This window comes from Paenibacillus sp. FSL H3-0329 (assembly GCF_037963285.1).
GTDB classification, from domain to species: Bacteria; Bacillota; Bacilli; order Paenibacillales; family Paenibacillaceae; genus Paenibacillus_AQ; species Paenibacillus_AQ odorifer.
This window is the reverse complement of record NZ_CP150150.1, coordinates 4844407-4902077: the sequence shown is the minus strand read 5'-3', so window position 1 is coordinate 4902077 and position 57671 is coordinate 4844407. Positions and strand designations below refer to the sequence as shown.

48 protein-coding genes and 1 riboswitch (1 of these 49 running past the window's edge) are annotated in these 57671 nt (G+C 44.0%); of the genes, 42 read left to right on the top strand and 6 right to left on the bottom strand.

Annotated elements, in window-relative coordinates:
• The 3 genes from NSQ66_RS21760 to NSQ66_RS21750 form a co-directional block, all read left to right on the top strand.
• On the top strand, positions 1-1655 hold the 3' portion of the coding sequence (locus NSQ66_RS21760) for a fructose-specific PTS transporter subunit EIIC (RefSeq protein ID WP_339279738.1). Its footprint begins 274 nt before the window's first position; the window shows 1655 of its 1929 coding nt (coding positions 275-1929); its start codon lies off the left edge, out of view; the stop codon is at positions 1653-1655.
• Between the two features lie 176 nt (positions 1656-1831).
• Positions 1832-2332, top strand: coding sequence for a Crp/Fnr family transcriptional regulator (locus NSQ66_RS21755; protein WP_036682996.1), 501 nt, complete (start codon positions 1832-1834; stop codon positions 2330-2332).
• Between the two features lie 315 nt (positions 2333-2647).
• Entirely contained in the window at positions 2648-3319 is a 672-nt protein-coding gene (locus NSQ66_RS21750; protein ID WP_339279385.1) for a YitT family protein, read from the top strand.
• A gap of 255 nt (positions 3320-3574) precedes the next feature.
• Here the strand turns inward: NSQ66_RS21750 and NSQ66_RS21745 are convergent, their stop codons facing one another.
• Entirely contained in the window at positions 3575-4471 is an 897-nt protein-coding gene (locus tag NSQ66_RS21745) for a rhodanese-related sulfurtransferase (protein WP_036682991.1), read from the bottom strand.
• 302 nt (positions 4472-4773) lie between these two features.
• Here NSQ66_RS21745 and NSQ66_RS21740 point away from each other — a divergent pair, with 302 nt between their 5' ends.
• The 3 genes from NSQ66_RS21740 to NSQ66_RS21730 all read left to right on the top strand — a co-directional run bounded on the left by NSQ66_RS21740 (position 4774) and on the right by NSQ66_RS21730 (position 6134).
• Positions 4774-5568, top strand: coding sequence for a TIGR00266 family protein (locus NSQ66_RS21740; protein ID WP_038572584.1), 795 nt, complete (start codon positions 4774-4776; stop codon positions 5566-5568).
• A 170-nt stretch (positions 5569-5738) separates the two neighbouring features.
• The gene (locus NSQ66_RS21735) at positions 5739-5891 is read left to right on the top strand and encodes a hypothetical protein (protein ID WP_339279383.1); all 153 of its coding nucleotides are present in this window, start codon (positions 5739-5741) and stop codon (positions 5889-5891) included.
• Between the two features lie 117 nt (positions 5892-6008).
• Positions 6009-6134: a hypothetical protein gene (locus NSQ66_RS21730; protein ID WP_339279381.1), complete on the top strand. Its 126-nt coding sequence runs from the start codon at positions 6009-6011 to the stop codon at positions 6132-6134.
• Between the two features lie 208 nt (positions 6135-6342).
• Here NSQ66_RS21730 and NSQ66_RS21725 read toward each other — a convergent pair whose 3' ends face one another.
• On the bottom strand, positions 6343-7149 hold the full coding sequence (locus NSQ66_RS21725) for a hypothetical protein (RefSeq protein ID WP_339279380.1): 807 nt from the start codon (positions 7147-7149) through the stop codon (positions 6343-6345).
• Between the two features lie 389 nt (positions 7150-7538).
• Here NSQ66_RS21725 and NSQ66_RS21720 point away from each other — a divergent pair, with 389 nt between their 5' ends.
• From NSQ66_RS21720 to metE, 8 genes are all read left to right on the top strand, one after another.
• Entirely contained in the window at positions 7539-7985 is a 447-nt protein-coding gene (locus NSQ66_RS21720) for an NlpC/P60 family protein (RefSeq protein WP_076141647.1), read from the top strand.
• 162 nt (positions 7986-8147) lie between these two features.
• Entirely contained in the window at positions 8148-8849 is a 702-nt protein-coding gene (locus tag NSQ66_RS21715; RefSeq protein ID WP_038572574.1) for a response regulator transcription factor, read from the top strand.
• The gene (locus NSQ66_RS21710) at positions 8846-9853 is read left to right on the top strand and encodes a sensor histidine kinase (protein ID WP_036682982.1); all 1008 of its coding nucleotides are present in this window, start codon (positions 8846-8848) and stop codon (positions 9851-9853) included. The genes NSQ66_RS21715 and NSQ66_RS21710 overlap by 4 nt, the downstream gene beginning before the upstream one ends.
• An 85-nt stretch (positions 9854-9938) precedes the next feature.
• Positions 9939-10709, top strand: coding sequence for an ABC transporter ATP-binding protein (locus NSQ66_RS21705; RefSeq protein WP_036682980.1), 771 nt, complete (start codon positions 9939-9941; stop codon positions 10707-10709).
• Positions 10684-12633 (top strand): FtsX-like permease family protein, encoded by a 1950-nt coding sequence (locus NSQ66_RS21700; protein ID WP_076098617.1) that lies wholly within the window; start codon positions 10684-10686, stop codon positions 12631-12633. Before NSQ66_RS21705 ends, NSQ66_RS21700 begins: the two co-directional genes overlap by 26 nt.
• Before the next feature lie 18 nt (positions 12634-12651).
• On the top strand, positions 12652-13275 hold the full coding sequence (locus NSQ66_RS21695) for a DedA family protein (protein WP_036682974.1): 624 nt from the start codon (positions 12652-12654) through the stop codon (positions 13273-13275).
• A 50-nt stretch (positions 13276-13325) separates the two neighbouring features.
• Positions 13326-14186 (top strand): undecaprenyl-diphosphate phosphatase, encoded by an 861-nt coding sequence (locus NSQ66_RS21690; protein ID WP_036682972.1) that lies wholly within the window; start codon positions 13326-13328, stop codon positions 14184-14186.
• Positions 14187-14285: 99 nt separating this feature from the next.
• Positions 14286-14492: riboswitch (cobalamin riboswitch) on the top strand.
• Positions 14493-14646: 154 nt separating this feature from the next.
• Entirely contained in the window at positions 14647-16950 is a 2304-nt protein-coding gene (gene metE, locus NSQ66_RS21685; RefSeq protein ID WP_076104363.1) for a 5-methyltetrahydropteroyltriglutamate--homocysteine S-methyltransferase, read from the top strand.
• 146 nt (positions 16951-17096) lie between these two features.
• Here metE and NSQ66_RS21680 read toward each other — a convergent pair whose 3' ends face one another.
• The gene (locus NSQ66_RS21680; RefSeq protein WP_076098619.1) at positions 17097-17249 is read right to left on the bottom strand and encodes a DUF1540 domain-containing protein; all 153 of its coding nucleotides are present in this window, start codon (positions 17247-17249) and stop codon (positions 17097-17099) included.
• A gap of 428 nt (positions 17250-17677) precedes the next feature.
• On the opposite strand from NSQ66_RS21680, the gene NSQ66_RS21675 reads away from it, so the two are divergent.
• Positions 17678-18793, top strand: coding sequence for a DUF4349 domain-containing protein (locus NSQ66_RS21675; RefSeq protein WP_076215331.1), 1116 nt, complete (start codon positions 17678-17680; stop codon positions 18791-18793).
• Between the two features lie 91 nt (positions 18794-18884).
• Here the strand turns inward: NSQ66_RS21675 and msrA are convergent, their stop codons facing one another.
• Together msrA and NSQ66_RS21665 are read right to left on the bottom strand one after the other, a co-directional pair.
• A complete protein-coding gene (gene msrA / locus NSQ66_RS21670) occupies positions 18885-19871 on the bottom strand; it encodes a peptide-methionine (S)-S-oxide reductase MsrA (protein WP_339279378.1) in 987 nt (328 codons plus the stop codon).
• A 102-nt stretch (positions 19872-19973) separates the two neighbouring features.
• On the bottom strand, positions 19974-20591 hold the full coding sequence (locus tag NSQ66_RS21665) for a VTT domain-containing protein (RefSeq protein ID WP_076215325.1): 618 nt from the start codon (positions 20589-20591) through the stop codon (positions 19974-19976).
• 163 nt (positions 20592-20754) lie between these two features.
• Between NSQ66_RS21665 and NSQ66_RS21660 the strand changes: the two genes are divergently transcribed.
• The 9 genes from NSQ66_RS21660 (at position 20755) to NSQ66_RS21620 (ending at position 29122) form a co-directional block, all read left to right on the top strand.
• Entirely contained in the window at positions 20755-21690 is a 936-nt protein-coding gene (locus tag NSQ66_RS21660) for a Gfo/Idh/MocA family oxidoreductase (protein WP_076215322.1), read from the top strand.
• 23 nt (positions 21691-21713) lie between these two features.
• On the top strand, positions 21714-22037 hold the full coding sequence (locus tag NSQ66_RS21655; RefSeq protein WP_036682960.1) for a hypothetical protein: 324 nt from the start codon (positions 21714-21716) through the stop codon (positions 22035-22037).
• A gap of 124 nt (positions 22038-22161) precedes the next feature.
• Positions 22162-22479, top strand: coding sequence for a helix-turn-helix domain-containing protein (locus tag NSQ66_RS21650; protein WP_036682958.1), 318 nt, complete (start codon positions 22162-22164; stop codon positions 22477-22479).
• A gap of 211 nt (positions 22480-22690) precedes the next feature.
• Positions 22691-23416 carry a hypothetical protein gene (locus tag NSQ66_RS21645; protein WP_076215319.1) on the top strand — a complete coding sequence of 242 codons (726 nt, stop codon included), beginning with the start codon at positions 22691-22693 and terminating at the stop codon, positions 23414-23416.
• 297 nt (positions 23417-23713) lie between these two features.
• On the top strand, positions 23714-24409 hold the full coding sequence (gene ric, locus NSQ66_RS21640) for an iron-sulfur cluster repair di-iron protein (protein ID WP_076215358.1): 696 nt from the start codon (positions 23714-23716) through the stop codon (positions 24407-24409).
• Between the two features lie 150 nt (positions 24410-24559).
• Positions 24560-25270, top strand: a complete 711-nt coding sequence (locus NSQ66_RS21635; protein ID WP_036682955.1) for a hypothetical protein — start codon at positions 24560-24562, stop codon at positions 25268-25270.
• A 231-nt stretch (positions 25271-25501) separates the two neighbouring features.
• Positions 25502-27925, top strand: a complete 2424-nt coding sequence (nirB, locus tag NSQ66_RS21630; protein WP_036682952.1) for a nitrite reductase large subunit NirB — start codon at positions 25502-25504, stop codon at positions 27923-27925.
• A 32-nt stretch (positions 27926-27957) separates the two neighbouring features.
• Positions 27958-28278 carry a nitrite reductase small subunit NirD gene (gene nirD, locus NSQ66_RS21625; RefSeq protein ID WP_036682949.1) on the top strand — a complete coding sequence of 107 codons (321 nt, stop codon included), beginning with the start codon at positions 27958-27960 and terminating at the stop codon, positions 28276-28278.
• 52 nt (positions 28279-28330) lie between these two features.
• Positions 28331-29122, top strand: coding sequence for a formate/nitrite transporter family protein (locus tag NSQ66_RS21620; protein WP_076216110.1), 792 nt, complete (start codon positions 28331-28333; stop codon positions 29120-29122).
• A 178-nt stretch (positions 29123-29300) separates the two neighbouring features.
• Here NSQ66_RS21620 and NSQ66_RS21615 read toward each other — a convergent pair whose 3' ends face one another.
• The gene (locus tag NSQ66_RS21615; RefSeq protein WP_036682945.1) at positions 29301-30026 is read right to left on the bottom strand and encodes a Crp/Fnr family transcriptional regulator; all 726 of its coding nucleotides are present in this window, start codon (positions 30024-30026) and stop codon (positions 29301-29303) included.
• A 422-nt stretch (positions 30027-30448) separates the two neighbouring features.
• On the opposite strand from NSQ66_RS21615, the gene NSQ66_RS21610 reads away from it, so the two are divergent.
• From NSQ66_RS21610 to NSQ66_RS21525, 18 genes are all read left to right on the top strand, one after another.
• Complete coding sequence (locus NSQ66_RS21610) at positions 30449-32755, top strand: glycosyl hydrolase family 65 protein (protein WP_076216113.1); 2307 nt, start codon at positions 30449-30451, stop codon at positions 32753-32755.
• Complete coding sequence (locus NSQ66_RS21605; RefSeq protein ID WP_076216116.1) at positions 32752-35040, top strand: glycosyl hydrolase family 65 protein; 2289 nt, start codon at positions 32752-32754, stop codon at positions 35038-35040. The genes NSQ66_RS21610 and NSQ66_RS21605 overlap by 4 nt, the downstream gene beginning before the upstream one ends.
• 25 nt (positions 35041-35065) lie before the next feature.
• Positions 35066-35704: a beta-phosphoglucomutase gene (gene pgmB / locus NSQ66_RS21600; protein WP_076216120.1), complete on the top strand. Its 639-nt coding sequence runs from the start codon at positions 35066-35068 to the stop codon at positions 35702-35704.
• 230 nt (positions 35705-35934) lie between these two features.
• Positions 35935-36252, top strand: a complete 318-nt coding sequence (locus tag NSQ66_RS21595) for a transposase (RefSeq protein WP_036683594.1) — start codon at positions 35935-35937, stop codon at positions 36250-36252.
• Positions 36201-37127 carry an IS3 family transposase gene (locus NSQ66_RS21590; RefSeq protein WP_339279736.1) on the top strand — a complete coding sequence of 309 codons (927 nt, stop codon included), beginning with the start codon at positions 36201-36203 and terminating at the stop codon, positions 37125-37127. The genes NSQ66_RS21595 and NSQ66_RS21590 overlap by 52 nt, the downstream gene beginning before the upstream one ends.
• Before the next feature lie 1048 nt (positions 37128-38175).
• A complete protein-coding gene (locus NSQ66_RS21585) occupies positions 38176-39969 on the top strand; it encodes a histidine kinase (RefSeq protein ID WP_036682936.1) in 1794 nt (597 codons plus the stop codon).
• Between the two features lie 19 nt (positions 39970-39988).
• Entirely contained in the window at positions 39989-41317 is a 1329-nt protein-coding gene (locus NSQ66_RS21580; RefSeq protein WP_076146780.1) for a response regulator, read from the top strand.
• Positions 41318-41434: 117 nt separating this feature from the next.
• Positions 41435-42355 carry a sugar ABC transporter permease gene (locus NSQ66_RS21575; protein WP_076141626.1) on the top strand — a complete coding sequence of 307 codons (921 nt, stop codon included), beginning with the start codon at positions 41435-41437 and terminating at the stop codon, positions 42353-42355.
• 1 nt (position 42356) lies between these two features.
• Entirely contained in the window at positions 42357-43229 is an 873-nt protein-coding gene (locus NSQ66_RS21570; RefSeq protein WP_036682930.1) for a carbohydrate ABC transporter permease, read from the top strand.
• A gap of 132 nt (positions 43230-43361) precedes the next feature.
• Positions 43362-44828, top strand: coding sequence for an extracellular solute-binding protein (locus NSQ66_RS21565; RefSeq protein WP_036682927.1), 1467 nt, complete (start codon positions 43362-43364; stop codon positions 44826-44828).
• Between the two features lie 406 nt (positions 44829-45234).
• Entirely contained in the window at positions 45235-47856 is a 2622-nt protein-coding gene (gene adhE, locus NSQ66_RS21560) for a bifunctional acetaldehyde-CoA/alcohol dehydrogenase (protein WP_038572553.1), read from the top strand.
• A gap of 252 nt (positions 47857-48108) precedes the next feature.
• Entirely contained in the window at positions 48109-50370 is a 2262-nt protein-coding gene (gene pflB / locus NSQ66_RS21555) for a formate C-acetyltransferase (RefSeq protein ID WP_036682923.1), read from the top strand.
• A gap of 216 nt (positions 50371-50586) precedes the next feature.
• On the top strand, positions 50587-51324 hold the full coding sequence (gene pflA / locus NSQ66_RS21550) for a pyruvate formate-lyase-activating protein (protein WP_036682920.1): 738 nt from the start codon (positions 50587-50589) through the stop codon (positions 51322-51324).
• A gap of 437 nt (positions 51325-51761) precedes the next feature.
• Positions 51762-53168: an extracellular solute-binding protein gene (locus NSQ66_RS21545; RefSeq protein ID WP_036682919.1), complete on the top strand. Its 1407-nt coding sequence runs from the start codon at positions 51762-51764 to the stop codon at positions 53166-53168.
• Between the two features lie 128 nt (positions 53169-53296).
• Positions 53297-54181, top strand: coding sequence for a sugar ABC transporter permease (locus NSQ66_RS21540; RefSeq protein WP_036682917.1), 885 nt, complete (start codon positions 53297-53299; stop codon positions 54179-54181).
• A complete protein-coding gene (locus NSQ66_RS21535) occupies positions 54181-55011 on the top strand; it encodes a carbohydrate ABC transporter permease (RefSeq protein ID WP_036682912.1) in 831 nt (276 codons plus the stop codon). Before NSQ66_RS21540 ends, NSQ66_RS21535 begins: the two co-directional genes overlap by 1 nt.
• A 28-nt stretch (positions 55012-55039) precedes the next feature.
• Entirely contained in the window at positions 55040-56893 is a 1854-nt protein-coding gene (locus NSQ66_RS21530; protein WP_036682911.1) for a sensor histidine kinase, read from the top strand.
• Complete coding sequence (locus tag NSQ66_RS21525) at positions 56871-57662, top strand: response regulator (RefSeq protein ID WP_036682908.1); 792 nt, start codon at positions 56871-56873, stop codon at positions 57660-57662. The genes NSQ66_RS21530 and NSQ66_RS21525 overlap by 23 nt, the downstream gene beginning before the upstream one ends.
• The last annotated feature ends 9 nt before the right edge of the window (positions 57663-57671 follow it).

Genomic DNA, 57671 nt, shown 5'->3' with positions numbered 1-57671 from the left:
TTGATGATGAGCCAGCACGTATCTTCTTTATGATTGCCGCTCCAGAAGGAGCAGGCAATGTGCATCTTCGTACACTGGCCTCATTGTCCAGACTACTGATCGATAGCGAGTTCATTGAACAGCTTATGAATACTCAGACTCCGGATGAGGTATCAGCTTTGTTTGATGCCAAGCAGGCGGAAGGCGAAGATAAGGAGAAAGAGAACGAAGCCGCTGAAACTGCCGCAAAGTCAGAGCCTGAACGTGTAATCGTGGGCAACCCGGATTCCCAAGCTTTTGTCGTAGCTGTAACTGCTTGTCCTACAGGCATTGCGCACACTTTTATGGCTGAAGATGCCCTTAAGAAAAAAGCTCTAGAAATGGGAGTTAATATCCGTGTAGAGACGAATGGTTCAGAAGGGGCCAAAAACGTACTCACCCCTGATGAGATTCGGCGTGCAAGCGGTGTAATTGTTGCAGCTGATAAAAAGGTGGAAATGGCCCGTTTTGACGGTAAACCTGTACTGCAAAGACCGGTAAGTGATGGCATCCGTAAGTCGGAAGAGCTTATTCGTAAAGCTATGAATGGGGAAGCGCCGATCTATCACAATGAAGGTCGCGGTGGCAATGACGAAGGGTCTAAAGAGAAATCTGGCAGTATCGGCAGTAAAATATATAAGGACTTAATGAATGGGATCTCCCACATGCTTCCGTTTGTAGTCGGTGGCGGTATACTGCTAGCAATCTCCTTCCTGATTGAACAAGTAGGTGGAGCAGATCACCCGCTGTTCCAGTTACTGCAGACAATCGGTGGCGGAGATGGTGCCTTCCATTTCCTAATCCCAGTCCTTGCTGGATTTATAGCGCTCAGCATTGGTGATCGTCCGGCTCTGATGCCAGGTATGGTTGGGGGTTACATGGCCTTGAATTCCAACGCTGGGTTCCTCGGCGGGCTGGCTGCTGGTTTCTTGGCGGGTTATGTAATTATCGGACTACGTAAAGTATTTGCAGGTCTGCCTAAAACACTTGACGGACTGAAGCCGATCCTGTTATACCCGGTATTCGGGCTTCTAATTACCGGTGGATTGATGTATTACCTGTTCGATCCGGTCTTTAGCTGGATCAATGTAGGACTGATTGATTGGCTTAATGATCTTGGAACTGTTAATGCTGTTATTCTGGGCCTGGTTCTCGGTGGCATGATGGCCATAGATATGGGTGGACCTTTCAATAAAGCTGCTTATACTTTTGCCATCGGTGTATTCACTACCAGTGGTAATACCAACGGCTTCATGATGGCTGCTGTAATGGCCGGGGGGATGGTGCCTCCACTTGCAATAGCACTGGCTTCTACTTTCTTTAAGAATAAATTCACGGAAGAAGAACGTAAATCAGGTTTAACGAACTATGTGCTGGGCTTGTCGTTCATTACGGAAGGGGCCATTCCATTCGCCGCAGCCGATCCGCTTCGTGTCCTAACCTCTTGTATTCTTGGTTCGGCCGTTGCTGGAGGTCTTACACAGCTTTGGAATATCAACGTGCCTGCTCCGCATGGCGGGATCTTTGTAGCTGCCCTTTCAAGCCACGCGCTGTTGTTCCTGTTGGCTGTTCTGATCGGTTCGGTCATCTCCGGATTGATGCTCGGATTATGGAAGAAACCGCTTGAAGCAAAGTAACTTTATAAGTAAATTGAACTGCTGGGTGCCAGAATTTTCATTCTGGTGTCCAGCAGTTTTTGCATGGACTTTAATCTACCCCTTTCCTCGCCCATAGGTAGATTTATCTCCATAAATGAGGTTTAATTTTATATAATTGAAAATATATATAATCAGAAGGAAAAGGAGCGAGCGAGATGATATTACATAAGGGGGAAGTCTTGTTCCGCCAAGGAGACAGCTGTGATTTTTTATTTAAGGTAAAAAGCGGGCTGTTCAAGGTCACAAGACTTCATGAGAATGGGAACATGGTGTTATTTAACATCCTGTATCCTGGTGAGATGGTTCCCCATCATTCACTCATTTCGCCAAAGGAGGCGCATGGAACTGCAGTTGCGATGATGAAGAGCGAGGTGGAGGCAGTTCCATCAGCAGAATGGTATCAACAGCTGCGGGATGATCCTGGTCAAGCGATGGAAATCGCCAGACTGCTTCAGGAGAAGGTACGGTTTATGCAGACACGGCTGGATCATCTTACTGTAGGTACACCTGCAGAACGTATGGAATTGCTAACCCGCTGGTTTAATGACTATTCTCATGGCGCAGCGCTAACAGAGTTATTGACCCAGGAAGAAATAGGGCAATTGATCGGTGTAAGACGTGAAACAATCAACCGTTTGCTGCGGAGTACAGAGTGATTCCTGCTTTTTTCTGGCAAACTGTTTAGAGTAGGGTGGCTCCGTGGTATAATGTAAACAGAACTTATCAAATTAGAGAAAGGATCAGGATACCATGTGTCCCCGAAGGACGATTCCCCAAAGGACGATTTGGAAACGTTATGATCTGTCTTATACTTAGCTTCCCTGTAGAAGGTGCGTAAACCGTTGTTACTTGACGAACCGCCTCTGCGAGGGGAAGGAGTATATATATGCGAAGGAGCAATACCTCCGGTTTTACCCGTCGTAGAGGTTGGTGGGACGTCTAGCCGCCATATACGATAAGGGGAGACCTGTATGAGGAACCACAATTACGGAGTGAATGTACTGCTCCGATTGACAGTCATTTTGTTTGGAACATTTTTGCTTGCATTTACTTATTATCACATCAATTTTCAGAATCATTTGTCAGAGGGCGGATTCGTAGGATTATCGCTGCTTGGCAAATATGTATTAGGAATTTCACCTTCGATTTCAACTCTGCTTCTAGACGTTCCAGTACTCTTGATAGCATGGATGTTCAAAGGGAAAGCGTTCGTGTGCAACACTTTTGTTTCTGTAGGAGCTTTTACAATCTTCTATGGTCTCATGGAACGTTATTCCAGTTTGGTCATCAACTTGCAGGACAATTTGGCATTAGCAGCTCTTTTGTCCGGCGTACTGACAGGTTTAGGAGCGGGAATTATCCTGCGGAGTGGCGGGGCTAGCGGTGGAGACGATATTTTGTCGCTGCTGGTTAGTGAATGGAAGGGAATCAAAGTAGGTACGGTATTCATCATGATGGATGTAATCGTTCTGGCACTATCACTCTTTTATATGCCTGTTAAAGAAACGATGTATACAGTGATGGCTGTAGTCGTAGCTGGCTATGTAATCACTTTTACAACCTCTTTAGGCAAACCAAAGCTAGTGAAGTCGCCAAAGATTCAATCTACTTTGCGTAAACCTCATGATGGTACGGTAATGTGAATAAGGCTGTATAAACAGCTTATTTCGGGGATATACTACATTTAAGGTCAGCCAGAATTTCTGGTTGACTTTTTTTTGTTGGATATGACGTATTTTTAAAGGGTGCAGTCCCTAGGGGCGTTGTTCGGACGTTTCGCTCATAACAAAAGGTGGCGTACAGTGAAAATCCTGTACGCCATCTTTTAGTTAACTTAAGACTCACTTGTGCTCGTCTTTGAATCGTGTAGAGACATTTGCGACCAGCTTGTCTTTTATTTAGCCCACGGTATTCGTGATAGCTTCGCATTCGTCCGAACAATGACCACTGTGCTGTGTTTCACAGTCCTCACAGCAAATATGCTGAAGATGACAAGCATCATTGGCGCAATTGATAAATTGGTCAGCTGGCTGACCGCAGTGATGGCAACGTCCGACAACGATATCCTCGTCGGTATGATTAATCTGTACGGAGATCCGCTCATCGAAGACATAACATTTTCCATCAAACAGTTGGCCCTGTACCTCAGGGTCTTTACCATAAGTCACAATGCCGCCATCCAACTGGTACACCTGCTCAAAGCCTTCCTTCATCATAAACCCGCTTAATTTCTCGCAGCGGATCCCGCCTGTACAGTAGGTCAGGATTGGTTTATCCTTAAGGTCACTCATATTCTCGCGAATCCAGTCCGGGAATTCTTTGAAGCTGTCTACTTCGGGGCGGATGGAGCCGCGGAAATGACCAAGATCGAATTCGTAGCCGGTACGACCATCCAGAATCACCACATCGTCGCGCTGCATCATTTCGTAGAAATCTTTAGGCGCCAGATGCTCTCCGGTAATCACGTTAGGGTCCAGTTCATCCTCGACCCGGAACGTCACGAGTTCCTTTTTATAACGAACGAAGATCTTTTTGAAGGCATGAGCATCAGCCTCATCGATCTTGAAGACGATATCGCTAAACAGAGGGTTTGCGCGCAAATCCTTCATGTATTGCTCGGTTTGGGCAACCGTACCTGATAGTGTTCCGTTAATGCCTTCATCAGAAATAAGAATTCGTCCCTTTACATCAAGCTCTTTGCAGTAAGCCAAATGCTCCTGGGCGAATAGTTCTGCATCCGGCACTTTTACAAATTTATAGTATAGCAGAATTGCATATTCCGATTGTGGATTCATTCATTTCACCTTTATCATTAGAATTAGACTACTAAATAAACATTTAAGTATAAAAAGTATTGTAACATATTATCAAGTATTGACAAGAGATGTGGTACAGTAACCTGAAGAAAGCTGGTATAAATATCATTTTTCAGGGATACCAGGATTAAGGTCAGCCAGAACCTCTGGTTGATTTTTTCTGCAGGATATAGGCGGTTTTCATGGATAGTTATGATTAGCGAAACCGTGAATCGCAACGCACGTATATATTTTCATTCATAAGTCACATGATGACTTTAATTATAAGGAGGAACTGCGGGATGAGTGCTCATGAGATTGATTATGCCATTATGGGTGAGGAAATACAGTGTGTAGAGGTGCAGCTTGACCCAGGAGAGAGTGTAATTGCCGAAGCCGGGAGCTTTATGATGATGGATCAGGAAATAACAATGGAGACGATATTTGGTGACGGCAGCGGAGGCTCGCGTGGAAGTGGCTTGATGGGGAAGCTGATGGGCGCGGGCAAACGTCTGTTGACAGGTGAAAGCTTGTTTATGACTGTCTTCACACACAGTGGTTCTTATGGGCGTAAAAGTGTTACCTTTGCTGCTCCGTACCCAGGCAAAATCATCCCGCTCGACTTGCAGCAATACGGTGGAAAAATCATCTGTCAAAAGGATTCGTTCCTTTGCGCGGCAAAGGGCGTTTCAATCGGTATTGAATTTCAGCGTAAGCTGGGTACTGGCTTTTTTGGTGGGGAAGGTTTTATTATGCAAAAGCTGGAGGGTGATGGACTTTCATTTGTACACTCTGGCGGTTATGTTATGGAACGCACACTTCAACCGGGAGAGACGCTTAAGCTGGACACTGGCTGTCTAGTCGCTATGACGTCTTCGGTGGATTACAATATTGAGTTTGTAAAAGGGGTCAAAACCGCGCTGTTCGGCGGTGAAGGCCTGTTCTTCGCAACGTTGCGCGGACCCGGCAAGGTGTGGGTACAATCGCTGCCATTCAGCCGAATGGCCGATCGCATCCTGTCCGCTGCCGGCAACAGCGGTCGGAAAGAAGAAGGAAGCGTGCTTGGTGGGCTTGGTAATTTGCTGGATGGCAGATAAGTCTGCGTGAGCGCATTGCATAGTGTGGAAGTAGAGGATATATGGAATGTGGAGTGAGCGTGGAATTGCTGAGGATATGAGGCAAAGAGCGAACGAAATGTGGAGTGAGCGTGGAATTGCTGAGCATATGAGGCAAAGAGCGCACGGAATATGGTGAGCGTGGAAAGCATATGAAGCAAAGAGAGTACGAAATATGGAGTGAGCGTGGAAATGCTGAACATATGAAGCAAAGAGCTTACGAAATGTGGAGTGAGCGTGGAAAGCATATGAAGCAAAGAGCGTACGAAATATGGAGTGAGCGTGGAATTGCTGAACATATGTAGCAAAGAGCGTACGAAATGTGGAGTGAGCGTGGAAATGCTGAACATATGTAGCAAAGAGCGTACGAAATATGGAGTGAGCGTGGAAATACTGAGCATATGAGGCAAAGAGCGTACGAAATGTGGAACAAAGAGCGTACGAAATATGGAGCATATGAGGTATACAACATTACAAGAGGACGCATCGTTTCAGCGGTGGTGCTTTTAGGGGGGAACAAGGGCAGAAATGCCCTTGTTTTGCTGTAAAGGTTTAGTATCGCGCGAAAGAAGGGCGAAAGTACCTTTGATTTGCTCGAATGAGCTAGTGTGACGCGAAAGAAGGGTAAAAGTGCCTTTGATTTACTCGATACTGCCAAATGAACGGTATAAATCCCGTAGAATGGAGCCGACGGAGCACATATAGCCAAATGAACGGTATAAATCCCGTAGAATAGAGCCGATCGAGCGTATACGGTCAAATGAACTGCACAAATCCCGTAGAATGGAGCTGACGGAGCACCATAGCCAAATGAACGGTATAAATCCCGTAGAATAGAGCCGATCGAGCGTATACGGTCAGATGAGCGGTATATATCCCGCAGAATAGAGGCGATCGAGCACCTATAGCCAAATGTACGGTATAAAGAATAGAGCCAATCGAGCGTATACAGCCAAATGTACGGTATATATCCCGCAGAATGAAGCGTATGGAGCAGTTGCGACCAAATGAGCGGCACAAATCCCGTAGAATGGAGCTGACGGAGCACCTATAGCCAAATGAACGGTATAAATCCCGTAGAATGGAGCCGATGGAGCGTATACGGTCAGATGTACGGTATAAATCCCGTAGAATGGAGCCGATGGAGCGTATACGGTCAGATGTACGGTATAAATCCCGTAGAATGGAACCGACGGAGCACATTAAGCCAAATGTACGGTATAAATCCCGTAGAATGGAGCCGACGGAGCACATATAGCCAAATGTACGGTATAAATCCCGTAGAATGGAGCCGTTGGAGCACATATAGCCAAATGTACGGTATAAATCCCGTAGAATGGAGCCGACGGAGCACATATAGCCAAATGAACGGTATAAATCCCGTAGAATGGAGCCGACGGAGCACATATAGCCAAATGTACGGTATAAATCCCGTAGAATAGAGCCGATCGAGCGTATACGGTCAAATGTACGGTATAAATCCCGTAGAATGGAGCGGATGGAGTAGTTGCGGCCAAAGGAGCGGTATAATCCCGTAGTATAGAGCCGATCGAGCGTATACATCTCTATAAGCGCTATATATCCACAGATAAGTTACTTCAACAAGCAATAAGTTACTTATGTTCGATGGGATATCACCGTTCGGCGTCTGCAATATCAACTCTAAATTGTCCTCCACTACCGTTATCGCTGCCACCGCTATCTATGCTGCCACCGCTGCCACCACCACTACTGTATTCTTAAACCAATTTATAGTTTGTTAAAGCCGTAATGGGCTATGCTCATTTACGGTTTTTTATGTTTTTGTAAGTAATGGTTGGCCGAAGTAGATGACCACTCAGGTAGGATTGGGATAGTTTAATTAATAACTATATAATACCAGTTCATGAGTAGCTGGTTCAGGTATGATGTGTTCAACACTAAATCGTACTTTGGAGGAATGTATATTGGTAATGGACGTGGAATTTGGCAAGGAAATTGGGAATGCTATTAGTTGGGCTAAAGAGCGGATGGGGTCGCAGGAGTATCCGCTGCGTTGTCTTGCTTTTGTTGAAGATGCATATGAAAGAAGCAATGGGATCGAAATGTGGGGAGGCAGCGATGCACGTGAATCCGCTGAGCTGTACGATGCGCACAAGAACACCGGGGCTCCGCCAGCTGGCGCGTTTGTTTTTTATGCTTGCTCAGGTTTGGTGGACGGTGAGCTTAAGGATTGGGGGCATGTAGCTTTGGCCCTTGGGAATGGCGAGGCCATTCATGCCTGGGATAAAGTAAGGATAGATCACTACATGGAAATTTGCCATCTGCAAGCTGCTCCAGGCTGGAGCCAACCAGAACTTATCGGCTGGGCACCTGTAGAGCGAGTTCTTGCCGGGATTCAGAAGAAACAATGGGACTAGTTGATATCCTCAAACCTAACTTATCCAAGAACCTAGAAGGTGCCGTAAATAGGTGCTTCATGGGTTCTTTTTTCTTCCTTCTGATTTGACTAACCCTATGCACGGTGTATATATTATTTGGCAGACCCCCTTATATTGTTAAGGCTGGACCGGAGGTATGATATGTTTAAAATATTTATTATAGAAGATGACCGTGGACTTGTGGCTTTGCTGCAGGATTATTTACATAAGTTTGGATATGAAACGCAGGCGGTGAGTGATTTTGAGCGGGTCCGCACTCAGTTTGAAGCGTTCACGCCACATCTGGTGCTTCTTGATGTTAATTTACCAAAATACGATGGTTATTATTGGTGCCGCCAAATTCGCGGAATTTCAACCTGCCCTATTCTTTTTATATCTGCCCGCGATGGCAAAATGGACCAAGTAATGGCGCTGGAAAATGGAGCCGACGATTATATCACTAAGCCTTTTGATTACGAAATCGCGATGGCCAAAATCAAAAGTCAGCTGCGGCGCGCCTACGGCACCTATGCCGGAGGGAATAATGAACGCACACTGAACGTTGCGGGAATGACGCTGGATGTAGAGCGGCTAATCCTTACCCGAGGCGAAGCTAAAGTGGACTTAAGCCACACGGAAGCCAAAATACTAGATGAGCTGATGCAAAAGTCCGGAGTCATCGTTACCCGGGACAGGCTGCTCGAAAAAATCTGGGATGATCAAGCCTTCGTGGATGAAAATACATTAAATGTATATGTTACCCGTGTACGCAAAAAACTTGCTGCTCTCGCTATCACAGATGGACTACAAACCGTGCGCGGTCAAGGCTACCGTTTGATTCCGAATTGGGGGGATGAGGAATGAAGTTGTTTTTAAGGGAACAGTTCCCCCTGATCGTGGTTTATCTAGCCCAGCTAGTCCTGATCACATTAGTGTATCGGCTGGATGGAGGCAGCGGTCTGAATGTAAGTTTATATGCCGCGCTGCTCAGCACTTGTCTACTGATTGGCTACCTCGCTTACCGTTATGTCACCAATCGCACGTTCTACGAACGTTTGGAGACAACGCCCTCCTCTCTCGATGAGGCAGGTGGCCCTGCACAGGATTCTCCGCTAGCCGTAAGCTTGCGAGGTTTACTGGGGTCGCAATTCCGCCTCTACAAAAATGATTTGCACAGCTACCGCCACAAATTAGAAGAACATATTCACTTTATTAATCAATGGGTACATGGCATGAAGACGCCGTTGTCTGTCATTCATCTGATCATTCAGGATAAGGATGGCCCTCCTTTTACGGCAATTGGTGATGAACTGGATCGTCTGAAAAAAGGACTGGATACCGTGCTTTATACGGCCCGTCTGGATACTTTTGAACACGATTTCTATGTGGAACGGCTGAATTTGGAGACCATCGTACGTGGTGTGACCTCTGAGCAGAAGCGGCTTTTTATTCGAAAAAGAGTTTTTCCAGCTATACAAATAGATGAGCAGATTACCGTAACTACGGATGAAAAATGGCTCACTTTTGTCCTTACGCAGCTGATTACGAACGCTGTACGTTATACGACTGAAGAGGGCAAACATGTTTTTTTTCAAGGGATGGTCACGGAAGATAAGCAGACTGTGCTTGAGATCCGGGATGAAGGAGTGGGCATACCAGCAGGAGATCTGCCGCGCGTGTTCGATGCATATTTTACCGGGGTGAATGGACGAACCTTCCAGGAATCTACGGGGATGGGTTTATATCTCGTGAAGCAGATCTGCGGCAAGCTTGGACATGAGGTGAGTATCCGTTCCGAAGAAGGAAGCGGGACCACCGTGCGGATTGTATTTAGGGAGCAGCATATAACAAACCTTACAAATGTGTAAGGGCATTGTAAGTTTCAGAAATAGCAGCCCATGTGTACACTTTGTATAATGAAGGCAATCCAGTCGAAAGAAGGAGAGGTAACACTTGCCCATTCTAGATGTTCATAATTTATCAAAAATATATGAGGGTAAAGTGTCCACTCAGGCGCTGAATCATATCCGCTTTTCTGTAGAAAAGGGGGAGTTCGTTGGCATAATGGGCCCATCAGGGAGCGGGAAAACAACGCTGCTCAACACGATTGCCACCATCGACCAACCGACCTCCGGTCAGATTCTGATCAACGGCCGAGATCCTAATCTGCTTAGCAGAAAAGAAAAGGCACTTTTTCGCCGTCATGAGCTAGGCTTCGTCTTTCAGCATTTTAATCTACTGGATACGCTCACTGTAGAGGAGAACATCGTATTACCTTTAACGCTTGCAGGTGCCCGTGTCCCAGAGATGGAGAGCAGGCTAAAAGAGGTCACTACCTTGCTTGGTATCGAACATTTACTGAAGAAGCGCACGTATGAGGTCTCAGGCGGACAAATGCAGCGGGCGGCTATCGCCCGGGCGATGATTCATCGTCCAGCGTTAATTTTGGCGGATGAGCCCACAGGCAATCTGGATTCCAAAGCCTCAGGGGAAGTCATGAATATGTTGACAGAGGTGAATAAGGAAGAAGGAGCTACGGTGCTGATGGTCACGCATGACGCAGTGGCTGCAAGCTTTTGCAACCGGGTCATCTTTATTAAAGACGGACGTTTCTATAGTGAAATGTACAAAGGCAGTAATAGAGGCGCTTTCTTCCAAAGTATTATTGATATGTTGTCTCTGCTTGGGGGAACCAGCCATGACCTTTCGGCAATTCGCTTATAGGAATGTAACACGTAATAAACGCAAATATGCCGCTTATTTTGTCGTCAGTGCTTTTTCGGTGATGATCTTTTTCGTGTGCGCTTTGTTTATTTACCATCCGGATATTTCAAAGAGCTTAATTTATAGTACGGCGGCTCATACGATGATGGTGGCAGAGGCAATTATTTATGTCTTTTGTTCTTTGTTCGTGCTCGTATCCGTTGGATCCTTCCTGCAGTCGCGGAAGATGGAGTTCGGAATTTTATTGATGCATGGAATGACGAAGAGACAGCTAAACACCATGGTTTTTCTGGAAAATATGATGATCGGCACCTCTGCCATCCTGACGGGTACCCTTCTCGGGTTACTTCTGGGCAAATTATTTCTGATGATCGGATCCACTTTTTTGGGAATTCCCCTGTTAACCTTTCATCTCCCATGGCAGGCACTTGTGCTTACGATCTGCAGCTTCGTGTTATTGTTTTTTCTGATATCGCTTTGCACCTTTGTTTTTATCGGCAATGAGTCACTGATGCGTCTGTTTCAGGGAGAGCGTAAGGCAGAAGAAGAACCCAAAGTATCCTTTGTATTATCTATTATTACTGCTGTATTGCTGATTAGTGGTTATTATTTGGCGGCTACTGCAAAAGCTGCTTCCGTAGAGAAAGTCATGTTTCCGGTCGTTGCAATTACGGTTATCGGGACGTATCTCTTTTATACCCAGCTAAGTATTTGTGTGGTTAAGCTGCTTAAGGACATTCGGCGCTTGTATTGGCATCGTACGAATATCATCACTTTATCGGGCTTGTCCTACCGCTGGAAAGAGAATGGCCGAATGTTTTTTATGGTGACGATTGTATCCGCAGTCTCCTTCACTTCAGTAGGGGTATTTGCATCGATACATACACTTTCCAGAGAGCTGAAATTGGATTATCCTGCAGCAGTGGGTTATGTAGCTAAAGGAAATCAGGCGGATGAACCCTTTGATCAGCATCTGAACGAAATTAAGGAAGAGCTCAAGACGCACGGACTCCCTTATGAAGCGCTTAGTATCCCGATTAAATATGCTGAGGTCGAAGCTCAGACTGGACCCGATCGCACTTTACGCCTTCCCTTGATTGCTTTTAGTGATTATAATCTCGCCCTGCAGCGTGCAGGTTTCACAACGGCTGAGCGTGCTCTGGTGGGCAACGAAGGTCTGGTGATGATTGGTTCACAGCGGGATCGCAGTTTAACAGAAGGCAGAGTAAAAGCGGTCTATTCCTTGCAGCAAGGACTTGCCATTAAAGAAATAGGTTATACCGCGCAAGTCCCCATTGCTGAATATTTATTGCCGGAGCTGGATGGTAGAGATGGCGGGGATTTTAGTGGTGTCGTGATCAGTGATGAGCTCTACAGCGCTATTGATCCCGTGCAGACGGATCTTTATACAGGTTTTTATGTAGAGGATTTTCCACAGACGGTAGGTATCGCAGATGATCTTGCCCATAAAGGCAAACAGTCCTATGAAAGTGATTCTCCGTATGCGATTGTGATCAGCGGCACGCTGTTTGAGCTTCAGAAAACATTGTATAACACAATGCTTTTTGCTTCATTGCTGGTGGGTACTGTCTTTTTTATCGCGGCAGGCAGCTTTCTTTACTTCCGGTTATATACCGATCTTGATCATGATCGCAATCAATATTCCACTTTGTCCAAGATGGGGCTTACGGATAAAGAACTCAATCGAATAGTCACAATTCAGCTCGCTCTATTGTTTTTTGTGCCGGTCGGAATAGCTATTTTACACAGTGTGTTTGCCTTTATTGCGCTTCAACGGTTGTTCTACTTATCTATCGCAACGGAGACAGGCGCGGTGTTACTCGGATATTTGGCTGTTCAAGGACTATACTTCTTTTTTATTCGCAGCCGCTATTTACGCAACCTGAAGAAGAACTTGATATGAGAAATGGGGGTAACAAGAATGCAAGCATGGATTACAGATTTTATGGAGCAGTTTGGTTACTTCGGTATTTTTCTGATGCTGGCCTTTGAAAATATATTTCCACCAATTCCTTCAGAAGTGATCCTGCCCTTTGGAGGATTTATGACCACTACGACGAGCTTAACGATCCCTGGTGTAATCATTGCTGCCACTGCTGGATCACTACTGGGTGCAGTAATTCTCTATTATATTGGCCGATTATTGGATGTGAGCCGGTTAGAGAAACTGGTTGAACGCTGGGGGGGCCTAATTCGCGTCACTAAAAAAGATATCCACAAGGCTGACGCCTGGTTTGATAAATATGGCTATTGGACTGTATTGTTTTGTCGGATGGTTCCTCTGGTCCGCAGTCTGATTTCGATTCCGGCGGGAATGTCAGGTATGAAATTTGGAGTATTTATGATCTTCACAACGATTGGCACATTGGGATGGAATTTGCTGCTTGTGCTTATTGGCGCGGCTTTGGGCGAATCCTGGGAAGACATTGCCATGTACATGGATGTGTACTCCAATGTGGTCTATGTACTAATTGCTGGCGGATTAGTTATTCTTGGGTTTCTGTACTTCCGCAAACGCAGCCGGAGAATGAACACTGAGGGCTAAGCGGGTGGAGGACTGATAATAGAAATGACTATTAAAAAGGAGGGAAACACATGGAGCTATTAACGATTATTAAAGCCATTATTTTGGGGCTTGTTGAAGGTTTAACCGAATTTGCTCCAGTATCCTCCACGGGTCATATGATTATTGTTGATGATATGTGGCTGAAATCACAGGAGTTATTTGGACAATATACGGCAAATACCTTCAAAATAGTTATTCAACTGGGTTCTATATTAGCGGTTGTTGTGATTTTTAGAAATCGATTCATTGATCTGTTGGGCTTAAGGCGTTTCAGCCGTAAGCAGTTGGATCCTGTAACAGAGAAGCTACCGCAGTTAGAGCAGGGCGGGCACCTCAAGCTGACACAGGTTCTGGTAGGGTTAGTGCCTGCAGGTGTGTTAGGTGTTCTGTTTAATGATTATATTGATGAGCATTTATTCTCTACCTCAACGGTGTTAATTGGTCTAGTGATCGGGGCTATATTAATGATTATTGCGGATCTGTTTGGGCCGAAGAAGATCAGAACTGAGAGTGTAGATCAGATTACATACAAACAGGCACTTGGTGTAGGTCTTGTACAGTGTTTTTCGTTATGGCCTGGATTTTCACGCTCGGGCTCGACGATTTCTGGTGGCGTAATCCTCGGGATGAGCCATCGTGCCGCTGCTGATTTTACGTTTATTATGGCAGTACCCATCATGGCAGGTGCCAGTCTGTTGTCACTGATGAAGAACTGGCAATATTTCACCATGGACGCGCTGCCGTTTTTTATTGCAGGCTTTATTAGTGCCTTCCTATTTGCGCTGTTATCGATGCGTTTCTTCTTAAAACTGATCAATCGTATCAAGCTCTTACCGTTTGCTATATACCGTATAATTCTTGCTGCTGTAGTATATTTCGTATTTTTCTAAGTCCGTTATAAGGAATCGATATAACAGAAGCCCCAGTAATCTATTGCAGATTGCTGGGGCTTTCACGTATGATGACATCAGATTAAGACACTCAAATGATGAATGATATCGGAGACAGGTGCTGACCGGAAAATAGTAATTCGGTAGGCTTAATAGGGAAATTCGGTTCGAAGCCGATGCGGTCCCGCCACTGTAACGGAAGAATCTCGAGCAACAGAGGTCACTGGCAATTTACTACTGCTGGGAAGACTGCTCAAGATGTTGACGCCGCTAGCCAGGAGACCTGCCTGTTTCAACAGCACTGCTTCACCTACGGAAGATAGGGAGGTGTTAGACGTTAACCATGGGTATATCATGGGCGTCTTTCCCTTTGACTTTTTTAGGGAAGGGCGCTCTTTTTTATAGGAAAGCAAGTAGTTTTGGAGTTTGAAATAAGAGATTGAAGAGGGAGTGTATCGAAATGACGAATAAGGTAAAAGTAAGCAATCTTGGATATCCGAGAATCGGAAAGAACCGCGAATGGAAAAAGGCACTGGAGGCATTCTGGCAGGGGAAAATAAATGAGGAGCAATTCCGCTCCGAAATGGCAGCAATCCAGCTGCAGCATTTGAAGACCCAGCAAGAAGCAGGAATTGAGCTTATTCCGGTAAATGATTTTACATTTTATGATCATGTGTTGGATGCGGCTGTTATGTTTGGAATCGTACCTCCACGGTATGCGTATGATGGCGGCGACATCGGGCTTGATCTTTATTTTGCAATGGCCCGTGGTAATGCTGAGGCTACTGCCTGCGAGATGACCAAATGGTTCAATACGAACTATCACTATATCGTTCCAGAGATCGGCACACAAACACCACGCCTGACTGAAAACAAACCTCTAGCGGCTTATCGTTTTGCTAAATCGCAGGCAGGGATTGAAGGTAAACCGGTACTTTTAGGTCTGTATACCTTCCTTAAGCTGTCCAAAGGTTACGCAGCGGCAGATATCGCCAAGATTGCTGCACGTTTTGTTCCAGTCTATGTTCAACTGCTACAGGAACTGAAGCAAGAAGGGGTAAGCTGGGTACAAATCGATGAGCCAGCGATTGTTACAGGCATAAGTAAAGAAGAATTAACACTGCTTAACTCGATATACACAGACATTGCCGGCTCCGTGCCGGGCTTGAATATTATTTTACAGACGTATTTTGAAGCTGCTGAGCCGCTGGAGGCACTGCTAGAGCTGCCTGTTCAAGGCTTGGGTCTTGACTTTGTGCACGATGGTGGAACGAATCTGGCTTCCATCGAACGTCTTGGCTGGCCGAAGGACAAATGGCTGGGTGCCGGAATTATTGATGGACGGAACATTTGGCGTTCCGATTTAGACGCCAAGCTGCAACTGGTAGAAAAGCTCAGCGTTCATGTACCGCTTGATCGTCTTATTCTTCAGCCTTCTTGCAGTCTGCTGCATGTCCCAGTCACCGTTCAAGGTGAAGTGAAGCTGAAGGCGACAGTTAAGAATGCGTTAGCCTTTGCCGATGAGAAGCTTAAAGAGCTTAGTCTGCTCGGAGCAGCCGTCGCAGATAAAGGAGAAGCTTCTCAAGCAGCGCTGGCCGCTAGTCGTGAAGCTATTGCAGCGTTCCGCGCACTACCTGAGCGTGGCCGTAAGGATGTGGCGGAGCAAGTGCTTGCACTTGCAGCTCTACCAGACCAACGCAGTCTGCCTTTTGCTGAGCGCTTAAAGGTGCAGCAAGAGAAATGGCAGCTTCCACTTCTGCCAACCACTACAATTGGTAGCTTTCCGCAGACAGTCGAAGTGCGCCAGGCGAGATTGAAATGGCGTAAAGGGGTCTGGAATCAGGAGCGTTATGATGGATTTGTTCGTGAGCAGATCGCGGATGCAATTACCTTCCAAGAAAAGCTAGGTCTGGATGTTCTGGTCCACGGCGAGTTCGAGCGTACAGATATGGTGGAGTTTTTCGGAGAAAAGCTGGATGGATACTTGTTTACTAGTAATGGCTGGGTTCAATCCTACGGTTCCCGTTGCGTTAAGCCGCCGGTGATCTACGCGGATATTGCATTTATACAGCCTATGACTGTTAAAGAAAGCGTCTATGCACAATCGTTGACGAAGCTTCCGGTTAAAGGAATGTTGACGGGCCCTGTTACTATCCTCAATTGGTCATTTGTACGTGATGATCTCAGCCGGGAAGAGGTAGCCAATCAAATTGCTCTTGCCCTTCGCCATGAAGTAAAAGCGTTGGAAGATGCAGGCATCGAAATGATTCAAGTGGATGAGCCGGCTATTCGTGAAGGACTTCCGCTAAAGGCAGAAGACCGTGAGCATTACCTGAACTGGGCAGTGAAGTCGTTCCGTGTTGCCACGAACCATGTGAAGGCTACGACACAAATTCATACGCATATGTGCTACAGCGAATTTAATGACATGATCGATTCAATATCGGCTATGGATGCTGATGTAATCTCCATTGAGACTTCACGTAGCCATGGTGAGCTGATTATCAGCTTTGAGGAGCAAGCCTATGATAAAGGAATCGGTCTTGGAGTGTACGACATCCATAGCCCGCGGGTTCCAGCTGTCGAAGAAATGACTGCGAATATCGATCGTGCGCTGCGGGTGCTTGACCCTGAACAGTTCTGGATTAATCCGGATTGCGGTCTGAAAACGCGTGGCTGGCAGGAGACAGAGGATGCACTACGTAACATGGTAAGAGCTGCTGCTATTGCGAGGGAAAAGACAGGGGTTATTGCTTCTAAATAGACTTAAATAAATTAGAGCCAGGGTAATTTACCCTGGCTTTTTAGTTCAATTATTTTTTTGTAATCAGCTACTTGATAATAATTCTCAATCTTGTTAGAATGAAAAAGAAAAAGAAGGAACCGTGGAGGGTCCCTTTAGGCATTTACTTATTTACTTTCGAAAGTTTTGCAATCTGTTTCTTCTGCGCGTTTTGGTTCTTGGGAGCTGTGGAAAGCTACGAAGATCGATTCAGCGCTGCATTTGTTCTCTTCTGCCCAGTGGGTGCAGGAGTTAACTTCACAAACTACGTCTTTTGCCATGAGGGTTCACCTCCCCTTTTAGTAATTGACAGTATCATTCAAAGAACGGCTCTGTTCAGCAAGGTGGAGCTTGTCTCAGCAAAGCCGTGTCACGCCCTCATTCATTATGAATAGAGGGTATTTGGATTTTTTTACTAGGTTAGACGTGGTAATTGTACCAAATAATGAGTTTGTAAGCAAATGAGTTCTTTAACTTTCAGGACCCCTCCCACATAAAAAATATGTCCAATAAGAGCCGCAGAAATGCGGCTTTTTGTGTATTTCAACATGAAAAACCAAAAGAAATTTACCGAAATTCCATATTCCAGTGCAACCTTCCAAGTTTTGGGGCGTCAAAGAAATGAGAGACGGAAGAGATCTGTATAGAACATGACATTCCGTAACGTTACAATGCTAGGGATTACCACTACATTTTTGGAGGAATGAGAATGCGCAAATGGGGTCTGCATTACTTATGTTTATTAATTCTTGCGGTGGTATTGGCAGGTTGTGGCTCGGGTGATAACAATTCGGCAGCTGACAAATTAGCTAGTGACGGCGGAAATACGAGTAATTCTGCTGCAGCAACCACTGAGCAATCTTCAAAAGCTACATTAGCGGATAAGAACACCTCAGCAGAGGCTGAGACAGCAGCGGGAGGCAACGAAGCCCCAGTTGAAAAAGGTTTGACACCAGAGAACACGGATCAAGCAAACGCGGGATTCACGGGCAGTGATGTCGTGGAAGGATTGAACAAGAAGCTTATCTATCATGCCAATCTGACTATGGAAGTAGAAGACTACGGTAAAGCTCAGACTGAAATTCGAAACATGGTAACGATGGCTAAAGGATATATTATAGAGTTTAACGAGAACATGTCGCAATATGAGCAAGGGGGGACGTTTATCCTTAAGGTGCCAGCCTCCGGATTCTCTCCTTTTCTGAATAATTTGGAAAAAGTAAAACACGAATCGCTACAGCGCAGCATTCAAGGTCAGGATGTCTCGGAGGAGTATGTTGATCTAGAGTCGCGTCTGAAGGCAAAGCAGTTAATGGAAGCTCAATATACTGAGTTTATGAAAAAAGCAACGAAATCAAGTGATCTGGTCGCCTTTGCAAACGAGCTTGGTTCGATTCAAGAAACGATTGAGCAGATCAAAGGCAGAATGCGATATATAGATCAGAACGTATCCTTTTCAACGGTAGAGCTTAGAGTGTACCAGACGGATGAGAGCTTAGCTGTGAAGGAAAAGGCAGAGCAAGGTCCATTGCTGGAACGCGCATCAGATGCTTTAAAAGGAAGCCTGAACGCACTATCTGTTATGTTTCAGTGGATTTTTGTAATTCTTGCAGGCGCATTGCCGATTCTAATCGGTGTGGGCATTATTTTAGCCATCGTTTGGTTTGCCCGCAAAAATATCCGCGTACGACGGGAGCAGCAGACCCAGCGGATACGGCAGGGAAATCGGGAGCTGAACAAGGAGGTACTCCCTGCACCAGCAGAGCCAAAGGTGAAAACCTCAATAAAGGATAAGAAAGCGAACGAGGACGAGAATAAAGAATAAGCTCCTATGAATTAAAAAGCCTCCAATTCATGGTATACCGTGAATTGGAGGCTTTTCTATAAGACAGTACAGTTTCGCACGTTATCGAAGATTAGGCATGCTGGAAGAGTACACGATACTCGCCATAGCCCTCTTTCTCCAGATCCTCTTTCGGTATAAATCGCAGTGCCGCTGAATTAATGCAGTAGCGCAGGCCGTTTTCCCCTGGACCATCGTCGAAGACATGACCTAGATGGGAATCTGCTACTTTGCTGCGCACTTCTGTGCGAACCATCAAATGGCTGAGGTCCGTCTTTTCCTTCACGACGTAATCGCGGATTGGACGTGTAAAGCTGGGCCAGCCACAACCGGAATCGTATTTATCCTGCGAACTGAATAATGCTTCACCAGATACGATATCTACATAAATGCCTTCTCCGTGGTGATCCCAAAAATCATTTCGGAAAGGTGACTCTGTAGCGCTATTCTGAGTGACTTCATATTGAAGTGGCGTCAGACGTTCTTTCAAGCTTAGTTTCTCTTCTTTATGTGTCCAGTGGGTTTCGATAAAATCCTCTCGGCCGGAACCCTTACGGTAACGTTTGTAGTGGCCCGGGTTCTTACGATGGTAGCCCTGATGATATTCTTCGGCAGGATAGAAGGTTGCTGCCGGGAGGATCGGGGTAACAATCGGGTTAGCGAATCGTCCGCTTTCTTGCAAAGCTGCCTTGGAAGCCTCTGCTTGTTGCTTTTGCTCTTCAGAATGGGTGAAGATAGCCGTTCCGTAAGAGGTGCCGCGATCATGGAATTGTCCACCCGCATCGGTTGGGTCAATTTGCTGCCAGAATAACTCAAGCAGCTTGCTATAAGGGAAAATTTCTGGGTTGAACGTAATTTGTACCGCTTCAACATGTCCTGTGGTTTCGGAGCATACCTCTTCATAGGTAGGATTCACTGTATGCCCGCCAGTATAGCCGGAGACGACACTAATAATGCCTGGCAATTCCTCGAACGGCGAGACCATGCACCAGAAGCATCCACCTGCAAAGGTTGCTTTTTCCGCCTTGGAATTTATATGGTTAGTCTGATGTTCACTCATTAATATCCCTCCATTCATGTAATGCAATTAAATAGATCACAATCTAATTATAAAGCAAATAACCACAGCCTGCCAGCTTCCGCCAAATAAGCTCTCTGTTACCTAGTGTTTTTTTACTTCCTGTGAACTGTAACGAAAGCTTAGTCCGGCTATAATAAGCACAATGGCATAAACAACGATGGCTATAATCGCATTTCCAGGGTTCTGGAACAGTTGATCCCCAAGGAAGGCATACAAGGCGATGCCTGGGATTTTTCCAATAGCTGAGGCAGCTAGATAACTCCAGAAGGGCAGCCCGGCTGCTCCGGCATAGATGTTAACTGCGGTCTGCGGGATAATCGGCAAGAGACGTGCTAAGACAATAGAAGCAAAGGGCCGCCGTTCTATGCCTTTTGTGAATTTTTCAAGTAGGGGAATAGAAGTCAGATAAGCTCTCGCTTGATCTTGAAATAAGAACTTCACTACGCCGAAAAGGAATGCGGCAGCAAGGGTTGTAGCTACCCAGCAAATTAAAGCACCAGCCAAACTTCCGCATGCATAACCAAAAAATCCGATGACCGCTTTGTACGGTACAACTGGAAAGAGAGCCAGTAAAGTTGCGATCCCTATAGAGCCAAAAAGATTATGATCCTCTTTCATCCAGCTAAGGATGTCATATCTGTAGATAAACGCAAGGATTGTGCCCGAAACATAAAGAATAATCGAGAACCATTTTCTCATAGCTAATATACCCTTTCTTCCACTCATTCATCTCATCATACGGGATAAAAAGTAAATATTGAAGTGAAGATCATTGTCGGCGAACGCCAAGCAGGTATAATAGCATTTATAGAGAACAAAGAGAGAGATAAATTCTTGAATTATAAAGAGGGGAGTTAGATCAGTGATCGTTTCTGTACGCAAAAGAGTCGCCATCATCGGGATTGGCAATATCGCCCGCAAAGTATATTTGCCACTGCTCTCTCAGCATGGACAAGTTGAGGTAGTGGGGGTTCTCAGTCACTCGTCCACAACAGTAGAGCAAGCTGTTAATGCCTATCGCTTTCCTAAAGGTACGACAAATTTGGACGAGCTGTTGTCTTGGGATCTGGATGCAGTATTTGTGCATAGCCCAACGACGACCCATTATGATATAGTAACAAAATGTCTCGAACAGGGGATTTCGGTGTATGTAGATAAGCCGCTGTCCTATGATCTGGAAGAATCCATAAGGATGGCAGAGCTGGCAGAAAATAAAGGGCTGCTGCTAGGAGTGGGCTTTAATCGGCGTTTTGCCCCAATGTATGTCACCGCCAAGAGTTGGCTCGAGGAAGCTGGAGGCATTAGCCATTGCCACGCGATTAAACATCGCACGAAGCTGCAATTAGGCAGCAGCCGTGAGACTGTACATGACGACTTGATTCATATGCTTGATCTGCTGTTATGGTTATGTGGAGATCAGTATGAGCTGCTTCGCAGTAATCTTCAATCCAATGGAGAGGGGCGACTTGTCCAGGCATCTGGAATGCTGGGTTGGGAGCAAGGCTCAGTGGGGATGTATAGCATGGTTCGTGAGGCTGGTGTTGATTTGGAGAAGCTGGAGCTGCACGGTAATGGCCGTTCGGTGGAAGTGGCAGATCTGGACCAAGCCATCCTATATGAAAAAAATGCTTTGCCACGGACCCAGAGCTTTGGAAGCTGGGATACGGTGCTGGATAGAAGAGGTTTCGGTGGAGTGGTAGATCATTTCCTGAACAATATAAATACACCAGAGTTATGCAGTATTGCTGCTTCAGCAGTTCTGCCTAGTCATAGATTGGCAGCTCAGCTTGCTGAATGAGGTCTCTAAGAAAGGAGTAAAATATGGAAGACAACCGTAAATTAGTGGAGGAACAAATCATCGAAAGCTATAAGCGGGAGGAAGAGATGATGATCCTTGTATTCGCCCAGTGGTGCGTGAATCAAGGACTCGACCCGCACAGTTTATATTTGCAGGCTTATCCACAGCAAGAAGGGAATGAAGCCTTGCGAAAAGCGCTTGCCCTAACGGTTTCTGCGGAGGAAGCAGGGGATATTTCCGATGACACAGTTCTCGGCGTACTCTCCTTATTCGGAAATGATGACTTGGCGCAAATCGTGACAGAAGCGATTGCTCAAAGGGAATCTAAAGCACATACAGGGGATTGACAACGAGGATATAATGATAATGTCAGATGAACTTTTTTTAGTAAACGATGTTCATCAGGGATGAAATGTGTTAATATTATATATACTAACTAATAGTAAGTTTCGCTAGTGAGAGGTGAGAACAATGGAAGAACATCAAATTTCGATGTGTCCCAGATTTGAGACAGCCTTCTCTTTCTTAGGCAAACGTTGGAATGGACTTATTATTCAGACATTGATGAGTGGACCGAAGCGGTTTAAAGATATTTCCGGCCTCATTCCTTCAATGAGCGATAAGATGCTGTCCGAGCGGATGAAGGATTTGGAAGGTGAGGGTATTCTGGTTAGACATGTATACCCGGAAACACCTGTACGTATTGAATATGAACTAACAGACAAAGGCCGTGCGCTGGAGCCTGTTATGCAGCAGATTCAGTCTTGGGCTGAGAGCTGGGTAGAGTAGAAATCAAAGTCGTGTTTTGGCCCTTTTTCCTGAAGAACGGAGGAGGGCTTTTCAATTTTTAAATAAAAACCTTGCACAGATCGAAAAAATCTGTAATATAATAGAAAAAACGTTGTATGTTCCTTGAATGGAAACGCTTGCAATATTGGTTTTTGCTCAAATCTACTCAGCTGGAGTACAGGCATAGCAAAACTATTAGGAGGCGAGGGAGATGAAGACCACCCTGTATTCCCGGGAAATAACGTATGGAAAAAAGGATGTTACTGAGCTGGAGAACGCTTCGATCAAAGTACAGCTCATCTATGACAAGACGTTGTTCATGCTGCATAGCCATCTTCCAGATTCCTTATGGGATGCGTGGATTGGTGTGCCTTACAGCATTATCTCTTCACTCTACAAAGGCAACAATGATAGCGGGACTATTTTTCAAAAATGGATTCAAAGTCCTTCTGGCTGGAAATGTATCGGCTGTGAACGGCATTGTCTGGAGTCGACGGAACCTCTTCAAGAAGTGAATGTGGCGAGTAATCAACGACAATATAAGTTCCATAATGGCATTCGCCAAAGCATGGTGCTACAAGCCCTAATTTGGTCCATGTACGAGAATACCGTATTATTCAAACCCTTTTTAGGGGATGAGCCCTTTTTTGATGAAGATGATTTGCATACGATATCCTCTTATTTCGTGCCAACTTATCTTAACGATCTACGTCTACTGGAGCAGTCTAAGCCTTGTAAAGAGTACAAAGATCAGAATATACAGATTTATCAGGAATGGATATCCGCCCCTGACCTTGTCCTCAAATGGAATGGTGGCCTGACAGAAGGCAGATGGATGACCGGTGTTTATATGGATCACTCCCGCTTTGCTGGTTTAGGACCTTATTTAAAGGACGCAAAGGGTAAGCGAACGTATATGCAGGCTTATGTTCAATAAAAGATACAGATTTGGTGTGACCGAATAGATAAATGTAAGACAAATAACATTACTGATGCCCGTGTGGTAAACAAAAGACAGGTCGATTGTGGGGATATATCTCCATGATTGACCTTTTTCGTTCAACAAAGAGATACAATTTTCGTGAGTACAATCACAAGTCAAAACTCCTTTCAGGGTTAAGGTGAACAGGTAGAAAAGATTTTTTCAGAACCTGATCACATATCCCGAGGAGGAACTATTATGGAAACTAAACAACCTAATGATAGAATTTCAGATTTACAGCATAAGCAATCGGTGCAACCTGGATTTACTCCAGATGCCCTTGTAAAAGATATTGTGCTGCAATTCCCAAAAGCTGCGGATTATTTCAAGTCCAAACGGATTGATTTCTGCTGTGGAGGCGCCAAACCTCTTGCTGAAGCAGCTGTAGAGCGTGGACTAGATCAAGAGATGATCATTAGTGATCTCAACAAGCTATTCGAGGAATATCCGGTACCACAAGAAGAACTCGCATGGAACACAGCACCTTCTGCAGAGTTAATCGACCATATAGTGAGTAAACATCACCATTACCTGCGGGAAGAGCTGCCCCTAATTAGCCAAAATGTAACTAAGGTATACCGGGTTCATGGCGGAGATTCACCTCATTTAGAAGAGTTATATAGCTTGTTTAATACACTTAAGGAAGATCTGCTTCAGCATACAGCTAAAGAAGAGGAAGACGAGTTTCCAAAATTATTAGCGTATGATGCCAATCCAAGTGAAGAAGGGCTGACCATACTTCGTGAGGCATTAATTGACCTTGAGAGTGAACATGACACAGCAGGCGATATATTGAGACAAATACGCAAAATAACAGATGATTTCACCCCACCGGCTCATGCTTGTACAACCTATCGTTTGACTTATGCCCGGCTAGAGGAGCTGGAGAGCATGACTTTTGAACATGTTCATCTGGAGAATAATATATTGTTCCCTAGATTCCAGTAGAAAAAATGAGTTTTCAAAGAGTCCCTTAGGGGACTTTTTTTATATTTGAGAACAAAGCTTATTTACGTTATTCTTAAATAGACAGTATGCATAACTTACTACAAGCCTGAGACGCTGTGTGGTCATTAGGCGGGACAAGGCGGTGTCACTATGCCCACGAAATATATGTGGAGGTTGTTACTAGGATTAGTCATCGTATTCATAATAGGTGGATGTTCGACTCTTGCTGACGTTAATAATGAAGGGAATAATGGCTTAGCAGGATCAGACGGGCCTACGCTTTCGCTTATCGTTGCGGGAAATGACTTGCTGACCAACCCTTTGGACAAGCAGCTTAGCGAGAGCTACAGAAAAGGGATAACGATCTTTGACCTACTGAAAGGTAGTGGGAAGGCCACCTTTTCTGAGGATAACACAAGCATTCTAACGGTAAATAATATTTCACTCAGTCCAGGAATGAATTGGGAGCTGCAAATGGATGGGGAGACCATTGGATCTGAGGATTGGGGTCGAACCGTCGGGCATGAATCAAAATTAGTAATTACGGCGATGTCTAAGGAACAAGAGGAACCCCTTCAAATTGTGTTGTTGACCGTGAATGGCGGAAGTGAGCAAGTGAATTTGAATCATTCATATGTTATGGGATTTACTGAAGATTTAACAGTGAGAGGTTTGTTGAAGAACAGCAGTGTGGTGCAGTTGACCGAAGACAACAAAAAGGTGTTATCCATTGGTGATTATACTCCTCTTAGCAATGAAGTTTGGAAGATGAAGGTGAATGGGAAGCAGCTGCTTGAGAATGGAATGGACATGAAGCTTAGAGTGCAGGATGAATTGGAGATTTTATTGGCTATACGTTAAAAAAAGTACATAAATGCCAGATCTACGGTTATTCAGAACCTGTGATCTGGCTTTTTTTATTAGAATTTAGAACCTAACAAAATTGTCTTATTTTTTATGTGAAAACATTCACATTTAATGTGACTGTAATCACAATCTCTCTTAAATTTTGAAATGTATAATTTCATTATGTAGAAGATAAGTTGAAGCAAAGTTCAACAAGAACGGATAAGACTGAGGAGGCACCTAACTATGGCAGCGAAGAGAGAAAAATTAGTATTAGTCGGCAACGGTATGGCAGGCATAGGTACGCTAGAGCAAATATTGAAGCTAGGTGGAGCTTATGACATTACGGTCTTTGGAAGCGAACCTCACCCCAATTATAATCGGATCATGTTGTCCTATGTTCTCGAAGGCAGTAAAACCATCAACGATATCATCCTAAACGACTGGAACTGGTATGAAGATAACAACATTACCTTGCATACAGGAACAACAGTTACGCGAATTGACGAGCATTCCAAGCAAGTAATTGCGGATAACGGTATGGCTGTTTCTTACGATAAAGTGATTATTGCAACGGGTTCGAATTCATTTATTTTACCTGTACCTGGTTGTGATAAGGAAGGCGTAGTGGGTTTCCGGGATATTGCAGATTGTGATGCGATGCTAGCTGCGGCTAAACAATACAACAAAGCGGCGGTAATCGGCGGGGGCTTACTTGGATTGGAAGCGGCAAAGGGTCTTGTGAACCTTGGCATGGACGTTACTGTAGTGCATCTGATGGAAGATCTAATGGAGCGCCAGCTTGATCGTAATGCCTCCTCTATGTTGCAAGCTGAGCTAGAGCGTCAAGGCGTGAAATTTGCCATGGGCAAACAAACAGTAGAATTGACTGGGGAACAGAGAGTAAGTGGTTTACAATTTAGTGATGGCACTACACTTGCAGCTGATTTTGTAGTTATGGCTGTAGGCATCAAACCGAATATAACTGTGGCAAAAGAAAGCGGAATTGCTGTTAATCGTGGAATTGTAGTGGACGATTATTTGCAGACCTCTATGCAGAATGTATATTCCATTGGCGAATGTGCCGAACATCGCGGAGTTTGTTACGGATTAGTAGCGCCGCTCTTCGAGCAGGGTATGGTTCTAGCTAAACATCTCTGCGGAAGCGATACAAATCCATATGAAGGTTCTGTTGTCTCCACCAAATTAAAAATTTCCGGTGTGGATGTATTTTCTGCAGGTGAGTTTATGGATTCCCCTGAGCACACTGTAATCTCAAGCAAAGATGAATGGAAGCGAACCTATAAGAAAATTCTGCTCAAAGACAATGTCATTGTTGGTGCAGTCCTGTTCGGGGATGTGACGGAATCGGCTAACCTGCAAAAGTTAGTAAAACAAGGTGCTGTAATGACTGATGAGATTTATACAGAGGTCATGGGTACGGGCTGCTGCGGAAGCGGAGCCAAAAAGAGCACATCTGTAGAAGCTATGGCGGACGAAGAAATCGTTTGTGGCTGTAATGGGGTTACGAAAAAAGCGATTGTGGATGCGGTCATAGAAAATGGTTTTACTACTGTGGACGAGATCAAAGCATGTACAGGAGCGACGCGTTCTTGCGGAGGTTGTAAACCGGTTGTAGAACAAATTTTACAATTTGTCCTGGGTGATAGTTTTGAGCAGTCTGCCAAGCAAGGTATCTGTAGCTGTACAACGCTTAGCCGGGATGAGATTGTTGCTGAGATTACAGCTAAAGGTCTTAGTACTACTAAAGAGGTTATGCATGTACTGGGTTGGAAACAAGAGGAAGGCTGCTCTAAATGCCGTCCGGCGATTAACTATTATCTGGGGATGCTAAATCCGGATACACATCAAGATGAGAAGGAATCACGTTTTGTTAATGAACGTATGGGAGCCAATATTCAGAAAGACGGAACCTATACCGTTATTCCACGCATGTACGGCGGGGTAACGACACCAGAGGATTTGAAGAAAATCGCTGATGTCTCCCTTAAATATGATGTAAAAGTTGTGAAGGTGACTGGTGGGCAACGCCTGGATCTAATCGGGGTGAAAAAAGAGGATCTGCCGAAGGTATGGGAAGAGCTCGATATGCCATCAGGTTATGGTTATGCCAAATCGCTACGTACGGTTAAGACTTGTGTGGGTTCACAGTTCTGCCGTTTCGGTACACAGGATTCGCTGGGAATGGGCGCGCTCATAGAACGTAAGTATGAACGTCTTGATTTTCCTGCCAAGTTTAAAATAGCTGTCAACGGCTGCCCACGTAACTGTGCGGAATCCTGCACGAAGGATATTGGCATCGTCGGTAATGACGGCGGTTGGGAAGTATTTATCGGTGGTAACGGTGGGATCAAACCACGGATTGCTGATTCCTTCTGCAAAATTAAGACCGATGAAGAGTTGATCGAAGTGTGCTCCGCTGTGATGCAATATTATCGTGAGACCGGTAATTATTTGGAGAGAACCTCCGAGTGGGTTGAGCGTATGGGACTTGAGCAGATTCAAATGGTCATTTTGAATAATGAAGATAACCGCAAAGAGCTGGCCGCACGGATTGACTTTGCTCTGACTCAGGTGACGGATCCTTGGAAAAAAATGCTTAATGACAGTAGCACTCGTACTGCGCTTTTTGAAGAAACAAGAGTCTAGCGGATATAACGCACACAGAAGGGGAGAGACCAATGAATAAGACCACACAAACGTATGCAATAGGCTCAGTACAGGATTTCCTGCTGCAGATTGGCCGTGTAGTGATTGCTGGAGCTGTTGAACTGGCTGTATTTCGTGCCTCTGACGGAGCCATCTATGCAGTAGAGAATCGTAGTCCTCATCCTAAGGGTGGCCCGCTTGCGGAAGGGATCGTGTCAGGTCACTATCTGTACGATCCGCTGTACGATTGGAAAATCGATCTGCGCACGGGTGAGGTGCAGGCTCCAGACCAAGGTAGTGTTGTGACTTATCCAGTCACACTGGACGGAGAGAAAGTTACAGTGAGCGTGTAGACACCGAAGAGTGTAGTAATAGATTTAATAGAAAACGGTGGGGTGGAGTATTATGTTTACGCAAAGTGTGGAGAGCATCGTAGAGACGGCAGTCAGTAAGCGGGACAAAATGAATGAAAGCTTGCTAAGATATTTTCTAGCAGCCCTGTTGGCAGGTGCTTATGTAGGCATTGGGATTATCCTTATTTTCTCTCTAGGAGCACCGCTAGCAGCTGCTAAATCACCTTTCCAACCGCTTATTATGGGTACATCCTTCGGCATCGCCTTGACGCTTGTAGTATTTGCAGGCTCAGAACTGTTTACTGGGAATAATATGTTTTTTACTGTAAGTACACTGGCAGGCAGAACCAGTATCTGGGATACCGTTAAGAACTGGATCCTTGTATTCATCGGGAATGTGGTGGGTGCAGTGATTTTAGCGCTTTTAATTCGTGGGACTGGGTTATTCAGTGCTGCGCCGCCAGAGCATTTGATCTTTACAGCCGCTGCTAAAAAAATGAGTCTCCCGTTCTCTGAGCTGTTTTTTCGTGGAATCCTATGTAACTGGCTGGTCTGTTTAGCGCTATGGATGTCCTCACGTGCTAAAAGTGAATCTGCTAAGCTAATTTTAATCTGGTGGTGTCTGTTCGCCTTTATCGCAAGCGGATATGAGCATAGTGTGGCTAATATGACTCTGCTTAGTGTTGCTGTGTTGCTTCCGAATCATCCGGAAACCATTACGATAGCTGGATGGCTGCATAATATGATCCCTGTAACTTTGGGGAATATCATTGGTGGGGGCGTATTTGTCGGCATGGCCTATTGGCTGATCTCACCAGTGCGTGGTACTCGCAATAACCGTTAAATCCATTTTTAATTAACTATATTAGAGCTGAACCGATCTTGGGTTTAGCTCTTTTTTTGTTGAATATAAAAAAAAGACACCTGCATTAGGCGCCTTGGACCACTCTATTTTATATTATGCAGAATAATTGGGTCATGTATGTTTCATTGAGGTGAATAGAGGGTATATTATAACGGAATTAGATCCGGCAGATTTCGTTCGGACACAGTTCGCAGTGGCAAATTTCTTGCAGCATGCCAAGGTCCTTGATGACAATCATACCGTTCTCATACTCAACAGCATCTTTTTTACGCAGGTCGCTCAGCATCCGGTTAACACTTTCACGAGTGGCACCGATCATGTTGGACAAATCTGTATGCGTAATTTTTTTGTTGATAAGGATATTCTCACCATCGCTGCTCTTCTCACCATAGGTATTGCCAAGACGAATGAGCGTGGAGCATAGTGCACCAGGTTTGCCGTACATCATTAGATCACGGAATTTAGTTTGGGTGAGACGGTGATGAATACCCATCCATTTCATAAAGTCGATAGCAAAATCACAATGTTGGCAAATGAGAATTTCTAGATCCTTTTGTTCGATGACGCCAACTTCACTTTCTTCAATCACTTCGGCTGTAAAGCTATGCTTAGTGCTGAAGAATGGATCTGCTTGACCTACCATATCGCCAGCTTGATACATATAAAGAATGAGTTCTTTACCTTCATCAGTAGATTTAGTTAATTTCACACGTCCACGTTTGATATAAAACAATTTATCCGAGTAGTCGCCTTCCCAGAATAGATGTGAACCCTCTGGAACTATGCGCTCTTTCATTGTAACTAGAAGTCTGTTGAAATTCTGTTCGGAGAAACAGTTTGTATTTCCGTGGGCTTCGATAACATTGTAATGTTCTTTTAGCATAATCGACATCCCCTTTATTCCCTCAGTTTTTCAGTAAATTTTAAATTAATTATACCTTGAAAATCCCTCGAATTGGTTATAAAAAATCGTTTAAAAGTGTCGAATTTTCAACATTGTGATAAATTTCACTTCTAAAGTGTTCGATGTAATATTCTTTTTAACTAAAAAAGAGTAAGTGATCTCACGTTTATGATATATGAACAGCGGCTATCCATTATTCTCAAATACTGGGTTAATCGCTGTTTTTTTGCGTCCCCGTTAGATTGTAACATATAACACAGTTGAAATTCATGTTAAAGAAATTAGTTTTATCTCAACTCCGTATAAATGCACACATCTTCATTACGGTCGGACATTGGCTCTATTGCTATGCAGCGATATCCTGAAATTGGAGCAAAAATCAGGAGAAGGAGAAATCATATATGGCTAAAGTAGCAGACAAATATCTTAAGGTTGATCCGTGGGCAATTATTGAAGAGGGCTTTGATCCAGAAAGAAATCGGACTTCGGAATCTATTTTTTCATTGGGTAATGAATACATGGGTGTACGCGGATATGCAGAGGAAGGGTATTCAGGTGACACCCTGCAAGGAAGTTATTTTAATGGATTAAATGAACAATTGGATATTGGCAATCACTATAAAGGGATTATTCGCTCGCTGAGATATATGGTGAATGCGGTGGACTGGCTGTATACACGTCTATCTATAGATGGTGAACAGCTTGATTTAGCAAAAAGCAACGTAACAGATTATGTGCGCAAGCTGGATCTTCGTAAGGGTACGTATCGGAGAGAGCTAATCTGGCATCTAAACGATGGCAAGTCGCTAAAAGTAGTCTTTACACGTCTGGTCAGCATGACTATGTCTCATTTGGGGTTGCAGCGGGTGGAGTTTGAACCCCTTAATTTCTCAGGGAGCGTGGACATTTGTGCAGGTCTTAATTTCGGCATTATTCATGAAGAACGCGGCGAATGTATGTGGAACAGTCTCCGCAGCGGAGTAAGTGGAGCGTCCTCTGCTATTATGGCCAGTACAGTGAATACTGGGAATAAGCTGTTCTCAAGCTTTACCTTACAATCCTCGCAGCCGTTGCAGCTCACTGCTACTGAGAGTGATAAGTTTATTGGACAAAATTTCACTCTGGACCTTACGGAAGGAGAAGTTTCCTATTTTACCAAACTGGTTATGAACTATTCGGATAGTGATTCTGCCCATACAGCTGAAGAGCTGTGGAACAAAGGTCTGTCTCTTGCTGAAACAGCAAGCCAATTGACAGATACCCAAATAATCGCTGATCAGACAGCTTATTGGAAGGGCATCTGGGAGACAAGTGATATCCGAATTGAGGGCGATCCTGAGAATCAGCAGGGTATTCGTTTCTGTATCTTCCAGCTTTATCAGACCTATCATGGCGATCATCCCGGATTTAATATTGGTGCCAAAGGGCTGACGGGTGAAGTATATCGTGGGTTGGCTTTTTGGGATACAGAATCCTATTGCTTACCGTTCTATATGTTCAATAATCCAAAGGCTGCCCGGAGCTTATTGGAATTCAGATATAAAACATTGCCGCAGGCTATGCAGCGCGCTAAAGAGGTGGATTGTGAGGGAGCCTGCTATCCAATTGCTACTATAGATGGAACAGAAAGCTGTGATCTCTGGCAGCACTCTAATCTTCAGCTTCATGTAGGGACTGCTGTTTCTTATGGCATTTGGCATTATGTCAAAAATACCGGTGATAAAAGCTTCCTGCACAGTAAAGGGGCTGAGATGCTGATTCAGATCAGCAGATTCTATGCTACACGTGGCCAATGGGGGCAACGCAGCGGGGAATATGGTTATTTTGGCGTTATGGGCCCTGATGAGTTCCAATTGATGGTCAATAACAACTGCTACATTAATCTGATGGCTCAACAATCTTTTGAATACACCCTAGAGACTCTTCGGGAGATGAAAGAACAGGCTCCTGCTGCTTTTGCAGCTGTGGTAGAGAAAACAGAACTTCATGACGAGGAACTCACCGATTGGGAAAACAAGGCGCAGCATATGCGGATTCCGGTTGACGAAGTGACAGGAGTTTATGAAGAGCATGATGGGTTCTTCGATATGCCACATATTGATATTCATTCGATTCCTGTTACAGAATTCCCGTTATATTCGAACTGGTCATATGATCGTTTGTATCGCTATGACATGATTAAGCAGCCGGATGTACTTATGTTTATGTTCTTGTACAGCGGACAATTCTCTAAAGAAGCGAAGCTGGCGAACTATGAATATTACGAGCCTAGATGTATTCATGAGTCTTCGCTGTCACCTTCGATCCACTCCATTTTGGCGAGTGAAATCGGCAAACCCGAGGAAGCATATTCGTTTTTTGAATTTGCTACTCGACTGGATTTAGACAACTATAACCGTAATACCCGTGAAGGGCTGCATACTACCTCAATTGCAGCTGCTTGGATGAATATTGTTTACGGCTTTGGTGGAATGCGTTCGGATGGAGCACGTCTGTCCTTTCAGCCAACCCTGCCAGAACGCTGGGATAAATATAGCTTCCAAGTATTGTATGAAGGAGTGCTTCTGAGAATTGTGGTCGACAAAAATTCAGTAACAATCACTGCGGTTAATGGTGGAAGTACCGAAATTATAGTGTACGGACAGTCGATTACAGTGGATGCTTCCGGGAAGACGCTTCCGCTAGGCGAAGGGATGCTGGCAGGATGAACTGGATCGTAAAGGAGAGTTGTTTTGATAAACAGCTTGTGACGACGAACGGTAACAAATATATGTTAGGCAACGGCTACATGGGGTATCGCGGCACACTGGAGGAATTCAGTAAAACTGAGCTAGTAGCTGTCACCCTCGCAGGACTATATGACAAAGAGGGGGACAAATGGAGAGAACCAGTTAATGCCCCTAATGGATTGTTGACCAAAGTTTTCTGTAATGATCAGCTCTTAAGTGTGCTTGACTGTGAACCGGTCGCTCATACTCAGGAGCTGAATATCCGAAATGCCATTCATCATCGGAGCACTGAATATGCTGTATCTGACGGTGGGGCGTTGACGTTTACCGCAGATCGTTTCGTAAGCCAGGATAATCTTCACTTGCTCGTTAGTAAATACTCTATTCGCAGTACTCAAGACTGCCGAGTAGCGATTGAGACGGGAATTGACGTAGATGTGTGGGATATCAATGGGCCTCATCTTTACGGACAAAAGGTACAGCTCAAGGACGAGGTGCTGATCTCTTCTTCTGTTAGCGGAGAATTGAAGATTCCGGTTGTTGTGGCGGAGAGGGCGGTATTCAGTTTTGGTGAGGAGCTACTGGAAGATGGGGCTGCTGTTCGCCGGATTTCTTTTGATGCCCGTGCGGGTGAGACGTATGAATGGTTTAAGTATGTAGCAGTCTATACTGGACTTGATGCTGATCAGCCGGAGTCGGAAGCTGTTAAATCTGTCCATGCTGCTGAGGCGCTGGGTTTTGAGGGGTTATTTAAGGCTCATCGTCTGTTATGGGACGAGAGATGGTCACACAGCGATGTAATCATCGAAGGTGATGAAGCTGCCCAATTTGCCTTGAGATATAGTATCTATCAGCTGTTAATCATTGCCCCTACAGTTTCGGAGAAGGTGTCTATTCCAGCCCGGGGATTATCGGGTCAGGTATATAAGGGAGCTGTATTCTGGGATACGGAAATGTTTATGTTGTCGTTTTTCCTGCACAGTGATCCTAAGGTAGCGCGGAACTTGATGATGTACCGGATTCATACATTGGATGGTGCTCGCCGTAAGGCAGCGGAATATGGATTTTTGGGCGCATTTTATGCTTGGGAAAGTCAGGATACGGGAGACGATGCCTGTACGCTGTTTAATGTGAACGATGTATTTACAGGCCGGCCGATGCGGACCTATTTCCGCGATAAGCAGGTTCATATCAGTGGTGACGTTGTGCATGGGATCTGGAAGTATGTTCAATTCACAGGCGATGAAAGTCTGCTTACTAGTGGAGGAGCTGAGGTGATCTGGGAATGCGCTCGCTTTTTCTACTCTTACGCTTACTATAATTCGGTTAAACAGCGGTTTGAGATTCTGGATGTAACAGGTCCGGATGAATATCATGAGCGTGTGAACAATAATGCTTTTACCAATGCACTGGTTAAAGAGACGCTGGAGATTGCCTTGCATACGGCAGCTTTGCTGCAAGAGAAGTATCCTGAGGCCTACGGTCAATTGTCCGCTCCGTTTAGCTCAGGGCCATTCCTGAAGGAGTTCAAAACGATGCTGGATAGCTTTTATGTTCCACAGCCTGATCCTGCCAGTCTTGTTATTGAACAATTCGACCGGTACCTCACCTTGGAGGATGTAGAACTAACAGAACTGAAATCACGTGTGCTTAATAAAAATGAGTATTTTGGCGGCGGCAATGGCTTAGCTACCACCACAACCATACTTAAACAAGCAGACGTTGTGTTGATGCTGAATCTGTTTAAACACTCCTTTAGCAAGGAAGTGAAACAAGCGAACTGGGGATTTTACGAACCGCGTACGGAACATGGATCAAGCTTAAGCCCTTGTATCTACGCTTTGGTAGCTGCTGATATTGGTTCACCGGATTGGGGCTATCCGTATTTTATGCGTACGGCTACCGTCGATCTCACCGGCGAATCTAAGCAATATGTAGGGGATCTCTACATCGGAGGGACTCATCCAGCTGCGAATGGTGGTGCTTGGATGGCTGCGGTTCTTGGCTTTGCTGGGCTGGACTACGACGGAGGGGTTGTGCACATCAATCCATCTCTGCCGCAACATTGGCAGTCCGTTCAGCTTCCGGTTACACTGCGCGGCGATACCATCCAACTGCGGATCAGTAAGGATGAAGTCACTGTGATCACAGCTGCTGATTACAGTGGAGACTTAGTATTCTCGGTGCAAGGCGGAGAAGGCAAGTCGTGCTCTGCTGGTGAGAACCTTCGACTGGCTTTGTCGAAACGGGAGTATAAATATTAATACACAACGGAGAGGAAGCAAATCAATGTTGGAAAATATGAAAGGCGCCATCTTTGATCTGGACGGCGTGATCGTAGATACAGCCAAATATCATTATTTGGCGTGGGCGAGTCTTGCAGATGAGCTTGGCTTTAAATTCACGGAGGAGGATAATGAACGGCTTAAAGGTGTGAGCCGGATGAGATCGCTTGATATCCTGCTGGAAGTGGGTGGCCTGGAATTTGAGGAAGCAGAGAGGCAGGCAATGGCGGAGAAGAAAAACCGCCTGTACGTAGAATACATTTCTCGACTCGAGGAATCGGAGCTGCTGCCTGGAGTGAAAGAATACCTAACAGGATTGAGATCACGTGAGATTGGGATTGCGCTAGGATCAGCCAGTAAGAACGCTGAGTTTATTTTGAATAAGCTGAACATTACAGACTTATTTGATGCAGTTGTTGACGGCAACAAAGTGTCACTAGCCAAACCTGACCCAGAGGTGTTCCTGATCGCGGCTCAAGAGATAGGCTTGCAGCCGGATGAATGTGTTGTGTTTGAAGATGCTGAGGCGGGCGTTCAAGCAGGTAAAGCTGCTGGGATGAAGGTTGTAGGTATCGGCAAACATGAGGTGCTGAAGGAAGCTGATCTGGTCGTAAAAGGGTTGTATGAGCTGCTGACAGACTGAAGTTCTAAATAAACAAGGGACCGACTCCAAAGTAGCGGATGACTTTGGGGGCGGTCTTTTGTTGTGCAAAGTCTCTGTATTTAGCTAGCTCAGACTGTCTATCGGACCTCATAGTCGCTATTGGCCATAATACGGCTCATTTGCGAACCTATCGGACTCCATGAAGCTAGAATAAAAAGTGGACAGTAGTTAACAGACTGGCGATAATGAGTCCACGGAGGTGTGTTCACATGGGAGAACATCGACAACGGTATAACGAAGAATTTAAAAAACAGACAGTGCAGTTCATTCAAGAGCAAACAAAGACAGTGGGCGACTTGGCGGAAGAGCTCAACATCCCAAAAAGTACCCTGCATCAATGGATGAGTCAGTATCGAGAACTAAAGAATGAACCGGCAGCTAGCGTGGATCGAGTACGGGAACTCGAGGCACAGTTGAAAGAAATGAGCCGACAACTTCAAGAAAAAGATAACAAGATTGCTGATGTGGAAGAGGAATTAGCGATCGTAAAAAAAGCAGTGCACATCTTCAGCAAACCAAGGAACTGAGATTCCAGTTTATTGAAAAACATCGCTCCGAGTTTCTCTTGGAGAAGATGTGCATGACCCTACATGTGTCACGGAGCGGGTACTACAAGTGGCGGACAGAAAAAACCAGTACGCATATGCTTCGTAAGGCTGCGATAATGAAGCGAATTCAGTATCATTTTGCAGACCATCAAAAGCGGTATGGGAGTCCGAAGATCACCCGCCTGTTGCATCAAGAAGGTTATACCGTTACCGAACGCACGGTGAGTGTGTACATGCGACATATGAAGCTTCGCTCCATTGTCTCCAAAACGTATCGCGTACAGACCACCGACTCCAATCATGACCATCCGATTGCCCCGAATACGCTGAACCAGCAATTTAAAATACTCAAACCCAATTCAGTATGGGTTACCGACATTACGTACATTCCTTGCCGGGGAGGGCGCTTGTACCTGGCTAGTGTGATGGACCTTTGCACGCGTGAAATCGTGGGGTGGCGCTTGGAGGACCATATGGAAACTAGCTTAATTTCGGGCGCCTTACAAGATGCTTACGAAGCTAAACAACCGGAAAAGGGTCTATTACATCACTCCGATAGAGGTTCTCAATATACTTCTCATGAATATACGAAGCAGTTGAAAGCGTATGGCATGGAGTCCAGCATGAGCCGCAGAGGTAACTGTTATGATAACGCCTGTATCGAGTCGTGGCACAGCATTTTGAAAAAGGAGCTCATTTATTGTAATCCACGATTCAAAACTAAGGAGCAAGCCTACCAGACACTTTTTCAATATATTGAGTTTTATTATAACCGCAAGCGAATGCATGGCGCGCTGGGGTATCTTTCTCCAGTTCGTTTTGCTGAGCAATTGACTAGAATGTCTATTGCGTGACTGTCCACTTTCTTGACAGAGGTCCACCATAGTCGCTATTGGCTCGAAAAGCCCTCATATCGCGCATGTTTGGAACGAATAACGCCTCTGGAGTCCGAAACTCCCCGTAAAAGCCAAAAATCAGCCAAATAGCAGCATCTGAGTCCGATCGCTCATCGTGAAGGGGTGTGTGGGAATGTAAAACGCCGAATAAGTAGTTAGCTACACATTAAGTAATCCAAAAGTTAGTATTAAGCTCAGACGGTGATCGGACCCCATAGTCGCTATTAGCCGTATAGTAAATAATTCAGAAGGTTAGTCAAAAAGCTCAACAGTTTATCGGACCTCATAGTCTCTATAAGTAATAATACGGCTCATTTGCGAACCTATCGGACTCCATAGTCGCTATTGGCTCGAAAAGCCCTCATATCGCGCATGTTTGGAACGAATAACGCCTCTGGAGTCCGAAACTCCCCGTAAAAGCTGAAATTTGACCAAATAGCTGCATCTGAGTCCGATCGCTCATCGTGAAGGGGTGTGTGGGAATGTAAAACGCTCAACAAGCAGCAAAGCCGCACATCCGGTAATCCAAACGCACAACAAGCAGCAAAGCCGCACATCAAGTAATCCAGACGCCCAACAGCAAAGCACATTCAAGTATTGAAGTACTTGAGTGTTCAAGTGTTCAAGAACATACATCGCACTTCTTCCATATAGAGTTCATTCCTCCTAGCCCCACGCAGTGGTCTTTACGCCGTCCGCCCCTTTTTCTGTTTGCGGTTTTTAAGAGTTCGTTGATAGAGTTGCGAAGTGGAGGTTTGGAGCTGGAGAAACGCCAGTGGTCGCCTTTATCCTCGGATTTCTACCGCTCAGCGGTATAAAATCAGGAAATCTGAGGATAACAGCGATCGTAAGCCCAAACGCTCCACGTATGGCGAACATATCATCGTGCTCTTTTTATCCGTCCAACAGAAAAAACTACATACAAATGAACATAAAAAACTTTAAAATAAACATATGTAAGCGTTTATCACTTTGATATAGTTATTGAACCCGGAGGTGCATCTCGATGTTGTCTAGGCTGATTCGGCCGATTCTGAAGCTGAACGTCAAACAGCAGCTTATCCTGCTGTTTCTGATTATGATCTCGCCCATTCTGTTTTTGAACATTTACGGGAATATGAAGGCTGAGCAAATTCTGAAGCGCCATGTGACGAATGCTTATGTAGAGCTGAACAAGCAAAACTTCACCATCATTAACCGAGATATTGATACCGTAAATAAAATTACTACCACTGTAATTCAAAACCCTCTGATTCAGCAGATTAATATGACGGGTTCGGATACCATCCTGGAGCGGGTTAAACGCTATGAGACGATAGAGAAGCTGTTGGTCAGTTACTCGCAGGGAGCTGAGCGTGGGGACGGCATCTATTATTCCCTTTATATATACGATCCCGAGGATTATTATTTTTTTGCACCCAATTTCCCACAGGTTAAGAAGGCGGGAGTATATTTCTTTTCCAAAGCGGAAGAGCCATATTGGTTCGAGGAGGTTGTCCAGAAAAAGGGCCGCGGATCTCTAAAATTCACAGGGAAGCTAAGTGCGCAAGCGGAAAACTTGAAGACTCTTACCTATATGAGAGCTGTCAATAACATCTCCAGGAAAGCTGAGACTATTGGGGTCTTAGTCATTACCAAGATGGACGCGAAAATCGGAGAATCCCTCAAATCCATATCGTTGCCTGATGGTGATATTTACTTAACGGATCTGGATAATCGTGTACTCGCTTCTACTACGAATAATACTGGTGAGATCATTACATTGCCGGAAACGGTCATTGCTGAGGATTTGGAAGGTACCGTGGATGTTATTACCTCGGATTTTATTTATGTGGTCAATAATAACCACGCCTTAGGACAGAAGCTAGTCTACAAAATCGCCGTAAAAGCACTGCTGCAGCAACAAAACGAAATGAAAAGTGTGATTCAATACATAACTGTGGCCTATGCTGTTTTTGGATTAATCATGATTACTTATTTCTGGCGTTCATTAATGACGCCTTTGCAAAAGTTAGCCTTTTTCGTCCGAAAGTTTGAGCCAGGCAATCGTGTCCCTGAGACGCCAAAAAGAGGGAGCAACGATGAGGTCAGTGTGCTGATTGGATCTACCTATGACATGGCCCGCAGGCTTAATGGACTAATTACTTATAAATATCAGATGGAGCTAAAACAGAAGGAATCACAGCTTCAACTGCTCTATCAACAGATCAATCCGCATTTGCTCTACAACACTTTGGAGAGTATTTACTGGAAAAGCTCGCTGGAAGGTAACGTTGAATCCGCCGAGATGATCAAGGAATTATCCAAGCTTATGAAGATTAGCCTCAGTCGGGGAAGGGAGCTGATTAGCCTTGAAGAAGAGCTGGAGCATGCAACGGCCTATATCAAGCTGCAGCAGCACCGGTATGATTATATATTTCGTGTTGTAATGGAGATTCACCCAGATACGAAAAGAAATCTAATTCCTAAAATTACCCTGCAGCCGTTAATTGAGAATGCTATTATTCATGGTGTCAAAAATATGGGCGAGGATGGGGAAATCATCATTAGCGCAGTTTGTGTGGACGATACCGTCGAGATCACTATTGAAGATAACGGATATAAGTCTGTTGATTATCAGGCCATTGAAGCTGTGCTGAATGACGACAGTCCAAATCCGGCCAGCGGTTACGGGATTCGCAACATTAACCAGCGCATACATTTACACTTTGGCTCTGATTATGGCATCAGCTATACGCCTCGTAAAGAGGGCGGTACATTGGTGACGGTTAAGCTTCCGAAATCAGAGAATCAGGACTAAGGAAGGGGAGCATACAGATATGTTCAATATATTAGTTGTGGATGACGAACCCTTGATTTGTAAAGGGCTGAGCAATTTATTAGCTTCTTCGGGGTTAAACATAGACCATATTTATACAGCAAACAGTGGTTTTGAAGCGCTGGACTGCATTCGGATGGAGGAAATAGACCTGCTCGTTACTGATATTCAGATGGGCGCAATGAGCGGGATTGATCTGATGCAGCATGCAAAATTGGCCAAACCCTGGGTACAGACCATCGTGATTTCTGCACACGAGACGTTTCAATATGCGCAAATGGCGGTTAGGCTTGGCGCGAAGGATTATTTGATCAAACCTTTGAACAGTGAGCAATTTCTGGATTCGGTGCGAAATGTGCTGCTTAAGATGGGGAAACCATCACCAGAATTGGACATTTTCATGTCAGGAATTAATGAAAGCTTTCGGCTGGAAGAGCCGCTTCCGGAATACAGCAAGTTATTAAATGAGCTGCTCAATGAGCCTGAAGGTGTACTGTGTGATGCAGAACGCTTACAAAAGCTGGATAACCTGAAGCTGCAAGGGCCGTATTTTTCCGTCTTAAAAATTAAGGTGCCTCTGGCTGGAATGAATCAGGAGAAGCACTACACCCTGCGGGACAGACGGCTTCTTTGTTATGCCGCGCTGAATATCGCCAAAGAGCTGATGGATCAGGAGTGGAACTCGACAGCCTTTTACGCAGAGGATGAAGAAATAACGATCATTATTCAATGGGATGAAAAAAGCTATGAAGATTCGTCTGCCAGTCAAATCAATAGGCTAGATATTCTTGGCCGCAGTCTTCATTTTAATATTCAAAAATATCTGCACTTAAATGCAGTCATCGGCATCAGCCAGATTCTCAAGGGTCTATCATTTATGGCTGTATTGAACCGTCAAGCCTCCAAAGCCATTCTTTGGAATAATGAACATAATGACCATTATGTGTTTTACTACGGGGATTTTAATTGGAACAGCTACACAACCGATCCTTCAGTAGAAGAGCTTCATACACGCAGCAATCTGATTGTAGAGAAAGCGAGAGAGTATATTGACGAGAACTATGCGCAAAAAGGATTAACCATCCATGAAGTGGCTAAGAAAAACCATGTCAGTCCCAATTATTTGAGCTATCTGTTTAAGAAAAATACAGGTTACAACCTGTGGGAATATGTAATTAAGCTGCGGATGGAAGAAAGCCGGGAGATGATTTTGAACACAGATCTTCGCAGATACGAAATCGCCGAGCGTGTAGGTTATGAATCACCGGAGCATTTTAGTAAAATTTTCAAAAAATATTATGGGATTAGCCCCAGTGAATTGAAGAAGTAAAAACACATACTACTTCGGTAGATTTAGACATGTTCAGTACAACCCTCATTTTCTACAATTTAAGGTAGGAAGCATTTTGCGAAAAATGCTGAAAGAAAAATGGAATGAGGGAGCCTGATGAATCAAACCGCAGTTGTATCCGAAAATCCGCCGGCGCTGAAGGGTACACCTTACAAGCAAAACCGCTGGAAGAAAAACTTTTGGGGATATATGTTCCTCGTACCTGCTGTGATTATTTTTGTAATGTTCCTGTGGGTGCCAATTTTTAAAGGCTTGTTGTACAGCTTCTACCATGTTGATTTTGTAAAAGGGAATAGCTTTGTTGGCTTTGAGAACTACGCTAGAGCCCTTAGTGATCCAGATGTTTTGACCGCGTTAAAAAATACGGGGTATTACATGCTTCTATGTCTTATTATCGGGTTCTGGGTTCCGATTGCTTTTGCCATTATGATCTCGGAGCTGAGAAGGTTTGGGGGCTTTGTACGGGTAGCGGCTTACCTTCCTTTCGTTATGCCTGGTGTGGTTCTATATGGACTCTGGAGATGGATTTATGATCCGGTGGGCCCAATCAATGCGGTATTAAGCTCGCTTGGTGTGGACCAGGTTGCCTTCCTGACAGATACAAGGTGGTCGATGATTTCTCTTGTTTTTATGGAGACGTGGCAGCAGTTTGGATCAGGGATGTTAATATACTTGGCTGCTGTACTCAGCATTCCGCGGGATTGGTATGAAGCAGCTGAGATTGATGGGGCGGGTGTGTGGGCACGTATAAAGTACATCACATTGCCTTCGCTACGTAATTTGATCATTTTGATGTTGATATTACAGATTATCGGGACTTCACAAGGGTATCAGTCACAAATGGCGCTGCTTGATGGTGGACCGAATAATACTACGCTTACCTATGCGCTGCTGATCGTAAAATATGCTTTTACGCGACTCGATTATGGAACGGCGACTGCGCTTGGCATGCTAATGTTCATTGTCCTAGGTGGTTTGGGCATTTTACAGTTCAAGCTTAACAAGGAGGACAACTAAGATGAAGAGCGCAGACAGAGGGATTCTCTCAGAACATGATTTGAAAAAAACAAGCAATAAGATCGTTTATGGCTTGATGTGCGTGGTTATTTTGATTATGGTGTTCAGCATGCTGTATCCGATCTGTATGACGTTATTTAACGGACTGAAATCGAATCAAGAGGTGAACTCATTCCCACCGCATTTTTTCCCGCAGGAATGGCACTTCAGCAACCTTAAGGAAGCGATGAATTACATTGATCTGCTGATGTTCCTTAAAAACACCATTTATATTTTTGTGGGGAATATGGTCGTGACACTAGTAGTATTGGGAATGTCTGCTTTCAGCATTTCTCGTATGAATGTCCCTTACAGAAAGGCAATTTATTTCTTTTTCCTGATGACATTGTTTATTCCGGCGACCAGCTATATGATTCCCAACTTTGTCAATCTAAAAGAGCTTGGATTACTGAATCAGTACGCTGCTTTTTGGCTGCCTGCTGGTGCGAATACATTCTATTTTCTACTCTTAAAGAACTTTTTTGATGGGATACACCCTGAAATTTTTGAAGCAGCGCGGATTGACGGTTCCTCTGAGCCGAGAAGCTTTTTCTCCATTGCAGTGCCATTGTCGGTTCCGATTTTTGCTACGCTGGCGATCTTTATCTTTTCTACCGCATGGAATGACTGGTTCTGGCCATCTCTGGTTATGCACAGTGAAGAGAAATATACGCTCGCGACAGCAATCTATAAATACGTTATTAATGTAAAGGCACTTAATACGAATATTAAATTCGCCATCCTATTTATCGTATCGTTGCCGCCGATCCTTGTCTTCCTGATCTTCCAAAAGTTCATTATGCGTGGCGTCGCATTATCAGCAGTTAAGGGATAAGCGCGGATCGACGGATTTAGTCACGGATCGTAAACATGCACATGAAAGGAATATAAATGCACCTCGTTTGTAAACGATTTCTCTTTTATGATCGATATGTAAGATAACTATGAATTGAAAAGGGGAGTTTCAATGCGTAAGTACTCTAGCGTGCTACTAAGCCTCCTTGTGGCCGGATCGTTGTTAACCGCTTGCGGCGGTAATAACAATAACGGAAACACGACAGGAAACAAGGAAGGGGAAGCGACTACTGCGCCAACGAATGCTGCAACAGATAATGCTGGCAGTGCTACAGCAGCGCCAACTGATGATATCACACAAAGAAAAGTGACCATCAAAATTCACTATCCAACCCCTGACCTAACCGAAGTTAGAGCACAGGAAGATGACAAGATCAAACGTTTCCAAGAGGAATATCCGAATGTTGAAATCGTCAAAGACGATTGGCAGTACAATGTAAGTGAAATCGGCATCAAAATGGCAGCGAATGAAGCTCCAACCTTCTTTAACACCTACGCTACAGAAGCAAAATTCCTAGTTGAAAAAGGCTGGGTAGCTGACATTACGGATCTGTGGAATAAATACGAATTTAAGGATCAAATTAACCCGGTTCTCCAAAATCAATTTATCATTGACGGTAAAGTCTTCGGCGTAACTCAAAAGGGTTATGTAACAACCACAATGATCAACAAAAAAATGCTGGACGAAAAAGGTGTTGCTGTTCCACCTATGGATTGGACTTGGGATGATATGCTGAATACCGCCAAAGGCGTAGCTGATACCAAAAAAGGGATTTCCGGTATTGCTCCAATGGGTAAAGGGAATGAAGCAGGCTGGAACTGGACCAACTTCCTGTTCGAAGCTGGCGGTGAAATTCAGAAGATTGAAGGCGGTAAGGTTGTAGCTACTTTTAATTCTGAGGCTGGGATTAAAGCGCTGGATTTCTACAAGAAACTTAGATGGGAAGCAAACGCGATTCCTCAGGACTGGGCACTGGGCTGGGGTGATGCTGTAGGCGCATTCCAACAAAGTCGTACAGCAATGGTAATGGCTGGATCTGACGGTGTTATTGAGCAAGCGTTGAATCAGGGCGGTCTGAAACCAGAAGATGTACTTACGTATCCAATGCCTGCAATGGAAAAAGGCGGAAAACACACCGGGGTACTTGGTGGTGACTACCTTGTAATCAATCCAAATGCAACACCAGACGAGCAAGAAATGGCATTCCGTTATATTACATTTGATTACTTCTCCGATAAAGGTCTAGAAGCACTGGATGCGGTTCTGCAACAACGTACAACGGATGGTAAATACTTTATTCCGCCGCTCTTAGATTACTATTCTGCAGATTCTGACTTCGGCAAGAAAACGAAAGCTGTGTATGATAAATATACAAATGTATATCAATACAGCCCTGATATTTTAGGTTTGCTGGACGGTAAACCGGAAGCGCAATACAATACACAGGACTACTACGCAACCATGTCCAATGTAATTCAAGAGCTGTTCTCCAAAAAAGGAACAGATTCCAAGACACAGCTTGAAGCTGCTGCCAAAACAGTGCAAGAGAAATTCTTCGACACAATTAAAGTAGAATAGCTAGGAAGAACAGAACCGGCTCCTTAGGAGTCGGTTTTTTTATGTTTATATTATTGATATTTTTATAAATCAACACGACGGGGGGCATCCCACTATTTTTTAGAGGGTCATGAGAAAAATAGAGTGTCAACAAAATTAGGTTTGCTTTTTTAAAATATTTTTGCGAGCGGAAAGGTAGAAAATGGGTATCAGTTCTTGTCTTTTTAAACATAAACTTTAAATTTAAGAAATAATAAATCATAAATAATGGTAAAAAAGCTATAATATGATCGAATGAAAGCGCTTTGAAAACAAATCAAAAAAACTTTATACTTTGTGAAAGATTTCACTATACAAGGTGGAAATGATGTGATAAGATAAATGTGTAGAGAAAAACAACCTAAAAATTGACAGGAGGACGAGGGAGATGGCAGTTAAGAACGAAGTCGCCGCCCAAGTTAAACAAACTACCGCTGAAGAGTATATTCAGACTTTAGTGGATAAAGCGAAAAAAGCACATGAGGCATTCATGGCGCTGGATCAAGAGCAAGTTGACACAATCGTTCATGCAATGGCGTTGGCTGGACTCGACAAACATATGTACCTCGCTAAATTGGCTGTAGAAGAAACTGGCCGCGGGGTTTACGAAGACAAAATTACTAAAAACATCTTCTCGACAGAATATATCTGGCACGGAATTAAATACGATAAAACAGTAGGCGTTATTGAAGACAATGCTTATGAAAGCTTCCAAAAAATTGCTGAGCCCGTCGGAATTGTAATGGGTATCACACCGGTAACCAACCCTACATCCACCACGATGTTTAAAGCGTTGATTTCGATTAAGACACGGAACCCTATTATATTCGGTTTCCACCCATCTGCGCAAGAGTGTAGTGCAGCAGCTGCTAGAATTCTTCATGATGCGGCTGTAAAAGCTGGCGCACCTGAGAATTGTATCCAATGGATTGAAATGCCAACGATGGACAAAACAAACGCTTTGATGAACAACCCTGACGTTGCACTTATTCTCGCAACAGGCGGTTCTGCAATGGTAAAAGCAGCTTATAGCTGTGGTAAACCAGCTCTTGGCGTAGGTCCTGGTAACGTACCTGCATTCATCGAAAAGAGCGCGGATATCGATCAAGCCGTAACGGACATCATTCTTTCCAAAACATTTGATAATGGTATGATCTGTGCTTCCGAGCAAGCTGTTATTATCGAAGAACCAATCTTTGATCAAGTGAAAAAGAAAATGATCGCTAATGGCTGCTACTTTGTTAACAAAGAAGAAGCTGCCAAACTTACTAGCGGCGCTATGAACGTTGATAAATGTGCGGTTAACCCAGCAATCGTTGGACAATCCGCAGTGAAAATTGCTGAAATGTGCGGCATTCAAGTTCCTGCCGGCACTAAGATTCTGGTAGCAGAACTTGAAGGTGTAGGCACTAAATATCCATTGTCCGCTGAAAAATTGAGTCCTGTGCTTGCTTGCTACAAAGTTAAAAACGCAGATCAAGGTATCGAACGCGCAGCACAAGTTGTTGAATTTGGTGGTATGGGCCATAGTTCGGCTATCCACTCCAACAACGAAGAAGTAATCATGAAGTTCTCCAACCGTCTGCAAACAGGACGTATTCTCGTTAACTCGCCTTCCACTCATGGTGCGATCGGCGATATCTATAACACTAACATCCCTTCGTTGACGCTGGGCTGCGGATCTTATGGTCGTAACTCCGTGTCGCAAAACGTTACAGCAATTAATTTGATCAACGTGAAAAGGGTGAATCGTCGTACCGTGAATATGCAATGGTTTAAAGTACCTGACAAGATCTATTTCGAAAAAGGCGCTACTCAGTACCTGACCAAAATGCCTGATATCACACGTGTCGCAATTATCACTGACCCAATGATGGTTAAGCTCGGATATGTTGAGAGAGTTGAACATTACCTGCGTCAACGCCAAACTCCTGTAGCGATCGAAGTGTTCTCGGAAGTTGAACCAGATCCATCGACAACTACAGTTGAAAAAGGTACAGCAATGATGAACAGATTCCAACCGGACTGCATCATCGCACTTGGTGGTGGTTCCCCAATGGATGCTGCAAAAGGAATGTGGTTATTCTATGAACATCCAGACGCAGACTTTAACGGTCTGAAACAAAAATTCATGGATATCCGTAAACGGGTTTACAAATTCCCTAAACTTGGAAACAAAGCTAAGTTTGTAGCGATTCCTACTACTTCGGGTACGGGTTCGGAAGTAACATCTTTCGCAGTTATTACCGATAAAACAACTGAACAACACACTAAATATCCTTTGGCTGACTACGAGCTAACTCCAGACGTAGCTATCATTGATCCAGAGTTCGTATATAGCTTGCCAAAAACTGCTGTTGCTGATACAGGTATGGACGTATTGACACATGCCATCGAAGCTTATGTATCTGTTATGGCGAGTGACTACACTGATGGTCTGGCAATTAAAGCAATCCAATTGGTATTCCAATACCTTGAAAAATCGGCGCTTGAAGGCGACAGAGTTGCCCGTGAGAAAATGCATAACGCATCAACACTTGCTGGTATGGCCTTTGCTAATGCTTTCCTGGGTATTAACCACAGTTTGGCGCATAAATGGGGCGGTCAATATCACACTGCTCACGGTCGTACTAATGCGATCCTTATGCCACACGTTATTCGTTACAATGCTAAGAAACCTACGAAGTTCGCTTCGTTCCCTAAATATTCACACTTCGTAGCTGACGAGCGTTATGCAGAAATCGCCCGTATTCTGGGATTGCCAGCTCGCACAACTGAAGAAGGTGTAACTAGCCTGATCAATGCTATTCGCGATATGAACAAAAAACTGGGTATCGAAGAATCCTTCCAACAACTGGGCTTTGATCCTAAGGATTTTGAATCCCGTGTAGATTACTTGGCTGACCGTGCATTTGAAGATCAATGTACAACTGCCAATCCTAAGCTGCCACTGGTATCTGAACTTGCAGATGTGTACCGTAATGCTTTCTACGGAAGATTTGATAATTAATATTTGGTTAAGTAGATAATAGGATGGTTGTGGACTAGATATAAGTGACAAATATCACCGGAAAGGTGATATTTGTCACAGTCTATTTATAGAAAATAAACTAAAATGTTTATATAAACAACGGTCCCATACATGGAACAATGATTGTGAATTTTCGAACAACCATATCTTTCTTGGGATCACGAGACACGGGATCAACCTTCAAGCCCGCGATCTCTACAAATATTATAAATATAGATGGAGGGATTTAGCATGTCGGTGATTGAAAAAGATGTACAAGAAGTGAAATCCGGTTGGAGAAGTTTTACAAAAGGTAAATGGTCCAGAAAAGTTGACGTTAACAACTTTATCGCAAGTAACATTAAGCCTTATGAAGGAAACGAAGAATTCCTCGTAGGACCTACTAGTAACACAACTGAACTATGGAAGATTATTTCCCAATTGAGCAAGGAAGAAAGAGAAAGAGGCGGCGTATGGGATGTTTCCCTAGATACTGTCTCCACAATCACTTCACATGCTCCAGGCTACATTGACAAAGACAAGGAACAAATTGTAGGCGTACAGACTGACGCTCCTTTCAAACGTTCCATCCAGCCATTTGGCGGGATCAAGATGATGGTTGATGCTACGAAGGCTTACGGCTTCGAGCTTCCACAAAACATCGTTGACATGTTTACGAACATTCGCAAAACGCATAACCAAGGCGTATTTGATGCATATACACCAGACATGAGAGCTGTGCGTAAATCCGGCGTAATTACAGGTCTTCCTGATGCTTACGGCCGCGGACGCATCATCGGCGACTACCGCCGCATTGCTCTGTACGGTATTGATTTCCTCATTAAAGACAAAAAACAACAACAAACTGAGCTTGAAGTTGATTCCATGACTGAAGATATTATTCGTTTGCGTGAAGAGCTGTCCGAGCAAATTCGTGCACTTGGCGAATTGAAAGAAATGGCAGCCGCTCATGGTATGGATATTTCCAGACCAGCGACCAACTTCAAAGAAGCTACTCAATGGGTATACTTCGGGTATCTGGCAGCAGTTAAAGAGCAAAATGGTGCAGCGATGTCCCTAGGCCGTGTGTCCTCTTTCTTGGACATCTATGCAGAACGCGATATTGCTGAAGGTACTTTGACTGAAGAACAAGTACAAGAAATCGTCGATCATTTCGTAATGAAACTGCGTATCGTGAAATTCTTGCGTACACCTGACTATAATGATCTGTTCTCCGGTGACCCAACATGGGTAACTGAATCCATCGGTGGTATGGCTGAAGACGGAACAACTCGTGTTACCAAGAACAGCTTCCGTTTCTTGAACACCCTGTACAACTTGGGTCCAGCTCCGGAACCAAACTTAACTGTACTGTGGTCCGAAAAATTGCCTGAAGCCTTCAAAAAATATTGTGCTAAGGTTTCCATTGAAACTAGTGCAATTCAGTATGAAAATGACGATGTAATGCGTCCATACTGGGGTGAAGATTATGCGATTGCTTGCTGCGTATCTCCAATGCGTATCGGTAAACAAATGCAGTTCTTCGGCGCTCGTGCCAACCTGGCAAAAGCATTGCTGTATGCTATCAATGGTGGTATAGACGAAAAATCCGGAGCACAAGTTGGACCGGAATTCCCAGCGATCACTTCTGAATATCTGGATTATGACGAAGTAATGAAACGTTTCAAACCGATGATGGAGTGGTTGGCTAAAACTTATGTTAACACTTTGAACATCATTCACTATATGCATGACAAATATTCTTACGAACGTATCGAAATGGCGCTGCATGACCGTGACATTCTGCGTACGATGGCTTGTGGTATTGCTGGGCTGTCCGTTGCAGCTGACTCACTAAGCGCAATTAAATACGCCAAAGTAAAACCTATTCGTAACGAACAAGGTATTGCGATCGACTTCGAAACCGAAGGCGAATTCCCTTGCTACGGTAACAATGACGATGCTGTAGACAGCATCGCAGTAGAATTGGTTGAAACCTTCATGACTATGATCCGTAAAAACAAAACATATCGTGATTCTGTGCCAACTCAATCGGTACTGACCATTACTTCGAATGTAGTGTACGGTAAGAAGACAGGGACTACACCTGACGGACGTAAGAAAGGTGAACCTTTCGCACCGGGTGCTAACCCAATGCACGGACGTGACAAGAAAGGCGCCTTGGCTTCCCTGAACTCTGTAGCTAAACTGCCTTACTCCGATGCACAAGATGGTATCTCTAACACGTTCTCCATCGTACCTAAGGCACTTGGTAAAGACGAGGATTCCCGTAAGTCTAACCTGGTACACATGATGGATGGATACTTCCATAACAACGCTCAGCATTTGAATGTTAACGTATTTAACCGTGAACAGCTGATGGACGCTATGGAGCACCCAGAGAACTATCCACAATTGACTATTCGTGTATCCGGCTATGCAGTTAACTTCATCAAGCTGACTCGCGAACAACAAATGGATGTAATCAACCGTACATTCCACGGTTCGATGTAATTTGTTTCTGTCATGAAGATCTTTGAATTAGTACTACATTGAAATAATTGCAAGGAAGATACCGCCCTTGTCTCAAGGGCGGTAATATCTTGTTCGAGAATTGTTAAAATTTTAAATTTTATAGCCGCGATTTAGGGATATGACAGTCTCAAAGACAGGAAGCTTCATCGTTGAAAGAGGGACTGTTAGTCTGTCGTGGCGAAAGGATGACATCCTATGATTAAAGGTCGCATACACTCTTTGGAAACCTTTGGAACCGTTGATGGACCTGGTATTCGATTTGTCTTGTTTATGCAAGGCTGCTTGCTGAAATGTCAGTATTGCCATAACCCTGATACTTGGGCTTTAGATGAAGGTAAAGAAATGACTCTAGAAGAAGTGCTTTCGGAGATCGAACCATATATAAACTACTATCGTTCATCCGGTGGCGGGTTAACTGTATCCGGTGGAGAACCAACCTTGCAGGCGCAATTTGTAAAGCAGTTATTCACGGAAGTGAAAAAACGTTGGAATCTGCATACCACATTAGATAGTAATGGCTACAACGAAGGTGACAAGATTAATGACTTATTGGACGTTACAGATTTGGTTATGCTTGATCTGAAGCATATTGATGAAGAAGCGCATATCAAGTTAACCGGTAAATCCAATGATCGAACTTTGAAGCTTGCACGCTGGCTCTCAGACCATAATCGTAAGATGTGGATCCGACATGTGTATGTACCTGGTATTCATGATCGTGAAGAGGATCTCATTAACTTAGGTCGTTATATTGGAACCTTAAATGGCGTCGAGAAATTCGAAATCTTACCTTATCATCAGATGGGTATCTATAAATGGGAAATGCTCGGCAAAGCTTATGAACTGGATGGAGTACCTTCTCCAACAGAAGAAGAAGTGCAACGGGCATATCGCTTGGTAGAAGAAGGTCGTAAGCAAACGGCATTGGTATAATAGATATATATTTTTAAGAGAGACCGTACCCTCAGTGGTTGATCACTGAAGGTGCGGTTTTTTGTTATGAGGAAGTAAAAAGGGAGGGGATAAAGCTCCTCTGAGGGGGTAGTTTTATACTATTCCTAATAAAGACATGCTATAGTTACACGTGGTTAATGGGATGGATAATAAATGAATATGTCAGGTAATGTGACTATTTGGATGTTTTATTAATTGTTTCTAGAGTGAATACAAAGTTTTGTGATGAGAAAAACAAATAAATTAAGCGATTTAACATTTTTGTGTTATGTAATATAACTTATAATGTAGTTGATTCCGCTTACATTAGAGATTTTTATCCCTATAGTGGATGAATCTTAACCTTACGATAATGAAGTCTGTTTTCTATAATAAGAAGTGTAAAGCACATCAATATATAGGGAGGGTCACAAGAAATGAAAAAAAGTATGACTTTGCTATTGTCCCTGATTTTCGTATCATCAGCTTTACTGACTGGTTGCGGAGGCAACAACAATGAGTCTTCTAACAAAGGAGATGGAAACGCTACCGCGACTAATTCAGCCGCTACAAATGCTCCTGCAACAGAAGAACCGGTAAATAACGAGCCATTTGAAATGACGATTCGTCACACTCAAATCGGTGCAGACAAGCAGAAACGTCTGGCTATTCTCGAAGAAGTAGTTAACAAGGTACAAGAGGATGTACCGGGTCTGACCTTTAAACTCGATGGGGTAGATTCAGATGTAAACCGTAAAGAAAAATTGCGTGGTGAAATGGCTGCGGGTAATCCGCCGGAAATCTTCGATCTGTTCGGTAGTCCTGACTCCAAGATCTATGCTAAAGAAGGTAAATTACTTGACCTGACTCCAATTCTTGAGGAACTTGGAATTAAGGATAAATTCTCAAATCTTGATCCTTTCACTTATGAAGGAAAAATCTATGGATTGCCTATCGGTGGTTCTGGAGAAGGCTTCTTCTATAACAAAGAATACTATACAAGCAAGGGCTGGAAGGCTCCAACAACGTTTGCCGAATTGGAACAACAATTGGCTGATATCAAGGCTGATGGAAAAGTACCTTTGGCTGGTGCATCCAAAGCTGGTTGGGTACCACTTATGTTAGCTAACCACTTGTGGTCACGTTATGCAGGTCCAGATGTAACTGCTAAATTTGCAACAGGCGAAGCTAAATGGTCTGATCCAAATGTAGTAAAAGGATTTGCGAAATATAAAGAATGGGTTGATAAAGGCTACTTCAAAAAAGGCGAACTTGGCTTTGAATATGCTGAATACACAACACAATTTACTAGTGGTGAAGCGATCCTGCTGTATGATGGTACTTGGAAATCCTCCGTATTTAAAACTGGCCAATCTGGCGAAGGTTTGATCGGTAAAGTTGGCTTCTTCAATATCCCAGCAGTTGAAGGCGGAGCGGGCGACCAAACTGCATTGATGCGCGATGTGAACAATGGTTATGGTTTCTCTGCATCTGCTGAGAAAGATCCACGTCAATTGGCTGCTGTGAAATCTTTTATTAAAAACTTATTTAATGAAGAAATGCAATTGCGTGGACTTGTTGAAGATGGTGTATTGCCAGCAATGAAGATTGACCAAAACGTATTGAATGAGAATATTACTGATGATCTGATGAGCGAAATCGTAGGTGTACTTAACAACTCACAATCTTCGTTCCCAGCATTTGACTCTCTTGTTCAAGCTGATGTAACTACAGAAATCAGTAACATTCAAATTCAAAAACTGATTGGCGATCAGACGACTCCTGAGAAAATGGGCGAAGCTTTGCAAAAGGTACAAGAAGAAGCAAACGCAGCAGTTGAATAAATAGCTGCAAACTGAATGTACCCTGGTGCTAAATCCAGGGTACATTTTTAAAATCAAAGAAAATATGTGTTTGCACTTGATCTGAAGCATTCACTATTCGCCAGATGTCAAAGCAACCGGAGGTAGTCATGAATAAAGCATTAAGAAATCCAGTGGTATTTTTCCTTTTCGTTCTTCCAGCATTGATATTGTTCACGATGTTTTTCATTTACCCCATTTTCAGTTCTATTTATTACAGTTTTACCAGTTGGAACGGTGTATCGGAGACGGTTAAATCAGCCGGATTAAGTAATTATGAGAAAGCATTAGGAGATGAACGATTCTGGATATCCGTTAAAAACAACGGTTGGTTTATTCTTTTCTCCGTATGTATCCAGGTACCGTTGATCGTATTCTTCTCGTTATTGATTTCTAATGTGAAGAAGTTAAAAGGCTTATATAAGACAGCAGTCTTTATGCCTTCCATTATGTCTACAGCAGTTATCGGTATTCTCTGGGGGTTTATCTATGAGCCCAACATTGGACTTTTTAATAAGCTCCTTAGTCTAGTAGGAATTAATCCTATTTACTGGCTGTCAGATGAGAGATTTGCAATGCTTTCTATTTTGTTGACGAATGCTTGGCAGTGGACTGGATTTTATATCGTTATGGTCCTAGCGGCGATTCTAGCTATTCCTGGTGAATTGGATGAAGCTGCAGCCATTGACGGCGCAACCGGATTTCAACGCGCTACCCGTATCACGCTCCCACTAATCGTACCGATCATCTCGGTTGTAATTATGCTATCCATTGCTGGAGCAATGAAAGCGGCGGATATTGTCATCGTTATGACTAAGGGGGGACCTGCAGGTTCAACCGATGTAATGGCAACATACATGATTAAATATGCGATCACGAACTTTAAGTATGGATACGGAAATGCCATCGCTGTCCTGATCTTTGCGTTTACACTGGTGGTTACAGTCCTTTATCAGCTGCTGATTGCACGTCGTACAGAAAGGATTGAATACTGATGCCACGCGCCCTGAAAAAGAGTCTGCCACATATTGCCCTTTTATTCTATTTGTTAGTGATCCTGTTTCCTTTCCTATTCGTATTATTCTCTTCTGTGAAAAAGGATAATAATGAGATTGCGCTTAATCCTTTTGGCATTCCAAAGGAATTCGTCTTCAATAACTACGTCGAAGCTTGGGTAAATGCCAAGATCAGTACTTACTTTTTCAACAGTTTGTACATTTCGATACTTGCTTCTGTAGTGTCCATTCTGCTTGCGTCTATGTTTGCTTTTGCGGTTACGCGGATGCGTCAGGGGAAATGGAATACTATTTTGTTCTCACTGGTTTTAGTAGGAATGCTCATTCCGAATAATGCTTTAATGCTGCCGATTTATACGATTGTACGTAAGTTAGGAATACTGAACACCCACTGGGCGTTGATCATTCCTTATATCGCCAATGCGATTCCATTTACCATAATTATTTTAGCAGCATTTATGCGAAATTTACCTAGAGAAATAGAAGAAGCTGCGGTCATGGATGGCTTGAAGGCACCGGGTATCTTTGCTAGAATTATTGTACCTCTAACGGTTCCGGCTATGGTTACTGTATTCATTGTTAATTTCCTGGGAAATTGGAACGAGTTCTTGCTAGCTAACTACTTCCTGTCGAATGACGAGCTGCGAACGCTTCCAGTAGGTATGGTCCAATTCCGTGATCAATACCAAATGAACTATGCACAAATGTCAGCCGGTATCGTCTTCAGCGTCCTGCCGGTAATTATCATTTATGCTATTCTGCAGGAGAAGATTATTGAAGGTGTAACAGCGGGCGGCGTAAAAGGATAACTTTATTCTCAGTCAGGAGCACTAGCCGATGAATTTGCGCTATAAATTATTTACGGCATTTTTGGGCCTGATTATCATTCCTTTATTTATTCTAGGCATGCTTATGTTTTTTGTGACTTATAATTCTATTGAGAAAAAGTACAGCCAGCAGTCGGAATACTCACTTAAAGCGATTAGCTACAGTATTTCTAATGTACTAAAAGATATGGATAACGTTACAGACAACGGAATTGCTACCTCGGTATTTCATATGGCCCTTAGTGCAGATGATCCTACCAATCAGGATTTGACTGATGCTGAGCAACTGAATCTGAATGCGAGCCAGCGCAATTTCCGTAGTCTGTTGTTTAATCATCCATCGATCAGTTATGCGTTTTTGTACAATTTTAACGGTAGAGGTAACTCTGAAATCGTGTCGCTTTTTAACAAGGAAAATTTCCGAACGCTACCCTATGATACATTCAAAAAAAGTGATCTGTACCAGGAAGTTATGGACTTGAATGGTGTGCCGAAATGGCTGGCTCCTCACGAGTATCCCGAGCTTACGGGTACTGAACCTGTGTTTACACAAATTCGCTTAGTGAAGGAATTGAGCTTCTTTCAGAACATAGGTATCCTAGTTGTGCAGATCAAGAATTGGGAGTTCGAATCCATATTTCGCAATCTAAAAATTGGGGATAGCAATCAGGATGTTTCCTTTATGCTTGTAAATGATGATGGAATGATTCTTTTTGACCCAGATCAAAAGCTGGATGGACAGGACTTCCAGTCTTTCGCGGATAAAGAGATTACCTTTAAAAAAGGGTTTCAGAGTTTCAAAACAGAGTACAACGGGGAGAAAAGCATTCTTTCCATGTATCACTTGAAGGACTATCCATGGAGTCTGGTATCTGTGACTTCTTGGAATACGTTGTCTCACGAAGTTACAGTATTTGCTCGCTGGTTCGTCGCTGTGATTTTCCTTTGCTTATTGGCAGCTGTGATCTTCAATTTATTTTTTATGAACCGGATTACCGGCGGCATCGCCGTCATTGTTCGTTTTATGCGCCGGGTTGAAGACGGAGATCTGACCACTAGGGTAGAAGTTAAAGGAAATGATGAGTTAACGCTGCTTGCTAAGGGATTTAATGATCTTATGGATAAAATTAATGGGTTATTTAACAGAATTCATGTGGAGCAGCGTCGCAAGAATCAAGCTGAGATGCGTGTTCTGCAGGCACAGATTAAACCACATTTTTTATTCAATACATTAGAATCAATCAATGTTCTCGCTATACAGAATGAAGGTAAAAAAGTTAGTGAGATGGTCTACAGGCTGGCCAGTATTTTGCGAATTAGCATTCAGGATCGGGAAGAGATTACGCTGGATGAAGAAGTTAAACATTTGCGCAATTATTTGGATATACAAAAATTCCGCTTTGAAGATTTGTTCGAATATGAGATCGATATTCCGAATGAATTGATGAGTTGCGGTATCCTTAAACTCACTTTACAACCGCTTGTAGAGAACAGCATTCAACATGGATTTGAGGGCATTGATTACAAAGGTCATGTTTCTGTGAAAGTTTGGGAGAAGCAGGGGGATTTGATTTTACGTATTGAAGATAATGGTATTGGTATTACACCGTCTCAGTTAGCTATTTTTCAATATATTGTGAATGATCCTGTGGAGCAAGAAGTTAAGGTTGAACGGGATAACCGGATGAATCTTGAACGCAGAGGTCTTGGTATTCGCAGTGTAGCAGATCGCATCCGCATTGAATACGGTGACAGGTACGGAATATTTATCTGTTCTAGTCCAGGTCATGGTACTATTATCCAATGTGTCATACCTAAATACGAGCAGGGGGAAGATCATTATGCTAAAAGTATTATTGGTTGATGACGAAGCCCCAATTCTGAATAATCTGAACAGGGTATTGCCTTGGCAGGAGATGGGGATGGAGGTTGTCGGTATGGCGCGAAGTGGAATGGATGCTTTGCGTATTGCCGAGGAGAAACAGCCTGATCTTGTGTTATGTGACATCCGTATGCCAGTGATGGACGGGTTAACTTTTATCGGTAAGTTGCGGGAGATGGGATTGGATAGCGAGGTGCTGCTTCTTACCGGATATCAGGAGTTTGATTATGCACGTGAAGCGATTCGGCTAGGTGTTAAAGAGTATATTTGTAAGCCGATACATTATGAAGAGCTTGGCAATAAGGTACGGGAAATTGGGGCTAAGATCCGTAGTAAGCAGTTTAAGAATAAACTGTATAATAGCATTCCAATTTTTCAGGAAATCCCTGAAGGTGAAGATGATTCTGGCAAAAAAACACCGGATCAGCTGATGAACCAAGCAGCTAAGTACATCACAGAACATCTCCATTCTGATATTGGGATTGAGGAAGTGGCGAATAAGATCGGGATTAGTGGCAGTTATTTCTGTCTCTTATTTAAGAATCGTTTTGCTATGACTTTTGTGGAATACGTGACCCTACAACGAATTGAAGCTGCTAAGTTTATGCTAACTAACAGTGATAAGAGTATTACGATGATTGGCTCCGGAGTTGGCTATCAGGAGCGGCGTTATTTTACCAAGGTATTTCAGAAGCAGACGGGGATGTCGCCTAAGGAGTATCGCGACCGATGCCGGACCGAAGTGCAGTGAGGTCGGCGT

Coding starts and splice junctions, on each gene's coding strand:
- NSQ66_RS21755 (WP_036682996.1), top strand. CDS start 1,832: ATGATATTACATAAGGGGGAAGTCTTGTTCCGCCAAGGAGACAGCTGT.
- NSQ66_RS21750 (WP_339279385.1), top strand. CDS start 2,648: ATGAGGAACCACAATTACGGAGTGAATGTACTGCTCCGATTGACAGTC.
- NSQ66_RS21745 (WP_036682991.1), bottom strand. CDS start 4,471: ATGAATCCACAATCGGAATATGCAATTCTGCTATACTATAAATTTGTA.
- NSQ66_RS21740 (WP_038572584.1), top strand. CDS start 4,774: ATGAGTGCTCATGAGATTGATTATGCCATTATGGGTGAGGAAATACAG.
- NSQ66_RS21735 (WP_339279383.1), top strand. CDS start 5,739: ATGAAGCAAAGAGAGTACGAAATATGGAGTGAGCGTGGAAATGCTGAA.
- NSQ66_RS21730 (WP_339279381.1), top strand. CDS start 6,009: ATGTGGAACAAAGAGCGTACGAAATATGGAGCATATGAGGTATACAAC.
- NSQ66_RS21725 (WP_339279380.1), bottom strand. CDS start 7,149: ATGTATACGCTCGATCGGCTCTATACTACGGGATTATACCGCTCCTTT.
- NSQ66_RS21720 (WP_076141647.1), top strand. CDS start 7,539: ATGGACGTGGAATTTGGCAAGGAAATTGGGAATGCTATTAGTTGGGCT.
- NSQ66_RS21715 (WP_038572574.1), top strand. CDS start 8,148: ATGTTTAAAATATTTATTATAGAAGATGACCGTGGACTTGTGGCTTTG.
- NSQ66_RS21710 (WP_036682982.1), top strand. CDS start 8,846: ATGAAGTTGTTTTTAAGGGAACAGTTCCCCCTGATCGTGGTTTATCTA.
- NSQ66_RS21700 (WP_076098617.1), top strand. CDS start 10,684: ATGACCTTTCGGCAATTCGCTTATAGGAATGTAACACGTAATAAACGC.
- NSQ66_RS21695 (WP_036682974.1), top strand. CDS start 12,652: ATGCAAGCATGGATTACAGATTTTATGGAGCAGTTTGGTTACTTCGGT.
- NSQ66_RS21690 (WP_036682972.1), top strand. CDS start 13,326: ATGGAGCTATTAACGATTATTAAAGCCATTATTTTGGGGCTTGTTGAA.
- metE (WP_076104363.1), top strand. CDS start 14,647: ATGACGAATAAGGTAAAAGTAAGCAATCTTGGATATCCGAGAATCGGA.
- NSQ66_RS21680 (WP_076098619.1), bottom strand. CDS start 17,249: ATGGCAAAAGACGTAGTTTGTGAAGTTAACTCCTGCACCCACTGGGCA.
- NSQ66_RS21675 (WP_076215331.1), top strand. CDS start 17,678: ATGCGCAAATGGGGTCTGCATTACTTATGTTTATTAATTCTTGCGGTG.
- msrA (WP_339279378.1), bottom strand. CDS start 19,871: ATGAGTGAACATCAGACTAACCATATAAATTCCAAGGCGGAAAAAGCA.
- NSQ66_RS21665 (WP_076215325.1), bottom strand. CDS start 20,591: ATGAGAAAATGGTTCTCGATTATTCTTTATGTTTCGGGCACAATCCTT.
- NSQ66_RS21655 (WP_036682960.1), top strand. CDS start 21,714: ATGGAAGACAACCGTAAATTAGTGGAGGAACAAATCATCGAAAGCTAT.
- NSQ66_RS21650 (WP_036682958.1), top strand. CDS start 22,162: ATGGAAGAACATCAAATTTCGATGTGTCCCAGATTTGAGACAGCCTTC.
- NSQ66_RS21645 (WP_076215319.1), top strand. CDS start 22,691: ATGAAGACCACCCTGTATTCCCGGGAAATAACGTATGGAAAAAAGGAT.
- NSQ66_RS21635 (WP_036682955.1), top strand. CDS start 24,560: ATGCCCACGAAATATATGTGGAGGTTGTTACTAGGATTAGTCATCGTA.
- nirB (WP_036682952.1), top strand. CDS start 25,502: ATGGCAGCGAAGAGAGAAAAATTAGTATTAGTCGGCAACGGTATGGCA.
- nirD (WP_036682949.1), top strand. CDS start 27,958: ATGAATAAGACCACACAAACGTATGCAATAGGCTCAGTACAGGATTTC.
- NSQ66_RS21620 (WP_076216110.1), top strand. CDS start 28,331: ATGTTTACGCAAAGTGTGGAGAGCATCGTAGAGACGGCAGTCAGTAAG.
- NSQ66_RS21615 (WP_036682945.1), bottom strand. CDS start 30,026: ATGCTAAAAGAACATTACAATGTTATCGAAGCCCACGGAAATACAAAC.
- NSQ66_RS21610 (WP_076216113.1), top strand. CDS start 30,449: ATGGCTAAAGTAGCAGACAAATATCTTAAGGTTGATCCGTGGGCAATT.
- NSQ66_RS21605 (WP_076216116.1), top strand. CDS start 32,752: ATGAACTGGATCGTAAAGGAGAGTTGTTTTGATAAACAGCTTGTGACG.
- pgmB (WP_076216120.1), top strand. CDS start 35,066: ATGTTGGAAAATATGAAAGGCGCCATCTTTGATCTGGACGGCGTGATC.
- NSQ66_RS21595 (WP_036683594.1), top strand. CDS start 35,935: ATGGGAGAACATCGACAACGGTATAACGAAGAATTTAAAAAACAGACA.
- NSQ66_RS21585 (WP_036682936.1), top strand. CDS start 38,176: ATGTTGTCTAGGCTGATTCGGCCGATTCTGAAGCTGAACGTCAAACAG.
- NSQ66_RS21580 (WP_076146780.1), top strand. CDS start 39,989: ATGTTCAATATATTAGTTGTGGATGACGAACCCTTGATTTGTAAAGGG.
- NSQ66_RS21575 (WP_076141626.1), top strand. CDS start 41,435: ATGAATCAAACCGCAGTTGTATCCGAAAATCCGCCGGCGCTGAAGGGT.
- NSQ66_RS21570 (WP_036682930.1), top strand. CDS start 42,357: ATGAAGAGCGCAGACAGAGGGATTCTCTCAGAACATGATTTGAAAAAA.
- NSQ66_RS21565 (WP_036682927.1), top strand. CDS start 43,362: ATGCGTAAGTACTCTAGCGTGCTACTAAGCCTCCTTGTGGCCGGATCG.
- adhE (WP_038572553.1), top strand. CDS start 45,235: ATGGCAGTTAAGAACGAAGTCGCCGCCCAAGTTAAACAAACTACCGCT.
- pflB (WP_036682923.1), top strand. CDS start 48,109: ATGTCGGTGATTGAAAAAGATGTACAAGAAGTGAAATCCGGTTGGAGA.
- pflA (WP_036682920.1), top strand. CDS start 50,587: ATGATTAAAGGTCGCATACACTCTTTGGAAACCTTTGGAACCGTTGAT.
- NSQ66_RS21545 (WP_036682919.1), top strand. CDS start 51,762: ATGAAAAAAAGTATGACTTTGCTATTGTCCCTGATTTTCGTATCATCA.
- NSQ66_RS21540 (WP_036682917.1), top strand. CDS start 53,297: ATGAATAAAGCATTAAGAAATCCAGTGGTATTTTTCCTTTTCGTTCTT.
- NSQ66_RS21535 (WP_036682912.1), top strand. CDS start 54,181: ATGCCACGCGCCCTGAAAAAGAGTCTGCCACATATTGCCCTTTTATTC.
- NSQ66_RS21530 (WP_036682911.1), top strand. CDS start 55,040: ATGAATTTGCGCTATAAATTATTTACGGCATTTTTGGGCCTGATTATC.
- NSQ66_RS21525 (WP_036682908.1), top strand. CDS start 56,871: ATGCTAAAAGTATTATTGGTTGATGACGAAGCCCCAATTCTGAATAAT.